General features: G+C 44.6%; 59 protein-coding genes, 1 pseudogene and 1 other annotated feature. Of the genes and pseudogenes, 19 read left to right on the forward strand and 41 right to left on the reverse strand.

The genetic code is table 11. The features are described 5' to 3' along the window. Positions 1 to 241: 241 nt before the first annotated feature. Together ACQCVE_RS11175 and ACQCVE_RS11180 are read left to right on the forward strand one after the other, a co-directional pair. A pseudogene (locus ACQCVE_RS11175) lies at positions 242 to 613 on the forward strand (hypothetical protein); the annotation flags it as partial. Between the two features lie 221 nt (positions 614 to 834). After that, complete coding sequence (locus ACQCVE_RS11180; protein WP_426862972.1) at positions 835 to 1,575, forward strand: class I SAM-dependent methyltransferase; 741 nt, start codon at positions 835 to 837, stop codon at positions 1,573 to 1,575. 59 nt (positions 1,576 to 1,634) lie between these two features. Here the strand turns inward: ACQCVE_RS11180 and ACQCVE_RS11185 are convergent, their stop codons facing one another. The 4 genes from ACQCVE_RS11185 to ACQCVE_RS11200 are packed head-to-tail and all read right to left on the reverse strand — an operon-like array spanning position 1,635 to position 4,418. Then, positions 1,635 to 2,492 carry an RluA family pseudouridine synthase gene (locus tag ACQCVE_RS11185; protein ID WP_426862973.1) on the reverse strand — a complete coding sequence of 286 codons (858 nt, stop codon included), beginning with the start codon at positions 2,490 to 2,492 and terminating at the stop codon, positions 1,635 to 1,637. Positions 2,493 to 2,535: 43 nt separating this feature from the next. Further along, complete coding sequence (locus tag ACQCVE_RS11190) at positions 2,536 to 3,330, reverse strand: NAD kinase (RefSeq protein WP_426845314.1); 795 nt, start codon at positions 3,328 to 3,330, stop codon at positions 2,536 to 2,538. A gap of 36 nt (positions 3,331 to 3,366) precedes the next feature. After that, on the reverse strand, positions 3,367 to 4,005 hold the full coding sequence (locus ACQCVE_RS11195) for a GTP pyrophosphokinase (protein WP_426845312.1): 639 nt from the start codon (positions 4,003 to 4,005) through the stop codon (positions 3,367 to 3,369). Between the two features lie 32 nt (positions 4,006 to 4,037). Beyond that, the gene (locus ACQCVE_RS11200) at positions 4,038 to 4,418 is read right to left on the reverse strand and encodes a hypothetical protein (protein ID WP_426845310.1); all 381 of its coding nucleotides are present in this window, start codon (positions 4,416 to 4,418) and stop codon (positions 4,038 to 4,040) included. 168 nt (positions 4,419 to 4,586) lie between these two features. On the opposite strand from ACQCVE_RS11200, the gene ACQCVE_RS11205 reads away from it, so the two are divergent. The 4 genes from ACQCVE_RS11205 (at position 4,587) to ACQCVE_RS11220 (ending at position 7,392) form a co-directional block, all read left to right on the forward strand. Then, entirely contained in the window at positions 4,587 to 5,165 is a 579-nt protein-coding gene (locus ACQCVE_RS11205) for a CYTH domain-containing protein (RefSeq protein ID WP_426845308.1), read from the forward strand. Between the two features lie 78 nt (positions 5,166 to 5,243). Further along, entirely contained in the window at positions 5,244 to 5,888 is a 645-nt protein-coding gene (locus tag ACQCVE_RS11210; protein ID WP_426845306.1) for a lytic transglycosylase domain-containing protein, read from the forward strand. 218 nt (positions 5,889 to 6,106) lie between these two features. After that, positions 6,107 to 6,517 carry a thiol management oxidoreductase gene (locus tag ACQCVE_RS11215; protein ID WP_426845304.1) on the forward strand — a complete coding sequence of 137 codons (411 nt, stop codon included), beginning with the start codon at positions 6,107 to 6,109 and terminating at the stop codon, positions 6,515 to 6,517. Continuing rightward, positions 6,517 to 7,392: a ClpXP adapter SpxH family protein gene (locus tag ACQCVE_RS11220; RefSeq protein ID WP_426845302.1), complete on the forward strand. Its 876-nt coding sequence runs from the start codon at positions 6,517 to 6,519 to the stop codon at positions 7,390 to 7,392. The genes ACQCVE_RS11215 and ACQCVE_RS11220 overlap by 1 nt, the downstream gene beginning before the upstream one ends. Positions 7,393 to 7,442: 50 nt before the next feature. Here the strand turns inward: ACQCVE_RS11220 and ACQCVE_RS11225 are convergent, their stop codons facing one another. Continuing rightward, positions 7,443 to 7,820, reverse strand: coding sequence for an HIT family protein (locus ACQCVE_RS11225; protein ID WP_426845300.1), 378 nt, complete (start codon positions 7,818 to 7,820; stop codon positions 7,443 to 7,445). Between the two features lie 342 nt (positions 7,821 to 8,162). Here ACQCVE_RS11225 and ACQCVE_RS11230 point away from each other — a divergent pair, with 342 nt between their 5' ends. Next, positions 8,163 to 8,336: a hypothetical protein gene (locus ACQCVE_RS11230; protein ID WP_426845298.1), complete on the forward strand. Its 174-nt coding sequence runs from the start codon at positions 8,163 to 8,165 to the stop codon at positions 8,334 to 8,336. Between the two features lie 243 nt (positions 8,337 to 8,579). Here the strand turns inward: ACQCVE_RS11230 and pepF are convergent, their stop codons facing one another. From pepF to mecA, 4 genes are all read right to left on the reverse strand, one after another. Further along, on the reverse strand, positions 8,580 to 10,397 hold the full coding sequence (pepF, locus tag ACQCVE_RS11235; RefSeq protein WP_426862855.1) for an oligoendopeptidase F: 1,818 nt from the start codon (positions 10,395 to 10,397) through the stop codon (positions 8,580 to 8,582). Between the two features lie 91 nt (positions 10,398 to 10,488). After that, positions 10,489 to 11,661: a competence protein CoiA gene (locus ACQCVE_RS11240; protein WP_426862857.1), complete on the reverse strand. Its 1,173-nt coding sequence runs from the start codon at positions 11,659 to 11,661 to the stop codon at positions 10,489 to 10,491. A 350-nt stretch (positions 11,662 to 12,011) separates the two neighbouring features. Then, on the reverse strand, positions 12,012 to 13,526 hold the full coding sequence (gene cls, locus ACQCVE_RS11245; protein WP_426845292.1) for a cardiolipin synthase: 1,515 nt from the start codon (positions 13,524 to 13,526) through the stop codon (positions 12,012 to 12,014). Between the two features lie 153 nt (positions 13,527 to 13,679). Further along, entirely contained in the window at positions 13,680 to 14,336 is a 657-nt protein-coding gene (gene mecA / locus ACQCVE_RS11250) for an adaptor protein MecA (RefSeq protein WP_426845290.1), read from the reverse strand. A gap of 309 nt (positions 14,337 to 14,645) precedes the next feature. Here mecA and ACQCVE_RS11255 point away from each other — a divergent pair, with 309 nt between their 5' ends. After that, a complete protein-coding gene (locus ACQCVE_RS11255; RefSeq protein ID WP_426862858.1) occupies positions 14,646 to 15,308 on the forward strand; it encodes a TerC family protein in 663 nt (220 codons plus the stop codon). 29 nt (positions 15,309 to 15,337) lie between these two features. On the opposite strand, the gene spxA is transcribed toward ACQCVE_RS11255, so the two are convergent. Both spxA and ACQCVE_RS11265 read right to left on the reverse strand, forming a co-directional pair. After that, positions 15,338 to 15,736, reverse strand: coding sequence for a transcriptional regulator SpxA (gene spxA / locus ACQCVE_RS11260; protein WP_426845286.1), 399 nt, complete (start codon positions 15,734 to 15,736; stop codon positions 15,338 to 15,340). A 248-nt stretch (positions 15,737 to 15,984) separates the two neighbouring features. Then, positions 15,985 to 16,563 carry a GNAT family N-acetyltransferase gene (locus ACQCVE_RS11265; protein WP_426862860.1) on the reverse strand — a complete coding sequence of 193 codons (579 nt, stop codon included), beginning with the start codon at positions 16,561 to 16,563 and terminating at the stop codon, positions 15,985 to 15,987. A gap of 136 nt (positions 16,564 to 16,699) precedes the next feature. Here ACQCVE_RS11265 and ACQCVE_RS11270 point away from each other — a divergent pair, with 136 nt between their 5' ends. Next, on the forward strand, positions 16,700 to 16,879 hold the full coding sequence (locus tag ACQCVE_RS11270; protein WP_426862862.1) for a hypothetical protein: 180 nt from the start codon (positions 16,700 to 16,702) through the stop codon (positions 16,877 to 16,879). Between the two features lie 36 nt (positions 16,880 to 16,915). Here the strand turns inward: ACQCVE_RS11270 and ACQCVE_RS11275 are convergent, their stop codons facing one another. From ACQCVE_RS11275 to ACQCVE_RS11300, 6 genes are all read right to left on the reverse strand, one after another. Continuing rightward, complete coding sequence (locus ACQCVE_RS11275; protein WP_426845328.1) at positions 16,916 to 18,103, reverse strand: putative glycoside hydrolase; 1,188 nt, start codon at positions 18,101 to 18,103, stop codon at positions 16,916 to 16,918. Positions 18,104 to 18,322: 219 nt separating this feature from the next. Further along, on the reverse strand, positions 18,323 to 19,264 hold the full coding sequence (locus tag ACQCVE_RS11280; RefSeq protein WP_426845280.1) for an ABC transporter ATP-binding protein: 942 nt from the start codon (positions 19,262 to 19,264) through the stop codon (positions 18,323 to 18,325). After that, positions 19,265 to 20,308 (reverse strand): ABC transporter ATP-binding protein, encoded by a 1,044-nt coding sequence (locus ACQCVE_RS11285; protein ID WP_426845278.1) that lies wholly within the window; start codon positions 20,306 to 20,308, stop codon positions 19,265 to 19,267. An 18-nt stretch (positions 20,309 to 20,326) separates the two neighbouring features. Continuing rightward, positions 20,327 to 21,355 (reverse strand): oligopeptide ABC transporter permease, encoded by a 1,029-nt coding sequence (gene opp3C, locus ACQCVE_RS11290; RefSeq protein WP_426845276.1) that lies wholly within the window; start codon positions 21,353 to 21,355, stop codon positions 20,327 to 20,329. Then, positions 21,355 to 22,284 (reverse strand): oligopeptide ABC transporter permease, encoded by a 930-nt coding sequence (gene opp3b / locus ACQCVE_RS11295; protein ID WP_426862863.1) that lies wholly within the window; start codon positions 22,282 to 22,284, stop codon positions 21,355 to 21,357. The genes opp3C and opp3b overlap by 1 nt, the downstream gene beginning before the upstream one ends. A gap of 135 nt (positions 22,285 to 22,419) precedes the next feature. Continuing rightward, positions 22,420 to 24,114, reverse strand: a complete 1,695-nt coding sequence (locus ACQCVE_RS11300; RefSeq protein ID WP_426845272.1) for a peptide ABC transporter substrate-binding protein — start codon at positions 24,112 to 24,114, stop codon at positions 22,420 to 22,422. A gap of 380 nt (positions 24,115 to 24,494) precedes the next feature. Between ACQCVE_RS11300 and ACQCVE_RS11305 the strand changes: the two genes are divergently transcribed. Further along, on the forward strand, positions 24,495 to 24,848 hold the full coding sequence (locus tag ACQCVE_RS11305) for a DUF3899 domain-containing protein (protein ID WP_426845270.1): 354 nt from the start codon (positions 24,495 to 24,497) through the stop codon (positions 24,846 to 24,848). Positions 24,849 to 24,893: 45 nt separating this feature from the next. Then, positions 24,894 to 25,108 (forward strand) — a binding site (T-box leader). 50 nt (positions 25,109 to 25,158) lie between these two features. Continuing rightward, positions 25,159 to 26,148: a tryptophan--tRNA ligase gene (trpS, locus tag ACQCVE_RS11310; RefSeq protein WP_426845268.1), complete on the forward strand. Its 990-nt coding sequence runs from the start codon at positions 25,159 to 25,161 to the stop codon at positions 26,146 to 26,148. Positions 26,149 to 26,530: 382 nt separating this feature from the next. Here the strand turns inward: trpS and ACQCVE_RS11315 are convergent, their stop codons facing one another. The 5 genes from ACQCVE_RS11315 to ACQCVE_RS11335 all read right to left on the reverse strand — a co-directional run bounded on the left by ACQCVE_RS11315 (position 26,531) and on the right by ACQCVE_RS11335 (position 32,315). Further along, on the reverse strand, positions 26,531 to 27,847 hold the full coding sequence (locus tag ACQCVE_RS11315; RefSeq protein ID WP_426845266.1) for an MFS transporter: 1,317 nt from the start codon (positions 27,845 to 27,847) through the stop codon (positions 26,531 to 26,533). A 162-nt stretch (positions 27,848 to 28,009) separates the two neighbouring features. Then, positions 28,010 to 28,762, reverse strand: a complete 753-nt coding sequence (locus ACQCVE_RS11320) for a YjbA family protein (protein WP_426862865.1) — start codon at positions 28,760 to 28,762, stop codon at positions 28,010 to 28,012. Positions 28,763 to 28,855: 93 nt separating this feature from the next. Then, on the reverse strand, positions 28,856 to 29,638 hold the full coding sequence (locus ACQCVE_RS11325) for a DUF2268 domain-containing protein (protein ID WP_426845262.1): 783 nt from the start codon (positions 29,636 to 29,638) through the stop codon (positions 28,856 to 28,858). A 462-nt stretch (positions 29,639 to 30,100) separates the two neighbouring features. Next, entirely contained in the window at positions 30,101 to 31,339 is a 1,239-nt protein-coding gene (gene fabF, locus ACQCVE_RS11330; protein WP_426845260.1) for a beta-ketoacyl-ACP synthase II, read from the reverse strand. A gap of 43 nt (positions 31,340 to 31,382) precedes the next feature. Continuing rightward, entirely contained in the window at positions 31,383 to 32,315 is a 933-nt protein-coding gene (locus ACQCVE_RS11335; RefSeq protein WP_426845258.1) for a beta-ketoacyl-ACP synthase III, read from the reverse strand. A 258-nt stretch (positions 32,316 to 32,573) separates the two neighbouring features. Between ACQCVE_RS11335 and ACQCVE_RS11340 the strand changes: the two genes are divergently transcribed. Further along, positions 32,574 to 32,825 (forward strand): hypothetical protein, encoded by a 252-nt coding sequence (locus ACQCVE_RS11340; protein ID WP_426845256.1) that lies wholly within the window; start codon positions 32,574 to 32,576, stop codon positions 32,823 to 32,825. Between the two features lie 92 nt (positions 32,826 to 32,917). On the opposite strand, the gene ACQCVE_RS11345 is transcribed toward ACQCVE_RS11340, so the two are convergent. From ACQCVE_RS11345 to ACQCVE_RS11355, 3 genes are all read right to left on the reverse strand, one after another. Further along, the gene (locus tag ACQCVE_RS11345; RefSeq protein WP_426845255.1) at positions 32,918 to 33,103 is read right to left on the reverse strand and encodes a ComZ family protein; all 186 of its coding nucleotides are present in this window, start codon (positions 33,101 to 33,103) and stop codon (positions 32,918 to 32,920) included. A gap of 88 nt (positions 33,104 to 33,191) precedes the next feature. Beyond that, positions 33,192 to 33,815 (reverse strand): hypothetical protein, encoded by a 624-nt coding sequence (locus tag ACQCVE_RS11350; RefSeq protein ID WP_426862867.1) that lies wholly within the window; start codon positions 33,813 to 33,815, stop codon positions 33,192 to 33,194. Between the two features lie 55 nt (positions 33,816 to 33,870). After that, a complete protein-coding gene (locus ACQCVE_RS11355) occupies positions 33,871 to 34,605 on the reverse strand; it encodes a hypothetical protein (RefSeq protein WP_426862868.1) in 735 nt (244 codons plus the stop codon). A 212-nt stretch (positions 34,606 to 34,817) separates the two neighbouring features. Between ACQCVE_RS11355 and ACQCVE_RS11360 the strand changes: the two genes are divergently transcribed. Further along, positions 34,818 to 35,003, forward strand: coding sequence for a YjzD family protein (locus ACQCVE_RS11360; protein WP_426862870.1), 186 nt, complete (start codon positions 34,818 to 34,820; stop codon positions 35,001 to 35,003). Between the two features lie 132 nt (positions 35,004 to 35,135). On the opposite strand, the gene ACQCVE_RS11365 is transcribed toward ACQCVE_RS11360, so the two are convergent. From ACQCVE_RS11365 to ACQCVE_RS11410, 10 genes are all read right to left on the reverse strand, one after another. Next, a complete protein-coding gene (locus ACQCVE_RS11365; RefSeq protein ID WP_426845247.1) occupies positions 35,136 to 35,315 on the reverse strand; it encodes a YjzC family protein in 180 nt (59 codons plus the stop codon). A gap of 149 nt (positions 35,316 to 35,464) precedes the next feature. Continuing rightward, on the reverse strand, positions 35,465 to 36,409 hold the full coding sequence (gene argF / locus ACQCVE_RS11370; RefSeq protein WP_426862872.1) for an ornithine carbamoyltransferase: 945 nt from the start codon (positions 36,407 to 36,409) through the stop codon (positions 35,465 to 35,467). Continuing rightward, entirely contained in the window at positions 36,397 to 39,399 is a 3,003-nt protein-coding gene (locus tag ACQCVE_RS11375; protein WP_426862873.1) for a carbamoyl phosphate synthase large subunit, read from the reverse strand. The genes argF and ACQCVE_RS11375 overlap by 13 nt, the downstream gene beginning before the upstream one ends. Next, entirely contained in the window at positions 39,392 to 40,444 is a 1,053-nt protein-coding gene (locus ACQCVE_RS11380) for a carbamoyl phosphate synthase small subunit (RefSeq protein WP_426862875.1), read from the reverse strand. The genes ACQCVE_RS11375 and ACQCVE_RS11380 overlap by 8 nt, the downstream gene beginning before the upstream one ends. Before the next feature lie 68 nt (positions 40,445 to 40,512). Beyond that, positions 40,513 to 41,667 carry an acetylornithine transaminase gene (locus ACQCVE_RS11385; protein WP_426862877.1) on the reverse strand — a complete coding sequence of 385 codons (1,155 nt, stop codon included), beginning with the start codon at positions 41,665 to 41,667 and terminating at the stop codon, positions 40,513 to 40,515. Next, the gene (gene argB, locus ACQCVE_RS11390; RefSeq protein WP_426862878.1) at positions 41,664 to 42,443 is read right to left on the reverse strand and encodes an acetylglutamate kinase; all 780 of its coding nucleotides are present in this window, start codon (positions 42,441 to 42,443) and stop codon (positions 41,664 to 41,666) included. The genes ACQCVE_RS11385 and argB overlap by 4 nt, the downstream gene beginning before the upstream one ends. 13 nt (positions 42,444 to 42,456) lie before the next feature. Next, complete coding sequence (gene argJ / locus ACQCVE_RS11395) at positions 42,457 to 43,674, reverse strand: bifunctional ornithine acetyltransferase/N-acetylglutamate synthase (RefSeq protein ID WP_426862974.1); 1,218 nt, start codon at positions 43,672 to 43,674, stop codon at positions 42,457 to 42,459. Between the two features lie 34 nt (positions 43,675 to 43,708). Further along, entirely contained in the window at positions 43,709 to 44,737 is a 1,029-nt protein-coding gene (gene argC / locus ACQCVE_RS11400) for an N-acetyl-gamma-glutamyl-phosphate reductase (RefSeq protein WP_426862879.1), read from the reverse strand. A gap of 783 nt (positions 44,738 to 45,520) precedes the next feature. Continuing rightward, positions 45,521 to 45,829, reverse strand: a complete 309-nt coding sequence (locus ACQCVE_RS11405) for a metal-sulfur cluster assembly factor (protein ID WP_426845233.1) — start codon at positions 45,827 to 45,829, stop codon at positions 45,521 to 45,523. A 57-nt stretch (positions 45,830 to 45,886) separates the two neighbouring features. Then, positions 45,887 to 46,672, reverse strand: coding sequence for a prolyl oligopeptidase family serine peptidase (locus ACQCVE_RS11410; RefSeq protein ID WP_426862881.1), 786 nt, complete (start codon positions 46,670 to 46,672; stop codon positions 45,887 to 45,889). 170 nt (positions 46,673 to 46,842) lie between these two features. Between ACQCVE_RS11410 and ACQCVE_RS11415 the strand changes: the two genes are divergently transcribed. The 3 genes from ACQCVE_RS11415 to ACQCVE_RS11425 all read left to right on the forward strand — a co-directional run bounded on the left by ACQCVE_RS11415 (position 46,843) and on the right by ACQCVE_RS11425 (position 48,090). Continuing rightward, positions 46,843 to 47,655, forward strand: a complete 813-nt coding sequence (locus ACQCVE_RS11415; protein WP_426845324.1) for a Cof-type HAD-IIB family hydrolase — start codon at positions 46,843 to 46,845, stop codon at positions 47,653 to 47,655. 104 nt (positions 47,656 to 47,759) lie between these two features. Continuing rightward, positions 47,760 to 47,918, forward strand: a complete 159-nt coding sequence (locus ACQCVE_RS11420; protein ID WP_426862978.1) for a hypothetical protein — start codon at positions 47,760 to 47,762, stop codon at positions 47,916 to 47,918. Position 47,919: 1 nt separating this feature from the next. Then, the gene (locus ACQCVE_RS11425) at positions 47,920 to 48,090 is read left to right on the forward strand and encodes a DUF3813 domain-containing protein (RefSeq protein WP_426845227.1); all 171 of its coding nucleotides are present in this window, start codon (positions 47,920 to 47,922) and stop codon (positions 48,088 to 48,090) included. A gap of 34 nt (positions 48,091 to 48,124) precedes the next feature. Here the strand turns inward: ACQCVE_RS11425 and ACQCVE_RS11430 are convergent, their stop codons facing one another. Together ACQCVE_RS11430 and ACQCVE_RS11435 are read right to left on the reverse strand one after the other, a co-directional pair. Further along, positions 48,125 to 48,490 (reverse strand): BsuPI-related putative proteinase inhibitor, encoded by a 366-nt coding sequence (locus tag ACQCVE_RS11430; RefSeq protein WP_426862883.1) that lies wholly within the window; start codon positions 48,488 to 48,490, stop codon positions 48,125 to 48,127. A 19-nt stretch (positions 48,491 to 48,509) separates the two neighbouring features. Then, positions 48,510 to 49,334 (reverse strand): YitT family protein, encoded by an 825-nt coding sequence (locus ACQCVE_RS11435; RefSeq protein ID WP_426845322.1) that lies wholly within the window; start codon positions 49,332 to 49,334, stop codon positions 48,510 to 48,512. A 279-nt stretch (positions 49,335 to 49,613) separates the two neighbouring features. On the opposite strand from ACQCVE_RS11435, the gene ACQCVE_RS11440 reads away from it, so the two are divergent. Together ACQCVE_RS11440 and ACQCVE_RS11445 are read left to right on the forward strand one after the other, a co-directional pair. Then, on the forward strand, positions 49,614 to 50,471 hold the full coding sequence (locus ACQCVE_RS11440; protein WP_426845223.1) for a DegV family protein: 858 nt from the start codon (positions 49,614 to 49,616) through the stop codon (positions 50,469 to 50,471). 62 nt (positions 50,472 to 50,533) lie between these two features. Continuing rightward, positions 50,534 to 50,665 carry a DUF3941 domain-containing protein gene (locus tag ACQCVE_RS11445; protein WP_426845221.1) on the forward strand — a complete coding sequence of 44 codons (132 nt, stop codon included), beginning with the start codon at positions 50,534 to 50,536 and terminating at the stop codon, positions 50,663 to 50,665. Between the two features lie 35 nt (positions 50,666 to 50,700). Here the strand turns inward: ACQCVE_RS11445 and ACQCVE_RS11450 are convergent, their stop codons facing one another. From ACQCVE_RS11450 to ACQCVE_RS11465, 4 genes are all read right to left on the reverse strand, one after another. Continuing rightward, on the reverse strand, positions 50,701 to 51,714 hold the full coding sequence (locus ACQCVE_RS11450) for a hypothetical protein (RefSeq protein WP_426845219.1): 1,014 nt from the start codon (positions 51,712 to 51,714) through the stop codon (positions 50,701 to 50,703). A gap of 122 nt (positions 51,715 to 51,836) precedes the next feature. Beyond that, positions 51,837 to 53,489 (reverse strand): methyl-accepting chemotaxis protein, encoded by a 1,653-nt coding sequence (locus tag ACQCVE_RS11455; RefSeq protein WP_426862885.1) that lies wholly within the window; start codon positions 53,487 to 53,489, stop codon positions 51,837 to 51,839. Further along, entirely contained in the window at positions 53,486 to 54,454 is a 969-nt protein-coding gene (locus tag ACQCVE_RS11460) for a BMP family lipoprotein (protein WP_426845215.1), read from the reverse strand. Before ACQCVE_RS11460 ends, ACQCVE_RS11455 begins: the two co-directional genes overlap by 4 nt. A gap of 175 nt (positions 54,455 to 54,629) precedes the next feature. Beyond that, a complete protein-coding gene (locus ACQCVE_RS11465; RefSeq protein ID WP_426845213.1) occupies positions 54,630 to 55,484 on the reverse strand; it encodes a CvfB family protein in 855 nt (284 codons plus the stop codon). A 297-nt stretch (positions 55,485 to 55,781) separates the two neighbouring features. Here ACQCVE_RS11465 and ACQCVE_RS11470 point away from each other — a divergent pair, with 297 nt between their 5' ends. Beyond that, positions 55,782 to 56,273 (forward strand): YajQ family cyclic di-GMP-binding protein, encoded by a 492-nt coding sequence (locus ACQCVE_RS11470; RefSeq protein WP_426862887.1) that lies wholly within the window; start codon positions 55,782 to 55,784, stop codon positions 56,271 to 56,273. Positions 56,274 to 56,516 lie beyond the last annotated feature (243 nt).

A 56,516-nucleotide genomic window follows, 5' to 3' on the forward strand; every position in this document is an offset into this window, starting at 1 on the left:
GCGGATTCGAAAAACATAGAGATGTAGTCGGTGCAATGAATATTCGCTATGCACCTGTGGTTGGCGGTCATAGTCAACCAGCCTAAGATGCTATATGCACTGTCTTAGGAGGGGCAATGAGATGCCCTTGTCTTGAAGGCTGTTCAAAACAGAAATGGACTGCGAACGTTTAGTCATTCAAGAATCCCACCCGTCACACCGTAAGGTGTAGGGCTTGCGGCTTTAGCCGTGGGAGTCTCAAGAGGAAGCACCTATTTATCAGGTGCATGACGGAGGCAAACTAGTCGTTGCCCACGCAGGAATTAAGGAAAAAGACATCGGACGCTATACAAAGCGGATTAAAGAATTTGTTCTGTACGGGGATGTGACCGGAAGAATCCTGGAAAACGGCCTCTCAGAACGGGGAGACTGGGCCCTCAATTATATTGGAGACCCTTGGATTGTTTATGGGCATACACCAGTCAGACAGCCGAGAGTGCTGAATAGGACGATCAATATTGATACCGGTGCAGTCTTTGGGGGAAGCTTAACCGCTATCCGCTATCCGGAAATGGATACGATCTCTGTATCATCCTCCCTCCCCTTTGACGAATCACGGTTTCGGGGGGACTGATAAGTACTGGGGCGGATCCGTTTAGCTTGTTTTTGAACCGGTAATGGGAGAAGTGGTGTGCTTTCCAACTGAACTGGACCGCTTTCCGGGGGAATGAGGCTCTTTCTCGTCCGAACAAAATTAGTCACCTCTTGGTTTAGCTGCAATACTATCAATTCCCCTTGTAAATAAAGAGGGGTTGAAGTAGACTTTTCTAGATGCATCCAGTATAAGGAAGGGGAATTGCAATGACAGAGAAATTTGGTTCGCAGGCTTATGACGAAGAAATGTTTTTCAGCCAGTTCATGAGAAGAAGATACCGAACAGATAGTCCGAATATAAGCATTGAAACCCCCGCTATACTGGATTTAATTGGAAGACCCACAGGAAAATCGGTGCTTGATATTGGCTGCGGTGATGCGTCAATTGGCATTCACCTGCTCGGTCAAGGATGCCTTTCCTATCTTGGAATTGAGGGTTCACAAAATATGTTTGATGAAGCCATCCGCGTATTAGAAGGCAGCAAGGGGAAAATAGAGCTTTGCTCTATGGAAGAGTACGCGTATCCTCCAGAAGCGTTTGATCTGGTGATCTCTCAGCTTGTGGTTCATTATTCAAGTGACGTTGATGCATTATTCTCTTCGATTTTTAAGACATTAAAACCAGAAGGCAGGTTCGTGTTCAGCCTTCAGCATCCACTGCTTACTTCATCATTTAAAAGCACTTTAGAAGGTAAAAAGCGGAATGACTGGATTGTAGATGATTATTTTCATAGCGGCAGACGGGTTGAAAATTGGATGGGGCAGAAGGTTGTCAAGTATCACCGGACGACCGGGGAATATTTTGCCGCTCTTTCTAATGCCGGGTTTAAGATTAATCACCTGATGGAACCTGAACCCGACCCTGCTTATTTTTCCAATCAGGAGGAATATCTGCGCAGAATGAGAATCCCGCTCTTTTTGGCTTTTTCCTGTACTAAATAGCTTTTTACGAATCCTGCTAAAACTCCCGCAAAAAGCCCCGTCACCATGTGCCGGGGCTTCTATTCTAAAGAATCCGTTTCTTCCCAAAACTTCCTCATGTCTTCGGGGAGGGCCGTTTCAAATTTCATTTTCTGTTTGGAAAAAGGATGAAGGAAGGTGAGAACTGAGCTATTCAATGCCTGTCTTCCCATAAGGGCTCCACTTCCTCCATACAGTGTATCCCCTGCCAGCGGGTGGCCGATGCTGCTCATGTGTATGCGGATCTGATGGGTTCTGCCTGTCTCGAGCTTTAATTCCACCAGACTGTACTCTTTTTTGCCTTCCAAAACTTTGTAATGGGTGACCGCACGCTGTCCGTCTTCCCTGACTTCCCTTTCAATGATGCTATCCCGCTTTCTGCCGATGGGTACGTCGATCATTCCTGCTTCCTGCTTTAATGTTCCGTGAACGATTGCTGTATAAGTCCGCTGAATGCCCGCCTGCTTTTGCAAAACAGAAAAAAGAGAATGACTGAACCGGTGCTTAGCGGCGAGCATCAGGCCTGACGTATCCTTATCCAGCCGGTTTACGATGTGAATGGTGGAAGACAGCCCCTGTTTTTGAAGGTGATGAAGCAGCCCATTCGCAAGCGTTCCATCCGGATATAAACGGGACGGAATCGTGGCCATGCCGGCAGGTTTAGCTAGTACGATGCAATGCTCGTCCTCGTGCACAATGTCCAGCGGAATCTTCTGAGGCACTAATCCTTCACTCGGCTTTTCTTCCGGAAAAAGGACCGATACCCGGTCACCATCTGAAAGCTTCCGTCTGACCGTTTCCTTTTCCCCATTCACAAGCAGGTTTCCGCCGCTGAATTTAATATCGGTGATCGCCCTTTTTGTAAGCTGCTTCGTTTTCAAAAATTCTCTTAGAATCATTCCGCTGTCTTCTTTTGAAACCTTCCATTCAAGCTGAAACTGTTTACTGCCCAATAAAAGAATCCTTTACGCGCTTCCAGAAAGGAAAAGGACGGAAGCGGGCAAACCTGACATTCTCTTTAGCTACACGGCATTGAATGGACTTCACATCTTTATGAAGCAGCGTAAGGTGATCAATTGTAATTTGAAAATCCACATCATTAACGGGCTTCAGCATACACGTATGATGATCCGGAAGAATGAGCGGGGAGCCGACCGTACGGAAAACGCGGTTATTGATTGAGGCCATTTCGGCAATCTGAATGGCCCGGATGGATGGATGCAGGATGGCTCCCCCCAACGCCTTATTGTAGGCTGTGCTGCCGGAAGGAGTGGAAATGCAAAGGCCGTCTCCCCTGAACGTTTCAAACTTTTGTCCTTTTATCTCGACATCCATCACCAGGGAATTTTCAATCGCTTTTACTGTACATTCGTTTAAAGCCAGATAGCGCGCTTCCTTTCCACCATCATTGTGGCGGATGATCACTTCAAGTATCGGGTATTCTACAATCTGATGAGGGGTTTTTGCAATCGCAATGACGAGCTTTTCAATTTCATCCGGCACCCAGTCTGCATAGAAGCCAAGGTGGCCGGTATGTACTCCTATGAAGGCGGTTTTATCAAGACGGCTCCGATATCGGTGGAACGCATAAAGAAGGGTGCCGTCGCCGCCGACGGAAATGACAATATCAGGGCGGTCTTCATCGTATTCAAGATCAAAATCGCTCAAGTAAGTCCTCATTTTCTGCATCAGCGTGTTGGATTTGTTATCGCCTTTGGACGTAATCGCAAATCTCATGTTCCAGGCCCCTTTTCTTTTCATATCGTATGGCTTCTACTCGGTATCTCTCGCTTCCGTTTTTCTTAAAAATACTGCATGGGCCTCCTGGATTTCTCCCTTAATAAGAGACATTTCTTCATCAAGCCGGTATGCCGCCTCAGCAGCTCGCTGAAGGCGGGTTTGAATGGCCTCCGGAAAATTCCCTTTATACTTATAGTTAAGTGAATGCTCGACCGTTGCCCAAAAATTCATAGCGAGCGTCCGAATCTGAATTTCCACGAGGATGACCTTTTCTCCGTATATTGTCTGAACAGGATACCGGGCTACAACATGATAGGAACGGTATCCGCTTTCCTTCTTGTGTGAAATGTAGTCTCTTTCTTCTACTATCTCGATATCCTTACGTTTTCTGAGCATATCCACTACAACCCGGATATCATCGGTAAACTGGCACATCATTCTTAAACCGGCTATATCCTGCATATCACTATGCAGCTTATTCACTGCAATATTTTTACGTTTCGCTTTATCCAGGATGCTTGCAATCGGCTTTACTCTTCCGGTTACAAACTCAATCGGCGAGTGTGAGCTTTCAAGCTCATACTCGGATCTTGATCCCTTCAGCTTAATCTTTAATTCATCCACTGCCTGCTGATACGGAGCTAAAAAAAGCTCCCATTCTCTCTCTTCCATCTCCATCGCCCCCAGAATGAAATGTATGGACCTTACGCTAATGAAGCGAACACTTCAGAAACTTTCCCTTCCATTTCATCCCCATAGTTGGCATTTCCTGCTATATTCTGAACAAGCTCACGAAGTTCATTAAAGAATTCCTCAAGTTCGAGCTCATGCTGATTAATGCTTGCCCAAACAGATAAATCACCGGCTCTCGCTTTTTCAATCTCTGCCCAGCAGCCGGCCGGAATGCTGAAGTATGTAAACTGTTCAGCGTCTTCCAATATGTATATAAAAGCGAGATGGTCAGAATCCGCCAGAATTTGTCCTTTTGCTTTAAGTGCTGAAGCATCTCCATCATAAGAGCTTCCTTTAAGGACTAATTTACCGCTTTCAAATCCAGATTCGATCACTTCAATTCGTTTGTTCATTTCCTAAACTCCTTCCAATGCAAACCTGCACATCCATTTTACCATACTGTCCCCTTTCTAATAAAATGGAAGGTCCTTTTCATATCTCTCAATTATTCTTTTTCTCCGTTGCTCTCATGAAAAGAAAGAGAGATAATAGAACCATCAACCTTTTATGGAGGATTCACCATGTCACAGCATATTGAAATCGAGTTTAAGAACATGTTAACAGAAGAAGAATTCGCACGGCTCATTCAGGCATTTGAATTTGACGAGGCTGATTTTAAAGAACAAACCAACCATTATTTTGATACGGAGAACTTCCAGATAAAAGAAAGGCAAGCGGCCTTAAGAACCCGTTTTAAAGCTGGACAGTGGGTGTTTACACTTAAAGAGCCGGCTGAAACAGGTCTTCTTGAAACCGAGCAGGTTTTAACAGAAGAAGAAGCGGAACGATTGATGGAAGAGCACCAAATTCCAGACGGGCCTGTTAAAGAACAGCTTGCACTATTGGAAATTGAAGAAAAGTCGATCCGTTATTTCGGTTCTTTGACAACGTGGCGGGCTGAAAAAAAAGAAAAGGAAGGCTTAATTGTTCTTGATCAGAGCCGATACTTATCAATAGAAGACTTTGAGCTGGAATTTGAAGCAGAGGAAGCGACAGCAGGAGAACTATATTTTAGCCGGCTTCTTGAAATGTATCAAATCCCTGTCCGGGAAACGAAAAACAAAGTCCGCCGTTTCTATGAGCGGAAGTATTCCGTTTAAAAACTGGCGTTCAACAGGATCACAGCACTGCTGACCAGCTTCCCATATAAAGCTCAAAAATAAAGGAGACCATAGCATATGGATATAAGACAGTTTCAGAACATGATGGAACTACAAAACCTCCGCGCCCCGGGATACCAGCCTGGAATAAGAGAACAAAGCCAATCTGCCAGCACGATGTTCAGCAGTCTGATGGATACGATGCTCCGTTATTATACAGGGGGACCCGAAGAACCCTCTGTATCCATCAGAGAGCAGCAGGCAAGTCTTTACCAGCCGGCAAGCGTGGTGCATCCGATTTCTTTGAATGAAGTAAAAGCATCCTCCATAAAGCAGCCTGCTGGTCCTGCTTCAATTGAAGCCATTATAGCCAATGCTGCGGAAACGTATGGAGTAGATCCTAAACTGATCCGCTCGGTCATTCAGCAGGAATCCAACTTTAATCCTCAGGCCAGAAGCGGGGCCGGCGCCATGGGTCTGATGCAGCTGATGCCGGCAACAGCGAGAGGGCTTGGCGTAGAAAATGCTTTTGATCCCAGAGAAAATATCATGGGCGGTACAAAGTATTTAAAACAAATGCTGAACAAATACAGCGGTGATGTGAAATTGGCTCTAGCAGCCTATAATGCAGGGCCGGGAAACGTTGATAAATATGGAGGAATTCCTCCTTTTTCAGAAACGCGAAATTATGTAGCAAAAATTTCAGCTTCCTATTTTGCATAAGCCAATCAGTCCTTTACGGGCTGATTTTTTTGTGCAAAAAAGAACTTTCAGTTAACCCTCAATGCGATTTGTTTGAGATATGCCGTCCTCATTGTTAAAATAAGCTTATTACATTAGCCAAATGGTTCTAAAAAGCATTGGTGTATAGCCATTTAAGGCTATTAGCACATACTAATCTTACTCAATATAAGAGAATTTAACATAAAGGAGTTATCAACATGGCAGATTCTTTTGCAACTCCGTATGAAGCGATTGGAAAAGAGCTTCTTTCTCAGCTTGTTGATGCTTTTTATTCCAATGTAGAAAAACATCCCTTGCTGTCTCCAATTTTCCCTGATGAATTAACCGAGACAGCGAGAAAGCAAAAGCAGTTTATGACCCAGTATCTGGGCGGGCCGCCCCTCTATACAGAGGAGCATGGCCACCCGATGCTGAGGGCCCGTCACCTTCCTTTCCCTATTACGGAAGACCGGGCAGAAGCCTGGCTCGAATGCATGGACAAAGCAATGGATGAAGTTGGTTTAGATGGAGACATACGCACTTTCTTTTTCGAGCGGCTTACATTAACTGCACATCATATGGTAAATACTTCTGGTAGTGCTCTTGATAAGAAAGGAGAATGGGATTAATGCCTTCTGGCGAAAAAAGAAATATCGGGCATTTTTTCTCTCATTGCCACGGCAATGCAAAAAAACCGCTTGAAATTTATTTGTTCGTAGACCCTCTTTGCCCCGAATGCTGGGCCCTTGAGCCTGTTATAAAAAAACTGCTAATGAGATACGGACGCTTTTTCACACTAAAGCATATCATCAGTGGAAACCTTGCAGCACTTCATGCAATGAAGAAAAAAAAGCCCGAGAACATGGCCGCTTCATGGGAAAAAACCGCGTCCAGAACCGGAATGTCCTGTGATGGATCGATCTGGTTTGAAAACCCGATTTCCTCCCCTTATGCACCGTCTGTAGCTATTAAAGCAGCCGAACTTCAGGGAAGGAAATCAGGGATCCGTTTCCTGCGTAAGCTTCAGGAAGTGCTGTTTACAGAGAAGCAGGATGTATCAGATGAAAAAGTGCTAATTGACATTGCCGGCATTACAGGATTGGATCAAGATGAATTTATTAAAGACCTTCATTCAGAAAGTGCTGTAAAAGCACTTCAGTGCGATATGAAAATTACAGCGGAGATGGAAGTCATTGAAATGCCGACGATTGCGTTCTTTAATGAACGGGTTGAAGATGAAGGCTTAAAAATCGCCGGGTATTACCCGTACGAAATGTACGAAGAGGTTCTTTTCGAGATGCTCGGCGAAGCGCCGCCACCATCTGAACCGCCGCCGCTGCCCGTTTTCTTGTCATATTTCCGTTTTGTCGCTTCAAAAGAAATTGCTCTTGCATATAATATGAGCATCGAGGAAACCGAGCGCGAAATGAAAAAATACCAGCTCGCTCAAAAAGTAGAGCGTGTGCCTGTAAAGCACGGAACCTTTTGGAGAGCATTAGACTAAGAAACCGCCACCCCATATTAAGGGCTGGCGGCTTTTTAGCTTGTTAAAAGCTATCTAGTAGGCTCACCTTTTAAGAAGGCCCTTTTATTTTGCCCGCTCTTTAACCAGTGCCTGATTCCCTTCCCTGCATATGGCTCATCTTTGTACCGGGGGATAACATGCATATGTGCATGCATAATATGCTGACCGGCCTCTGCTCCGCTGTTCCAGCCTACATTGTACCCATCAGGATGGTATTTTTCATCCAGCACTGCCTTAGCTTCCTTCAAAAGAGAAAATGCTGCTTCCCATTCTTCTGCTGTAAGATCAAACACTGTAGGCCGGTGACGGACAGGGACAATGACGCCTGAGCCGATTAATACATCCTGAGGAACTTGCAGGAACAGACACAATTCATTGCTTATTAGGACCTGCTGTTCTTGTGACAACCGGCAAAATGGACATTCGGATATACTGCCCGCCTCCTTAGTTAAGGATTTTTTATTTAGTGTACCACAACATTGTAACCGCTTTCTTTATTAATTAAATTAAAAAAGACCATGCCGGGATAAGCATGGTCTCTTTCTGTATGTCTTAACGACAACAAAGGGGATGGGAGAAATTTTTCACGGTCAAACAAAGGGGTAAATGTTTGTTATGTGATCAATTTCACACCCTGAGTATATCAGAATATGTCGAGTTTTGACAAGTGCTTAGTTCCAAATTCACAATTTTGTCACAAACATATTTCCCAGCACCCTTACATATAAAAAAGGACGGGGGTGATTTTAGTGAATCCTATCATGCTTTCAGGGCTGCTGCTTTTATTCGGAGGGGCATTCTTTCTTCACCTGCTCGGATTAATGAACCTTATTCCTGTGCTGGTCTCCTCCCTCATATTGTTTGGCAGCATAGCTGCCGGAATTTATGTTCTTACCCGAAAAAAAACATTCAAAGGATATTAGCTTTAGAAAAATAAAGCGGGCAGCCTCCATTTTCAAGCTGCCTTATCCAATTGCTGTCTTATCTGGATAAGAGCCCTGTTGAAGGTTCTGTTGATTTGGAGCGGAAGGCATGGGACTCTGAGCTAAGAGCAGCGGGAAAAGTATGACCTCGCAGGCGCAAAGCAGCGGGGATGCAATCAACAGCCCAATGCAGCAGGGCCTAAAAAAGATGAGACTGGCACCTGATGGGCCAGTCTCTTTTAATTATTCGTTCATCAGTTTTTCCAGTTCATTCAGTTTCTCTTCAAATACTTTGCATGCTTCTTCTACAGGCCGGGAGGATGTCATATCGACTCCTGCTTTTTTCAGTACTTCAATCGGATAATCCGAGCTGCCGGCACTTAAAAATTCAATATAGCGTTTAACAGCAGGCTCCCCTTCCTCAAGGATCTGCCTGCTGAGAGCAGCTGCTGCACTGAAGCCGGTCGCATACTGATAAACATAGTAATTGTAATAGAAATGGGGAATGCGTGCCCACTCAAGTCCGATTTCTTCATCGACATGAATGTTTTCTCCAAAATACTTTTTATTTAATTCGTAATACATTTTCGTCAGCAGTTCAGGAGTTAAAGGCTCCCCTTCCTGAGAGCGTTTGTGAATGCTGTGCTCAAACTCTGCAAACATCGTTTGTCTGAAAACGGTGCCCCGGAAGCCTTCAAGGTAATTATTCAAAAGATACATCCGCTTTTTCTTATCGTCAATGGTGTTCAGCAAATAATCATTCAAAAGCGCTTCATTCGTTGTCGATGCTACTTCAGCTACAAAGATTGAATAGTCACCATACTGATAAGGCTGATTTTTCCTCGTATAATAGCTGTGGACAGAGTGGCCGAATTCATGAGCCAGCGTGAACAGATTGTTCACATTATCCTGCCAGTTCATCAATATATAAGGGTTGGTTCCATACGTGCCTGAGGAATAGGCTCCGCTTCGCTTTCCTTTATTTTCGTGTACATCCACCCATCGGTTTTCAAAGCCTTCTTTTAAAACGCTGAGATAGTCCTCTCCAAGAGGCGCCAGACCTTTAAGGATGTAGTCCTTTGCTTCACTGTAGGAAACGTCCATTTTTGTGTTTTGAACAAGCGGAGTGTAAAGGTCATACATGTGTACCTCATCAAGGTTTAAAGCCTTTTTGCGGAGTTCTGCGTAACGCTGCAGCAAATGGAGGTTCTTTTCAACGGTAGACACGAGATTATCGTACACTTCCTCCGGGATGTTGTTCCCGCTTAATGCTGCCTGCCTTGCGGATTCATATTTTCTTGCCGACGCGTAAAAGTTATCTTTTTTAATAGCTCCGGAAAGCGTACTCGCAAGCGTATTTTTAAATTTACCGTACGTGTCGTAAACCGCTTTGAAGGCATCATGGCGCACTCTTCGGTCTTCACTTTCCATAAAAGTGATAAAGCGGCCGTGTGTCACTTCGACCTCTTCTCCATTCTCATTTTTAATGGACGGGAACTCCATATCAGCATTGTTCAGCTTTCCAAAGATATCACTGGACGCACGCAGCGCTTCAGAAGCCTGGGCAAGGAGTGCCTCTTGCTCCGCAGAAAGGACATGCGGACGTTCACGGTTGATTTCCTCGAGTGCATGCTTATAAAGCTTTAATTCATCGTTTTCATCAACATATTTTTTTAATGTTTCCTCATCCATTGCAAGAATTTCAGGCCCCATGTAAGAAGAAATACTGCCAGCCTCCGTATACAGGGTTGCTGCACGGTCATTAAGGGCCTGATAATGGGAATTTCCCGTGTCCTGGTCATATCTCATATGTGCGTATGTATATAGCCTGCCAAGACGCTCTGTTACAGAATCCTGAAAGGAAAGGCCTTCGAATAAAGATTGTGCGGAATCTCCAAGCTTTCCTTTATAATCTTCCATTTTAGGGATCAATTTCTTTAATTCCGCAAACTCTTTTTCCCATTCTTCATCTGCTGCAAAGATATCTTCCAGTCTCCACGTATCCTCAGCCGCAATCTCACTTCTAAGAGGCAGTTTTTTAACTGTTTGCTGTTCGGACATGTTTTATCCCCCTTTTTAATAAGGCTTTGAGAGCCTTTCATTCATCTTGTCTAAATTCTCATATGAAGTCAATTAATATGCCGCCGCTTGTCTATAGGTTATGCCGGCAGCCAGAAATTAGCCTGAAAAACTCAGTATCAGAATCCAAAATCCTTTCAATCCGGTCAGTCCATATGACGGGTGCTATCCGATACCTCTTTTCATTCTCCATAAACACTAAAAATCCTGCTTTAAGCAGCCGGGATCCAAGGTCTTCCACCACATCCTGATTTGAAGGGTTTGCAAACGAAAGCTGCCGCCTGACAGCAATTCCATCCCTCTCTAACTGGAACAGGTATTCCGCTGCATCCTGTACGGTAAATGAAATGCATTCTTCTGCCCATAATAAAAGGCTTGTTTTCCATAGATAGGGCTCTGTTTCAAAGCAATAATCAAAACAAGATGGAATAAAAACAATCGAAGGGAGAAGTGCGAGGGGGACCCGTTTTTTTACATAAAGCATTTGTTGGAAGGCTGTCATTTCCTTTGGGGGCAAACGTTTTCTGAAGCGGTTCAATCTGCTCTTAAGCCAACGGTCTGGCAGAATTTCATCAGGAGGATTTTGAAGAATGTGCTTTAGAGAATCACCCTGTCTAAAGGACACAGCATGAGCAAAGAAAATCTGTCCTGAAAATGGATACAGGTGATTTAGGCGTAGAAGCTGTTTATTTTCCGGGCAATAATACAGGAGGTAAGGGGTGAAAGAACGTGGAAAATGTCTGGCGAAGAGCCAGGAGAATGAGGGGATCCGGTATTCTGAAGGGCCAAGCCGCTTAAGCTGATTGGAGCCAAGGATCCAGATGGACTGTATGTTCAGCTTTTCATACCCGCGGATTCTGCTCGCCACATGCTCTCGCGGAATCACAGAACATTGATATTCAATGGCATATCTTTTGCCGTTCATGGTGAAGAGCAAATCCGGCCTTTGGCGGATTTCTGGAAGAAACGGCTCCAGCTGAACCTCCCCTTCTTTTTCCAGCCATTGATATAAATCCTCTTTTCCAGCCAAATGCCTTTCGGTTTCCGGCTCTGAATAACTCTCACATGCTGTCTTTTTCCGGTGGGCAAAATGGTACCTTTTAATTTTTCCAAGCTTAAGCTCCATCTGCTGTTTGCATGCCGGACAGTAAAAAGAATGGGTCGACCGCAGCCGATCCAGTTCTTCAAACGTGTAGGTCTTTCTGATTAATGAAAAAATCTTCGTATTCATTAAAGCGGTCAGCAATATAATTCCTCCTCGCAATCGTTCAGCCCCTACTCATTCTTCAGAGAAGGGCCCGATTCCTTTCCAAATTGCAAGTTTGTGTTTTGCTGTCCAAAAAGTGAATTTTTCAGCTGGAGACTGGCGTTTCCTGTGTTCCTCTGATGATCAGTAATTTCGTTTTAAAGGGTTCTCCATATAGATTGGGGTTGCCTACGCTGATTGAACGGATCAACAAAGAAAACCCCCTAGTTTTGCCGGGGGTTTTTCCATTTTTATAAACTCTCAGCAGGACTTTTTATACAGCCGCTTTGATCCTGTTATTAAAGGTCTTAAGAGGAGTTTATTCAAAGACAAAAGGGCTTGACTCTAATTCAGAGCATCGGTGAAAGCAGCCTGGCAAACGATTCAAAAACTCTCTGGAAAAAACTGCGCTTTATAAAATCTTCCATTTCAAGTCTTTTGGATTCTTTTAAATCCTTTTCGTATTCTTCCACGAGGGTGACTGTGCTGTCCGTTCTGTACAGGAATGCATTGACCTCGAAATTCAGATGAAAGCTCCGCATATCCATATTCGCTGTTCCAATGGATGCAAGCTCATAGTCCACAATTACGATTTTGCTGTGCATAAAGCCTTTTTCGTATTCGTAAATTTCCGCTCCTGCTTCCATCAGTTCAGCAAAATAGGATCTTGAAGCGTAAAACACAAGTTTTTTATCCGGCCTTTTTGGTACGAGCAGTTTTACGTCTACTCCGCTTAGAGCAGCGACCTTCAGCGCGGACAATATGTCTTCATCGGGAATAAAATACGGGGATGCAATCCATATGGAATCCTTAGCGGATACAAGCATCGAAAAAAACAGGCTTTTAATGTTTTCCCACTTATTATCAGGGCCCCCGGCAATCATCTGCACACCGCCGTTGCCCAGAGGATACTCGTCTGGATCGGCCTGAAGATACGTTTCTGTATCCAGTTCTTTACCCGTCATGTAATACCAATCCTGCAGGAAGATCATATGGAGTGTCCGTACTTCTTCCCCTATAACCATAAGATGGGTATCCCGCCAAAAACCATAAAAATCCACTTTTCCTAAATATTCATCTCCAACGTTAAGTCCGCCCATAAATCCAATTTTTCCATCAATAATCACAATTTTCCGGTGATTTCGGAAATTGATTTTGTTGCTTAGGAATGGAAGACGGACTGGAAGAAAAGGCACCATTTCAATGCCGGCTCTGTGCATTTTGCTTATGTAGGCCTTCGAAAGCTTCCAGCTCCCAACTGCATCGTAAAGGAATCGGACCTCAACGCCCTCTTTGGCTTTTTCTATAAGCGCTTCCTGCAGCTGGATTCCAATTTCATCATGGCGGACGATATAATACTCCAAATGGATGTAGGTTTCCGCTTTTTTGATTTCCTCCAGTACGGCTGGAAACTTCTGATCTCCATTCGTTAAGATTTTAGTCTGAGAGGCAAAGGAAACAGGGCTGTGGCTAAGGTTATGCGCAAGCTTAAACATAAGCTTCTGGTGGTCGCCCATTTGTTCTGCTTTCTCATGATAATTTTGATGTTCTCCTTCAATTTGCAGATAAACCTGCTGGTCAATTAACCCTTTCTTCTCAAAAAGCCTTCTTTTTCTCACATTCCGTCCGAAAAGCATATAAAATAAGAACCCGACAATCGGAAATGCGCCGAGAACAATGAGCCATGTTAATGTCTGATTCGGCTTCCTGTTTTCCATAAAGATAACGAATCCGATGAAGACAATGGACAGGGTAAAAATAATGCTCAATGAACCCAGAATCCAGTCGCCCCAATAGTTTTTTGTTAATAAAATAACTCCGGTAATAAATACAGCAAAGATAATGACCTGTATAAAATTTTTCATCTTTTCACCTGACTTTTCTGCAGCATATACTATAGTACGAATTACATTCCCCAAAAGATTCAATGATAACCAAAGAGAAGGGCGATTGATTTTTTCAGAGCCCTTATACGTGCAAAAAAAAGAACCGATTCCTTATGAAATCGGCTCAGGAAATTAAGCGAAATGTTTGCGGAGGGTATGAAGGGCATGCTCTCCCATAACTTTCTTTCCATATTCCTCAAGTCTGTGCACCGTGACTTTGGATTGGCTGCCATATTCTGCAATAATGCTCAGGAGATTATCCATTTCTTCTTCAGCCTGCTCATCTGTAAACTCTGTATACAAGAAGTAGTGTGAATTCAATGCATAAAGACTGTTTGTAAACCCTGAAAGGCCCGTTTTCGCTAAAGAAATCAAGTCTTCAAAATCATTAAAATGAATCACATATTCAAGCTGCGGCGGCTGATCTTCCTGTTCCGCAGTGGATTTGGAGAAATGATCATCCATTAAACTGTCGATGTTCTCATCAACAGGGATCTCATGATATTTATCATCGCTTATCGGCAGTTCGAGCTTCTGTCCATCTTTCGACATCTGTGCTCTCGTAACTACAACTTCCAGACCTTTGTCCATTGCCTGAACCTGAATCCACAGCGGCCCTTCCATCATAAAGTCTTCCTCTTCATGTACTTCGTCCATCATTTCCCAGAACAATTCTTCGCTGCGTTCACGGTTGTACCAGATTTCATCCCGGTCAAAACCGCGTTCTTCTATATCGCCATAGGAAATGTAAAATTTCACAGTGTGCTCATTAATGCGTTCAATTTCCATGGATTACACTTCCCTTCTATTTTTGATGTTGAAGGGACAACTAAACCCCCGATAGTTGCACTTTCCTACACTTTACCCCAAAGCTGTATTATTTAACCGCCTTAATGCTTACCACAATCTTCTCATGCCAGTCAACCCGCCATGAGAATCTTGTACTCCTATTTTATGATAAATCGGCTGTAAATGAAATAAAAAAACACTGAAATGGATGAAAACAGTTATTAACCCACGAGAAGGCATAAAGCGGAGGGGAATTCATATATTTGGTACAAGCACAAGCCTATTTAGTGAAGCAAACGGGGGTATTGGATGGAGCAGGAGTTTCTCATATCGTTATTCATGATTATTGGCATTGATCTGATTCTAGGCGGGGATAATGCCATCGTAATAGCCATGGCAAGCAGAAATTTACCCGAGAAACAAAGACAAAAAGCCATTATTATCGGAACCTTCTTAGCCATAGCCCTGCGCACCGCACTAACGACTGTCGCAGTTTACCTGCTTACCATTCCTTACCTTCAGCTGGCGGGGGGAATTTTTCTGCTGTATATATCATTCGGGTTAATGTGCGGCGGAGATGAAGATGAGGAACATGTAAAAAGCCATGGAAGCCTCTGGAAAGCGGTACGGACGATTGTAGCTGCTGATGTGCTGATGGGGCTCGATAACGTGATTGCCGTCGCCGGTGCCGCCAACGGACATACGATGCTTGTCGTAACAGGACTTTTCATATCCATTCCGGTTATTATATGGGGAAGCAAATTTGTCTTAAAGCTTATTGATCGGTTTCCTTATTTACTCTATGTTGGCGGCGGGATGCTTGCTTATACGGCCGGCAAAATGATTTCTCATGAAGACCAGCTTCAGTTCCTCGCAGACCGGCCGATGTTTCTTGAAGCGATTCCGTATTTTACGGTTCTCATCTTTGTTATAAGCGGTATTATAACGAAAAAGAAGAATTTAAACACTTAAAAAGCCTTCCGGTCCGGAAGGCTTCTGGTTTATTCATTTACTAAGCGCTGTGCTTCACGCAGCTGGTACGTACGGACTTTTCTAGGCAAAAAGCGGCGGATTTCATCTTCATTGTATCCCACCTGAAGACGTTTTTCATCAATCATGATCGGCCTTCTCAGAAGACCCGGATAATCCTGGATAAGCTGATATAGATCCTGCAGAGGCATGCTCTCAAGGTTTACGTTTAATTTTTGGAATATTTTAGACCTGGTGGAAATAATCTCATCCGTTCCGTCCTCTGTCATCCTCAAAATTTCTTTAATTTCATTGATGGACATGGTGTCGGATAAAATATTTCTTTCAGTATAAGGAATTTCATGTTCTTCGAGCCACGCCTTTGCTTTTCTACATGAAGTACAGCTTGGTGATGTATACAATGTTACCATTTAATTTCACTCCTCTGTACATAGTTTAAAATAAAATTACTTTAAACAAGTAATATCTATTGCTCATTATACTATAAAAAAGTAAGTTAGTGAATATCTTTTCAGCAAAACTTTGACAACTTCGTTACAATTCCTACTCAATCAACTTATCCATTGTTAAAAATGAAAATGGAAATATTCAAACAGGATATCTGAAAGAAATTTCAAAGAAGCACTGCCCAGCGTGTCATTTAAACACACATTCTCATTTAGCTCTCTTCATCGAAAATATCATTGAGCTCGTCATCGCTTCTGATTTTGAGCACATCTGATACATCTTCATAAGAACGGCCGTACCATTCCTTATCCTTATACGTATGAATCTGTTTGTAGGTTTCCTTCATTGCGGAAAAAATTTCTGATTCAGGCCTGTCGTTAGGAGACCAGTATAGGATCTCCATGTGGTTCACTTCATTAGTGGCAAGAGACTTTCTTGCATATCCGATAGAGCTTGCGTGATGAAACCCTTCCCTTTGATAAAACTTCAGCCGCTTTGCCGTATCAAGATCTGTTTCATCAACAGGCTCAACCTCCAAGATGATTGGCTTGTTCTTTTCTTTCATTCTGGAAATCAGTTTGTGGCCCAAACCTTCTCCACGGGCGTCCTTGGAGACATATATGTAATCGATAAACAGGAAATCCTCCAGCTCTGCGAACATCAAAACATGCTTTGGACCTTCATCCTTATAGTAAATATCTCCCTTTTCTTTCAAAAGGGCCTCTATATGCTCACGTGACTTCATCTCTTCAATTGGAAAGTACTGACTCAGTTTCTCATACCAATTCATTCATTCTCTCCTAATTTGTAGTTGTATAGATAATTTACCCATTTGCCTCATGCATAAACATAAAAATGTACACTTCACATAATTAACTGAAAATTCCATTATAATAACGTATAATGATTTTAAGGAGCTGACGAATATGCTTGCCTACTTTACTGACTTTGCTTTGTTCTCATTATTTGTTATTGGATTAACGGCAACGATGGGAGTTATCGCCAACGGGATTGGATCAGGGTTATTTGGCGGGAAAGAGAGAGCCAAGTATTATCAGCAATCAGTGAATACACAAAAAGGATGGAATCGGGTAAAGAGGAAATAACCGCAGGCTGAGCGTGCAGCCTGCGGTCTTTTTCTTTTATTTTTCCAGGGGAGTGTAATCCACCCCTTTAGTATAGCGGCTGCCGGCATTCCATAACAGAAACTCATTAATTCCTTCTTCATTCAGCGCTTTGATCTGCGCCTCCACTTCCGATTTTCCATATTTAATATAATTTCCCGATCCTAGATAGGATGCAGTGAAATCCTGGAGCCATGGCCGCGAAATTGGAGGAGTTTTTAATTCAGCCAATTTTTTGTTTTCCACCTTTGTATATTCTTTAACAAGCTTGTAGGGCTCTGTATCGGGCTTTTCAATCCCAAAGTAAGGTCCCCAGTGGCTCGGGTAGATCATGGAAGAGATCACGTCCACATTTTCTGATATTTTGCTGAAATTCTGGCCGATTCCGGGAGCTTCAGGAATGGTAGCAGAATAGCCGAATATATCCACTGATACTTTCACGCCATATGGCTTTAATTCCTTGCGGGCATATTCTACAAAGTCCGTCACAGCCTGAACCCGTTTTTGAGTATTATCACGGCTGTCTTTCTGATAATCTCCTTCGCTGTAAGTCAGCCTTTTATCTTTCGTTTCAAACCCCTCAGGAAAACGGACATAATCAAACTGGATTTCTTTAAAACCCATTTTAGCAGCTTCCTTTGCCGCCTCTACGTTGTATTCCCACACCTCTTTGACAAACGGATTGACGAATTTGTCACCGCCGCCGTTTTCCCAAACTTCTCCGTTCTCCTTGTAGGACCATTCCGGTTTTTGTTCTGCCAGAACCGAATCTTTGAAAACCACGACCCGGGCGATGGGATAAATCTTATGTTCCTCAAGCTTTTTCATCATTTCTTTTGGTTCTTTTATGTAGGACTGGCTGACGTCATAAAATGAAGATTCTTTATCAGGCTTAAAGGTCAAATTGCCATGATCATCTTTTACATCAATCACCATACTGTTTAATTCTGTATCGTCCATCATTTTCAGCAGAGAATCCATCTTTTCTCCTCCGGCAGAGGATCCGGTCACATAGATTCCTCTAACGGCATCAGGGTATTCGAAGCTGTACCCTGAGTCATACTCGAACCTGGGCATATGCTGAGGGAGTTTTTTTTCAGGGATTGCGATTTCACTCATGGCCAGCGGCTTGCTTTCCGCTGCTGCAGCAGATAAGGCAGGTCCTGCAATGGCCACCGCACATCCCGCTGCGGCAACTTTTAACATTACTTTTTTAATCAATCCGGTTCCTCCTTTTTTTTATCTCTTTCTTTAAGTATAGGGAAGTTCTTGATAGGTTGATAGTGGATACCCTGTTTATAATGACAAAATGAGACATTTGACGCAGTCCTCAGGTAATCCATTGCCCACTTTATTCCACAATGCTTCATCTGGTACATAAACCAAAAAACGCGCCAGGCTGTACCGGCGCATTTTCTAATTCTATTATACTGTAGCAGAATACTGTTTTTGGTATTGATCGAATTCTTCTTTGGAACACATAACAAAATGTCCAGGTGTCACTTCTCGGAATTCCATCTCTTCGCCAGGCTGGCTCTTATGCTTAGAAGGATCATATGTCTTTCTGACGCGGGTGCGCTCATAATCCGGATCCGGCAGCGGGATGGCGGAAAGCAATGATTTCGTGTACGGATGAATAGGATTTCTGTACAGCTCCTCAGCCGTAGCCAGCTCAACCAGTTTTCCGAAGTACATTACCCCAATTCGGTCGCTGATGTATTTAACCATGGATAAATCATGCGCGATGAATAAATACGTCAGCCCCTTATCCTTTTGGAGCTGCTTCATTAAATTCACAACCTGGGCCTGAATGGAAACATCCAAAGCAGAAATCGGCTCATCAGCGATGATAAAGTCAGGCTCTACAGCCAAAGCACGTGCAATTCCGATACGCTGGCGCTGACCTCCGCTGAATTCATGAGGATAGCGGTTGGCGTGCTCACGGTTCAATCCGACTGTTTCCAGCAGCTCATAAACGCGCTCCAGCCTCTCCTTCTTCGTTTTCGCCAACCCATGAATATCAATTCCTTCGGCAATAACGTCTACTACTTTCATTTTGCCATTAAGGGAAGCGGAAGGATCCTGAAAAATCATTTGCATTTTACGGTTAAGCTGCTTTAGTTCTTTTTTGGATTTTTTCCCGTGAACGTTCTCGCCATTGAAAATAACGTCGCCGTCTGTCGCATCATAAAGCCGGATAATCGTTCTGCCCGTCGTAGACTTTCCGCAGCCGGATTCACCAACAAGTCCAAGCGTTTCCCCTTTAAATATCTCAAAGGATAAGTCATCTACAGCCTTTACCATGTTCGGCTTCCCTATGTTAAAGTACTGCTTCAGGTTTTTTACTTCAAGTAATTTTTCAGCCACTTATTTCCCCTCCTTCGCTGCAGGGAACATTTTCATCCGTTTGCGGACAGCTTCAGGCGGCTCCACAGCTGGAGCGTCCGGGTGCAGAAGCCATGTTGCTGCATAATGAGTGTTGGACACTTTAAAAAACGGAGGCTCCTTCTCCATATCAATCTGCATCGCATATTCGCTCCGCAATGCAAAGGCATCTCCCGCAGGAGGATTGAGCAGATTTGGAGGAGTTCCCGGTATTGAATAAAGTTCTTCTTCTGTTGCGTCAAGACTTGGCATAGAGCTCAAAAGGCCCCACGTGTACGGATGCTTCGGATTGTAAAAGATCTCGTCTACCGTTCCGATTTCCACTATTTTTCCGCCGTACATAACCGCTACACGATCAGCTACGTTTGCAACGACTCCCAAATCATGGGTTATAAAAATGATCGATGTGTCAATTTTTTTCTGTAAATCCTTCATCAATTCAAGAATTTGCGCCTGAATGGTTACATCAAGAGCTGTTGTCGGTTCATCCGCAATCAACACCTTCGGATTGCAGGCAAGCGAAATAGCAATCACGACACGCTGCCTCATCCCGCCGGAAAATTGATGAGGGTATTGCTCAAAACGGGCTTCCGCATTCGGAATCCCAACAAGGCGCAGTAAATCAATCGCTTGTTTCTTCGCTGTTGCTTTGCTGGCTTTTTGATGTTTAATAATCGGTTCCATTATCTGACGTCCGATTTTCATTGTCGGATTCAGGGAAGTCATCGGATCCTGGAAAATCATTGAAATGTCTTTACCGCGAATCTTCTGCATTTCTTTCTCGCTGACTTTAGTCAAATCCTTGCCATTAAATAAAATTTGACCTTCTTTGTATTCAGAGTTGCTTTCCGGCAGAAGCCTCATGATACTTTTTGTTGTAACGGATTTTCCAGAGCCCGATTCACCAACAATCGCAAGCGTCTCTCCTTTAAACAAGTCAAAGGATACACCGCGGATCGCTTTTACTTCTCCTCCAAATGTATGAAAAGATATATTTAAATCCTTAACTTCCAACATTTTTTCCATGTTTTCCACCTGCCTCTACTAATCGCGCATTTTCGGATCCAGCGCATCGCGCAGACCGTCTGCCAGCATATTAAAGCTAACCATAATAATACTCATAATGACTGCAGGGTATATCAACAGATGCGGGTGCAGCCTCATCGTTCTATATCCATCATCAATCAAGGTTCCAAGAGATGCCAGTGGATCCTTCAGCCCGAGCCCGATGAAGCTTAAGAAAGCCTCGAAGAAGATGGCACTTGGTATAGTAAACATTGTGTTAATGATAATTACTCCTACAAGATTTGGCAACAAATGTTTAATCATAATCCGGAGGTTTGAAGAACCGAGAGTCCTGGATGCAAGCACAAATTCCTGGTTCTTGTATTTAATGACTTGAGCACGCACGACCCTTGCCATAGTCGTCCATCCTGTAATCGTTAACGCGATTGTAATGGATAAGATACCTGGTTTTAAAACAATGATCATTAAGATTACGATAACCAGGTTTGGTATACCTACAAGAATTTCAATAATCCGTTGCATGAAGGAATCTAGACGTCCTCCGAAGTACCCGGAGATTACACCATATGCAACACCAATTACCATATCAATGGCTGCTGCTAAGAAAGCGATATAAAGCGAAACCTGAGTCCCTTTCCAAATACGGGTGAATTGATCCCGTCCGAGAGCGTCTGTTCCAAACCAGTAATATTCATCTACTTTCTTCAGTTCATATGCGTTGTATTCTGTACCATTTTTTCTTTCTGCCATACCGTCAAAAGGGAGCCAGCCAATATTTTCCAAACCCTGAATCCGTGGCGGTAAATTGTTATGTGAGACCGTTTGCGTATCGAAATCCTTCCCGCTGACGAAAGGTCCTAAAAATGCCATCATGATAAGCAATGCCAGAGCGATCAAACTTAAAATAGCTGCTTTGTTTTTCCGAACCCTCAGCCAGGAATCCTGCCAAAAGCTCAGACTTGGTTTATTAATGACCTCTGCTTCACGAGAATCAACCTGTACTGGCTGAAACGATTTCTGATCAAACTCTTCTTTAGGCTGTGCCATTATTTCTTCCCTCCTGCTACCCTGATCCGTGGATCAATGACTCCATATAAAATATCCACAACAAGTATGATGAGGATAAACAGAGCTGCAAACAAAATAGTCGTCCCCATGATAACCGGATAGTCATTAACATTAATCGATGTAACGAACTGTTCACCAATTCCTGGCACAGCAAAAATTTTCTCTACTACTAGAGATCCGGTCATCAAACTGATTGCCAATGGCCCAAGCACAGTTACAACCGGGATGAGGGCATTTCTCATTGCATGTTTAAACGCAACCTCCCAGTAGTTAGACCCCTTTGCTTTTGCCAACGTTATATAATCCGAGTTTAATACATCAATCATTTCTGTTCTCATAAATCTGGCTGCAATGGATAGCGGAAAAATGGATAGGGCAATTGTCGGCAAAATACTGTACTCCGGTCCATTCCAGAAAGCAACTGGAAGCCAACCTAATTTTACGACGATAAAATATTGGAGCAGTGCCGCAAATACGAAGGATGGTACAGATTTACCCAGGACAGCAATCAGAGTAGAGCCGTAGTCCATCCAAGTATTTTGTCTCAGTGCGGAAATTATCCCAAGAAATATCCCAAGGAAACCGCCTAACAGCATTGCCTGAAACCCAATTGTTGCAGATGGTCCTATCCGATCGGAGATTAATGCAGTTACTGGAGTATTATCAAAAGTGAAGGAAGTACCAAGGTCTCCTTTTGCAACACTCACCATATATTTTGTGTACTGAACAGGCAGAGGTTCATTTAACCCATACTGCTCCTTTAACATCTCGAGCTGATCAGGTGACAGTTTGTTCGCATTTGTAAACGGAGTACCCGGTATAATTTTCATGAGGAAAAACGTAACCGAAGTAATAATAAACAGTGTAATCAGCATAAATAAAATACGCTGTGCAATATATTTAACCATGCTCGCACCTCCTGGAAACACTAAGATACCGCCGAATTATTCATTATTCGACAAAATAAATGGAGAGAAAAGGGAGTATAGGATTTAGCGTATACTCCCTTTTCTCTTTTTTTCTTTTAACCTGTCAAACTTCTATTATTCTGTAACTTTAATCCACTTGTAAGAATATTCTGGTCCATTTAAGTGATAGACAAAGCCATCAACTTTAGGAGCAACCAGTACGTTAGCTGCACGCTGGTAAACCGGGGCAAGACCAGCATCGTCCATCAGGACTTTTTCAGCTGCTTGAAGAGCTTCAAAACGCTTGCCTGGCTCTGCAGCCAGTTCGCCTGTTGCTTGTTTCAGAAGTTTATCATACTCAGGGTTAGAGTATGCCATTCTGTTGGATCCGCCGTCTGTGATCCATAGGTCAGAGAACGAAATCGCATCTGCGTAATCAGGACCCCATCCAGCAAATTGAATGTCATATTCCATTTTCGTATCAAGATCAAGACGTACGGAGAATGGAACACTCTTAAGGTTGATTTTCAAACCTGGAAGGTTTTTCTCAAGCTGATTTTTCATATAAGCATCTGTTTTCTTAGCAGAGTCTGTGTCTCCGCCGATATAATCAAGTGTAACTTCTTTTTTGCCGATTTCTTTCAAGCCTTGTTCCCAAGCCTTTTGAGCTTCTTCAAGGTTGTATGTCAGCATGTCTCCATTTGCCTCACGGAAATCCTCACCCGTATCAGGATGTTTAACAAATTCTTTTGGTACAGCATAATTTGCCGGTACAGATCCGTTGTTCAGGATGCTTGCAGCGAGGTCTTCTTTGTTGAAGCCTTGTGCAATTGCTTTTCGGATGTTCACGTTTGCCAAAGCTTCGTCTTTTTGGTTCAGCTTCAACCAGAAAATTGTCGGCTCAAGCCATTTAACCAGGTTTTCGTCGCCTTCATATTGAGGTACAACGTCAGAAGACAGCTTTCCAGTGACATCTGCTTCACCGCTGTCGAAAAGATTTGCTGCTGTGGCGGAATCCTTAACAACGTTGAAGTTGATCTTTGTCAATGTTACGTTATCTTTATCCCAATAGTTGTCATTCTTTTCCATAGTCCATTTTTCTTTCGTATTACCGCCCCAGTCAGACATTACGAAAGGTCCGTTAAATACGAGGTTATCAGCATTCATACCGTACTCTTTCCCTTTTTCAGTAACAAATTTCTCGTTTTGAGGGTAGAACGTAGCAAATGCCATTAGGGATTTGAAGAATGCGATTGGTTTAACAAGTGTGATTTCAAGAGTGGTATCATCAATAGCTTTAATTCCAAGTTCTTCCGGCTTCATTTCGCCTGCTGCGATTTCAGCGGCATTTTTAATTTTTCCAGACATCATATAAGGACCGTAAGGAGATTTTGTTTCAGGGTTAATAGCACGCTGCCAAGCGAATACAAAGTCGCTTGCTTTAATCTGATCACCGTTCGACCATTTAGCATTTTCATTCAGCTTAACCGTAGCGACTGTATCGTCCTCGTTCCATTCAGGATCGCCTTTTGCCACTCCGTCAACAGTCTGCTGATCTTTATCCGTGCGGTAAAGACCTTCGCCTACGTTGTTAAGCATAGACAAGCTGATTGTATCCTCTGCAAGTGCACTGTCTAATGAAGGAATAGCAGAAGTCTCAAGAACTGTGATTTCCTGTGGTACGTCAGCTGCGGGTTTTTCTGTATTTTCCCCTTCGCTGCCGCCGCCTGAAGGTTTAGCTGAGTTTCCTCCTCCGCCATAGCATGCAGATAAGAATAGGCTTAGTACCAGAGTAAGTACTAAAAGTAGTGAAAATTTAGTCTTTTTCACAAAGTTGACCTCCCTTTTATTTTCTGAGAATTCTTACAAGGACTATTATACAAGTTTTTGAATATTTGTACATGTGTTTTTTTTAAAAAGTTTACAATATTGAAATAAAATTAAGAATTCCAGCCTAGTTTAGTAGTTAGTAAGCCCTAAAAACCCTTTATTTATATTGGCTTTTTACACAATCCCTGCCTACTCGCTGCTGCTTTAAAGTAAAGTTGTAAAATTACCGTAAACTTCTGTATTATGTTGTAATGTATAATAGAAATTGGGTATAATTGTAGGAATATATTCCTTGATGCTATTTTTGTTCAATAATGATTTTAGATAAAAATATTATGGCGATACTAGTATTATGAATAGTGCAAAGAGAGGGATTGCAAATGAAAATCGGTTTTATTTTATTTGTTGGCGGCCTTGCTGCCTCATTGATCATCTCCATCTTACTGTATGGCTCTGTGACACTGCTCTCCCTGATTAATCTTTTGTTCCTCATTGGCGGAGCATTCTTATTCACCGCATTGTTTATCATGGTGGCCCAGGGCGGATTTTTTGATGGAATTACCTACAGCTTCAGAAGAACATTTCAATCCGGAGGCAGAGATTTAAGCAGAGAAGAAGCAGATGAAATGAGGCCGTTCTCTGAGCTGCTCTCCTTGCCTTTTATTCCGATTATGCTGGCAGGCGCTTCTTTAACAGGTGTTATGCTCGTTTGTCTGGGGTTTTTTTACGCTTAGCTTGCACGAAAAGCAATTCTTTTTTATAATATGAAACAGTTAAATGCATCGGCTGAGAGAGAGAGAAGTAGGCGAATCCTTCATTTTCAGAGAGTCTGTGGTTGCTGGAAACAGACAATGAACTTCGCTGAATGGACTTTTGAGCCGCATTCCGAACAGCAATCAGTAGGCAATGCCGTATTCCTGCGTTAAAGGATGCTAAGAGGCTTTTCTAATTTGGAGAGCAATCAGGGTGGTACCACGGTCTATTCGTCCCTTTTCAGGGATGAATGGGCCTTTTTTTATTACGTATTAAGAGGAGTGGTTTCTATTGAAAACAATTTTTTCCGGAATTCAGCCGAGCGGAGCTGTCACAATCGGCAACTACATTGGCGCCATGAAGCAGTTTATCGAGCTTCAAAATGATTACAACAGCTATTTCTGCATCGTCGATCAGCATGCTATAACCGTGCATCAGGATAAAGCCAAGCTTCGGGAGAGCACTCGCAGTCTCGCTGCTTTGTATGTCGCCATAGGGCTTGACCCTGAAAAAGCTACTCTGTTTATTCAGTCAGAAGTACCTGCACACGCTCAGGCGGGATGGATGCTTCAATGCGTCGCGTACATCGGCGAGCTCGAGCGCATGACGCAATTTAAAGATAAATCGTCAGGCAAGGAAGCCGTTGCTGCCGGTTTATTAACCTATCCGCCTCTTATGGCAGCGGACATTCTCCTTTATGGAACAGATCTTGTTCCTGTTGGCGAAGATCAAAAGCAGCACATTGAATTGACCCGGGATTTAGCAGAGCGCTTTAACCGCAAGTACAACGACATTTTCACTATTCCAGAAGTGCGCATACCAAAAGTCGGAGCCCGCATCATGTCCCTGGCTGAACCAGCCAGAAAAATGAGCAAGTCCGATCCGAACACTAAATCCTTTATTACTCTGCTCGATGAGCCGAAGCAAATTGAGAAAAAAATCAAAAGCGCAGTCACCGATTCTGAAGGGATTGTGAAATATGATAAAGAAAATAAACCGGGTGTTTCCAATCTCCTTTCCATTTATTCCATCTTTACAGGAATGAGTACAGAAGAACTTGAAGCAAAATATGAAGGCAAAGGATACGGAGATTTCAAGGGAGACCTTGCCCAAGTCGTCGTCAATGAAATCGTTCCAATTCAAAAGCGGTATTATGAATTAATGGAAACGGACGAATTGGACCGGATTCTCGATGATGGAGCAGAACGCGCAAACCGTGCAGCAAATAAAATGCTGAAAAAAATGGAAAATGCGATGGGATTAGGAAGGAAACGAAAATAACCCTCCCTTTCTCTCAGAAAAAAGAGGCTGAGACAAAAGGTTCCCGGTTAATCAAAAAAACCGAACTATTATTTGAAACTCTGATATAGAGCTTCGTAATCGTTCGGTTTTATTCGTTTTCATGTTTTTTTCAAAGGCTTTGTTCATGTATGATGTTGATTTATTACCACCTGATGTTTGGAGTGGAAGGCATGAGACTCCTGCGGGAACAGCGGGAAAGGTGAGACCCCGCAGGCGCAAAGCGGCGAGGAGGCTCACCGCCCGCCCATGGATAAGCGAATGCCTGCTAACTGCAATCAACAGCCGAGTTTAACAGAGCTTTTTCAAAAGAAAAATTCGGCTTTAATGACTATATTTTTAGATATGTCCCAGCCTCTTTTCTTTATTTACTATTTTCAGCTTTCCATTCTGACTCTAGATGAGAATCTTTTGATGACTCGCTCATTCTCCAATACGTAATGAAGCTGACCGCAATACAAGCAGCTACATATACGTAGAAAAGCCACTCCACTCCCATACTTTTCATCCATAGGGCTATAAATTCAGCTGTCCCCCCAAAGACTGCTACTGTAACAGCATATGGAAACCCTACGCCGAGAGCCCTGATTTGGGTCGGGAAAAGCTCTGCTTTCACAATGGCATTTATAGAAGTATACCCCGTTACAATAATCAGTCCTGCCATCATAAGCAAAAACGCACCGACTGGACTGGATGTCTGCTCAAGAAGCAGGAACAGCGGAACGGTAAGCAATGTTCCAAGAATTCCAAAGCCCATCAGTAAAGGTCTTCTGCCAATTCGGTCTGAAAGTCCCCCGGCAAGCGGCTGAAGGACAATAAAGATCAATAACGCCAAGAAGTTAATCCAGCTGACCGTCTCTTTAGGAATTCCTGACGTGTTGATCATAAACTTTTGCAGGTAAGTGGTATATGTATAAAACGCGACTGTTCCCCCAAGGGTTAATCCCACAACCGTAAGAACTGCCCTTGGATGCTTTAAGAGAGCTTTCAGTGTACCGGCATTCGACTTTTTTTTCTTTCCCATCTTTTCAAATTGCTCCGACTCATCCATGGTCCGCCGCAGCCACAAAACTGCCAGTGCCCCCATTGCCCCAATGACAAACGGAATTCTCCACCCCCAGGAGCTCATATCTGCTTCACTGAGCAATTGCTGAAGAATAATCTGAACTCCAAGAGCTGTAAGCTGGCCGGCAACAAGTGTAACATACTGAAAACTCGAGTAAAATCCGCGTCGGCCCGTGCTTGCCATTTCTGATAAGTAAGTTGCGGATGTCCCATACTCTCCACCCAGCGAAAGGCCTTGAAGGAGTCTGGCCAGCACAAGAATAATCGGAGCCATAACACCGATTGAACTGTAGCCCGGCGTACATGCGATAATGAGAGAGCCTGCAGCCATAACCGTAATGGACAAAGTTAAGGCTGCTCTCCTGCCATGCCTGTCCGCATACCTCCCCAATAATAAACTTCCGATCGGTCTCATCAAAAATCCAACAGCAAATATGGCAGCCGTGTTGAGCAGCTGGCTGGTCGGATCACCCTGCGGGAAAAATTCAGCCGAAAAATAAACGGCGAAGGCTGAATAGACGTACCAGTCGTACCACTCAATCAGATTCCCTACTGATCCTTTAAAAATATTCCCCGTGATGCGCTTTGTACTGGCATGATTACCTGAAACAGACATAATGAAGAATCCCCCTTGCTGCGTTAACGATTTAAAGGATGTTAGCGCTTCACCTGGTAGTATAACGCACTTTTTCCATGATTTGTATAGGGATATTGGGATAGAAAAACCCCTCATTCTACTCCTGCTAAAGGAGTAAGATAAAGGGCTTGTCCGCTTTCTTTAGTTTACTTTTGATTCGTGCTCCGTTTCCCATAGCTTCTCAAAAAAAGGCTGTCCTTTAACAAGGTTCTCACAAAGAGCTTTATGTCTGGCCGACCAGCCGTTCATGGTTTCTGAACAGAGCTTTTCAAAGACATCATGGAAGGCAAGGTGTTTGATTTGCTCGTACTCGCGGGGATTCCATTCAGTATACCAATATTTTATTTCAGCTGTGTTCTGAGTAGTTTGCAGCTGATCCAGCGCCATAAAAAGCAGCTGCTTCAGCTGGCGTTCTTTTCTTGTCAGTCCTCTCATGTGATCAGGCCCCAGCGATAGAATGTGAAACTCTTTTTCCTCCCCATGCAGCGGACCGTGGAAAGGATAATCACCCGGTTCCACATCCTTCACCATTTCATAAACCAACTGTTCCTGGCGGGGGATTAATCGGCTTTTTCGGACAGGGATGCTGTAGCCGATCGTATCCACAGCAATGATCCCCTGTCCATCCGTTACGACGAAGCAGTAATCCAGTTGAATTCGTTCATGATTTTTCCGGATGTAGGCTTTTTGATGAATGTCTTTCAGGAGGCTTTGCGGAATTTCGGAAAGATCATTTTCTATATAGCGGAACAGCAGCTGATTCACCTTTATTAGAGGCACCTGATCGAGCAGTTCAACGCTATCATCCTTTCGCCATTCGTGAAAATGGCACACGTTATATCCATTTTCTTCTCCCTCAAACCAATTGACCCAAACATCATGAAGAAACAACATGTTTTACCCCTCACCTTCAAATTCTGTTTGTCAATCAGTATAGGCAGGACAACCTGAAAATATTCCAATATCTTCAGATTATGGACGCATTTTCTATTCTATTTTCAAGTCTTGGATGATCCTTTCGGCAGGCACTGTAAAAAGGGCATGTGTATCAGTTCCATTTTTATCCATATATTTCTTTACTGCAAAATAGCCTGCAGTGTACCCTAGCATTTTAGGATACATTCCTAATCCATACATCAGTTTATCGAACTGCCGGTCCTCCTGTTTTACTTTCTTGTTCGGCAGAATATGCTTCTTCCAAAACTGTTTTAGCTGCGTCTCCGCATACAGCCTGGTCCATCCTGCCGCTTGATCCTCTCCCAGGATTTCACGCACCGCATTCTCTGCCAACCCTTCCATAATCACAACATCTGTCAGCGTATAATCCTTTTCTCTTTTTGGATTTTTTTCAAGCCGGCAAATATGATGATACTCATGGATCAGTAATGCCTTTATCGCCGTTTTCGGAACGTCCGGGGAAAGAAAAAGAAAAAGCTTATCAAAAAATGCGAGACCTGATTTTCCTCCATATTCACGCTGAATCTTGGCATTTGATAAATCTCCCGGGAGCAGGAATACTGGCACATTAGGTCCCTCCCATTTTTTGCGCAAGTCTTCCACCTCTCTTTTCACATACGCCCACATTTTTTCTTCTTTTAATGCCTGAACGGTTTTTTTTGCAGATTCCGGATTTTTGTATAGCCCAAAAGTAAGCAAATATTGAATAAGCGTCTTTTCACTTCGGTCAGGAAAGTAGGGTTTTAGCTTTTTCCCCAGTTCATTCAAAGGAACCGCTTCCTCAAACCATTGATCTGTCCGGATCACACCCATTGCCATCACCTCTTAGTTAAGGTATGTATGAACAGATGAAAACGGGAGGCATCACAGGAGAATTTTAATGGGGTGGAAAGGCTATAGTAATCTTGCGGCTGGAATCGCTGCATGAATCGGGTGTTCTGTCTGCGGCGGAGAAAGGTGGGCGGCAGGCTGCGCTAGCGCTTTAGTGCTGGAAAGGGGTGAGGGTCAGAGACATGACTCCTTCAGCCCTTAAGCAACATGGAATGGCGGAAAAGGTGCCGGAGCTTTAGTGCGGCAGCGAAAGCGGGGCCAGGCACGGGGCCAGTCCCCACTTGCTTCACCGCAGGCGGGGTCAGAGACCTATGTTCCTGAAGCCTTGAACAGCAAGGAATTGGAGAGATCGTGCCAGAGCTTTATCGCTTTACCAGAGTGAGGGTCAGGCACCTCCCAGCCCACTAAATAAAACCGCCGATTCAAAAGAATCGGCGGTTATGGTTATTGATATTTCTTAAACAGCAGGGTCGCGTTATGTCCTCCGAAGCCCAGTGAGTTGCTTAAAACAACGTTGACTTCTTTCTTGCGCGCTTCGTTCGGAACATAGTCCAAATCACATTCCGGGTCCGGATTGTCCAGATTAATGGTAGGAGGAATGATTCCTTCCTTAATCGCAAGCACGGAGAATATGGCTTCGATTCCGCCAGCAGCTCCGAGCAAGTGTCCCGTCATGGACTTTGTTGAACTGATGGCCAGTTTTTGCGCATGATCGCCGAAAACTTCCTTAATGGCGAGCGTTTCGAATTTATCGTTGTATTGTGTGCTTGTGCCATGCGCATTGATATAGTCGACATCTTCCGGCTTGAGGCTTGCGGTTTCAATCGCCTGTTTCATCGCTCGTACGCCGCCTTCCCCGCCTGGAGCAGGTGCTGTAATATGGTAGGCATCGCCTGTTGCCCCATAGCCTACGACTTCCGCGTATATATTTGCTCCTCGGGCCAGAGCGTGTTCAAGCTCTTCCAGAACAAGAATACCAGCACCTTCACCCATTACGAATCCATCACGGTCCGCATCAAATGGACGGCTTGCTTTGGCTGGATCGGGATTGGTTGACAGAGCTTTACTTGAGCTGAATCCTGCAAAAGCCATCTGGGAAAGCGGGGCTTCTGCTCCTCCTGAAATCATAACATCCGCATCACCGCGTTCAATGACCCGGTAGGCGTCCCCAATGGAGTTTGTTCCTGTAGCACATGCTGTAACCGTACAGGCATTAAATCCTTTTGCTCCAAGTGCAATGGAAACCTGTCCAGCTGCCATATCTGGAATCATCATCGGAACAAAAAACGGGCTTACGCGCTTTGGCCCTTTTTCCATAAGGATCCGATGCTGCGTTTCGAATGTTTCCATGCCCCCGATTCCGGAGCCAACCCATACCCCGACACGCGGTGCGTTCTCGTCTGTAATTTCAAGCTTTGCATCTTCAACTGCCATAAAGGAAGCCGCTACTGCATATTGAGTAAACCTGTCCATTTTCCGCGCTTCTTTTTTATCCATATACTGCTCAGGATCAAAATCCGTAATTTCCCCGGCAACTTTTGCAGGATAGTCATCCGGATTAACCCGGGTGAGCGGCTTAATTCCTGATATTCCTTTTATTGCATTGGCCCAGGAAGTTTCTGCATCCAAACCTAAAGGACTGACAGCTCCCAGTCCTGTAACCACGACTCTTTTCTTTTCCATCTCCAAGACACCTCATCTTTTTTGATTAGAATAGATTAACGAACTACCGTCCCCATCTCATGGCAATGGCGCCCCATGTCAGGCCTCCGCCAAATCCTACCATAACAAGCAGATCTCCGTCTTTTATTTTACCAGCTTCCAGCTCTTCTACAATGCTTAATGGAATAGAAGCCGCTGATGTATTTCCAAACTTGTTGACCGTTTTAGACATTTTTTCAGGAGGCAGATCCAGCCGCTCCCTCGCCGCCTCCATAATGCGGATGTTCGCCTGGTGCGGGACAAGAAAATCCACATCATCCTTGCCTAACCCTGCTTTTTCCAATACTTTCACGCTGGATTCACCCATTTGTCTGACCGCAAATTTAAATACTTCCCGTCCGTTCATGATGATAAATTCATCCTGATACAAATGCTTGGCACCGCTTCCGTCTGCACCAAGATCAAAGGAGAGAATTCCTTTTCCTTCTGATACAGGCCCTAAAACGGCAGCACCGGCGGCATCTCCAAAGAGGACGGCCGTGTTCCGGTCTTCCCAATCGGTAATTTTAGATAACTTTTCAACACCTACAACAAGTATATTTTTATAAACTCCGGTTTCAACAAACTGCTTACCTGTTACAAGGCCATACATGAATCCTGCACAGGCAGCACTGATATCCATCGCAGGAATTTGTCTTGCGCCGAGCCTCTCCTGAATGCGGCAGGCTACGGAAGGGAAAGGCCGGTCCGGAGTAACCGTAGCGACAAGAATCATATCCAGTTCCTGTGCTGAAATCCCTGCGTGCTCCAATGCTTTTTCTGCGGCCATAAACGCCATGTCAGATGTATCAATGTCATCGCTTGCTATGCGTCTTTCTTCAATTCCAGTACGGGTACGGATCCATTCGTCTGACGTATCCATCCGTTTCTCAAGATCATGATTAGTAATCACATTTTCAGGGATATACCGGCCAATTCCGATAATTCCAGCATTCATATGTGCAGCCCCTTTATTATTAGTTTTTTGCCTAACTGGACTCTTGTCCGCCGATTTGCGTTTTTTATGCAGGATCAGCATCTGCTCTGTGAGCTCAATCGGCCAATCTAATTTTTAACATCAAATATTATGACTTGGTCCTAATTTTAGCGTATCTTTCTTTTTTTTTCAATCATTCTGTTGCAATCGTCCATTCACATTTACCTTGTTTACATAGACTGGTATCATCAGAACCGGAAGTTCAGGCAGGTGAAAAAAATGGCTAATCCTCAAAAAAACAGGTTTGATCAGCTCATGTTCGGCGGCCGTCAGGACCAGGCAAAGCAAAAAGAAGATTCTCCGGAACAAATGACAGAAGCCAAGACGGAAGAAACGGACGCCGGCGATGCCGATTATATGACCATCATGATGCAGGTAAGTGATATTATGGGTTCACTAAAAGATATGAAGCCCATGCTTAAAAACCTTAGTCCGATGCTCGACTTAATCAAAAAGAAACTGAACGATTAATGCCCCTTGGCTAAGCGGATGGCGGAAGGCTGCATGAAAGGCGTTTGCAGCGCGGAAAAAGGCTTGATCCACTATTGAATCAAGCCTTTCCTTTATTCTGCTGAATCCTTCTTGCCCATTTCATAGGCTTCGGCCATTACTTTATTGAAAAGCCCAAGCAACGGCTGAACATGTTCCATTGACAGCTCAAGTCCAAGCCCATCCAGCTGCTGTTTAGCCTCTGGAAAATACTTCATTGCAATCTGCATGAATTCCATTTGTTTTGGGTGCTGTTCCATTGATCTGTCTCCTTCGGCTATAAAGATTCCCGCTTGTCCAGCGGATGCCCTATTACTATATGATGAAATCCTGAATCAGACAAGCGCTTTAGGAGCCGTACAAAAATGGGTAAAGCTCCATATGCGTTTGCAGCTGTTCAAGTCCTTTTTCGAGAGAAGTCTTCTGTGTGAGCGGGTACTGGTTATCTGCCCTTACTCCATTTCCCGGGAGATAATAGGATTGTCCCTTGGTCCCTTCCCCGAACGCTATATCGATAACCGCTGCTGCTGCATCCTCTATAAATAAACCCGGGTCATCGTTAAAAGGAGGAAACGTAAAATCAGATGCTGCCCAGCGATTCAGTTCTTCAGTGGCAGGCTGCCAAGGGCCGTAAAGCGAGCCAAGGTAGATCAGGGTTTCGTTTTCTCCAGCCGCTCTTTCCCCATTAGTTAAAATCATGCTGATTACATGCAAGGCTTCAACCTCAATAACGTTTTCCGGATGATTAAAGACAACCCCGCATTCCTTTAAATTGGGGTGGTCCTCCCTGCAAACCGGTGTAAAGAGAGCATTCCTTCCGATGGTAAGCCACTTTTCCTCCATCGTCCGTTTTTCATGCTTATTCCCTGGCTGATCAAAAACAGCTTTTACCGGGACCCCTCTTTCCACCAGCTCTCCGCATAATGCAAATCCAAGAAACGTCTGCGCTCCTAAAACAGCTGCCTGCTTCATGGTATTCCTCCTTGAGAAGTCATTATCTTACCTTATGCCTCAAGTGCCGGTTCGGTTAAAGGTTTTTTTGGTGCAAAGTAAAAAATTTGATGACAGATTGATGAATCCGGTACGGCTGTTCCCCAAGGTGCAGGATCAATTCAATCGGAGAGCCCTGCTGTTTGCGCAACTCTTCAAAAACCTTGCTATGCTTTTGATATGGAAATGGCGTACCGCTCATCCTGTCCCATATTTTCACAGGCACTCTGGATTCTGATGGATGCAAACTTCTTAAAGGAATCGATTCTAATTCTTTTTCTTCCACCTCATAGGCTGCTGCAATCTCCCTTGTAAGGCGTTTATAGAAAAGCTTATTGTTTTTTTCATCCCGGTAATAGCCTTGCAGGTCCAGGCAAGGATTGAAAAGACCGATGGACCGGATCCGTTCGGGACATCTTTGCATCAGATCCATTGCTGCCAGAGCCCCGGTCCCCTCTGCCAGAATATGAACTTTATCATTTAAAATTTCTTTTTTCGGCAGCAGATGCAGCAATTTCTCTGCCAGGTTTCCCGCTTTAGGTGATCCCCAATGGCTGCCATGCAGATTAGATTGAATAATGGTAAAGCCGGCTTTTCTTAATGCGGCGAGCAGCTGTTTACGCCCAAGATGCTGCATCCAAAAGCTGGAATCGCTATCCACAAAATGATTTTTATCACCCAACAGGAAGACGCCAAAACCATTAGGCTGGTATGGAGTATGAATGACTGTCCATTCGGATTCAAATTTAAAAAAGCGATCATAGATTTCCATGCTGCTCACCGCCTATCTGTTTTAGAATTGTGTCCGCAATATCTTATGAAATAAACAAACAATTAGTATGGGAAGGAGCCTATTCTCTATTAAGGAAATTCGATGGGAAATCGACAAATCCTTGTCACAAATGTTTTCATCCGGTATCTTTATTGTATAAAATATGTGTGGTATGATAATTTGAGAATTGTGTGCAAATGGAGGGGAAAAATTTGCGTTATTTTTGGACGTTTTTCTGGTCGTTCTTGCTCGTACATATGCTTACTTATGTAACGTCTTCCATGGTAGGAAGCGCTTACGACTTTATGACAGCTACCATTCTGTCTATAGGAGCAGCTATCTTGATTAACGCCATTGCCGCTTTTATTCCAGATGAGCCTGTCAGCAGCCATCATTAATGTAAAGAAAAGCGCATTTCATCATTGAAGGAAGAGCTGCAGCATTTCAACACAAAAAAGACCTTCCTGCTGAAGGTCTTTTTTTGCTGAAGTTAAGCTTTCAATCTAAGCGGCAGCCTTCACCTGAGAAGTTCACGGCTTCCTTTTATACGTCCATTGGCGGTTATGGTTCGAAGTTTCAGGAAAGTGGCCGCCAGCCTTAAGCTTAATTTGCTTCGGATTCATAACATTATCTCCTGTTTCTCCAACCTCTACATAAACACCATTATTCGGCGCTTTCTGCCCTTCGCGAAATCGGTGCTGCTGACCCATGGAAAAACCCTCCTCGAAATGAAACATCCATCAGACAGGTACTTCCCTCTGATGTCTGGTTGCTTAGTGAACAATTGGACTTCATCCCGGCTGATTTTCTGCGGCTTGCTTTTAAAGCGGGATAAAGGTTCATGTTTAGTATATCCGGTTTAGGCGAGAATCATTTTTAAAAGCGCTTTTTGGACATGCAGACGGTTTTCCGCCTGCTGAAAAACAGCCGAATTCGGTCCATCGATGACTGCAGCAGTCACCTCTTCCCCCCGGTGTGCGGGCAAGCAATGAAGGAAATGGGCATCCGGCTTGGCGTTCTTCATCAAAGCTTCATTCACCTGGAAACCTTCGAAGGCTTTCAGACGGTTCAACACTTCTTCCTCCTGCCCCATACTCGTCCAGACATCTGAATAAATGATATCTGCCTCGGCAGCAGCCTCCTCCGGAGAGTTTGTAAAAACAAGCTTGGCTCCAGAATGACAGGCTGTTTTCTGTGCATTTTTTATAATGGCCTCATCTGCACCATACCCCTCAGGTGAGGCCAGAGCAAAGTCCATTCCCATTTTGGCGCAGGCTATCATGAGGGAGTGTGCTACGTTGTTGCCATCTCCCATATATGCGGCTTTTTTTCCTTTAAATGTCCCTTTCAGCTCTTTAATTGTTAATAGATCCGCGAGCGCCTGGCACGGATGAAATTGGTCCGTTAAGCCGTTAATAACGGGTACGTTAGAATGGAAGGCCAGCTCTTCGGCTTTTTTATGTTCAAATGTGCGAATCAAGATGGCATCTGCATAGGCGGATAATACCTTTGCTGTATCCTCGATCGATTCCCCTCTCCCAAGCTGCAGATCGCGGCTGCTTAAAAATAAGGCGTGCCCCCCGAGCTGCAGCATACCCGCCTCAAAGGACACCCGGGTTCTTGTAGAGGATTTTTCAAAAATCATGGCAAGCGTCTTTCCCGAAAGAGAGGTTTCAACCGGTGCTTTTTTCAAAGCTTCTGCTTCCTGAAGAAGATCGTGAATGACATCTCCATCCAGCTCCAGGAGTGACAGTAAACTGAGCCCTTTTATTGTGCGGCTGTTATTGGCTGTTACAGTGTGCATGTGCCCACGTCCTTTCCGCTAATAATGGGAACCGGCTCAGATGAAGCCGCCGATTGTCCTGTTAAAAAGGCCTTATACGTATCCTCATCCGTAATAACCTGCTGTCCATAGGCAATAGCTGTTTTTCGGATATGTTCCATTTTTGCGGGGCTGTATAAGATACAGGATGACAGCTGCCGGTCTTCAGGATTTTCAAAATCCACGAGAAGCGGTTTGTCTTTTCCATCATCAAACACCTTTTTCAAAGCTTCCTCCAGATTTCCTCCTATACACATCCCTTCCCCAGTGGATTTCATTTCAGGTCCAAGATCAAGGCTTTGATCATGCAGAGCATGAGCTGAAAAAACCGGGAACTTCACAGCAGTGAAAGGGACAGTGCAATTTTGTTCTGCTATCGTTTCTCCAAGCAGCGCCTTCGTTGCCTCTTCAATAAGCGATGCTTGAACGACTTTGCTGACTGCAGGTACTGTCCTGCTTGCTCTGGGGTTTACTTCCAGGACGTAAATCCTGTTTTCTTCAATAATAAATTGAATGTTCATGATTCCTTTATAGGAAAGTTGCCGTGCGATCGCCGTTCCATAGTCACGTAATGCTGAAAGCTGAGTATTTGAAAAAGACTGCGCCGGGAGAATAGCCATACTGTCTCCTGAATGAACACCCGCCCGTTCAATATGTTCGATTATAAGCGGGATCCAAACGTTTTCTCCATCAGAAACGAGATCAAGCTCCGCTTCTTTTCCTTGTACAAATTGATCAATAAGGATGGGGAAGGCTGCCTCGTCTGCCTTCTTAAGCAGCGCAGCCAGCTCCTTTTCATTTTCTGCCGCCGCCATCCCCTTGCCTCCAATTACATAGGAAGGCCTCAACAGCACAGGAAAGCCGATCGTCCCTGCTGCTGCTATCGCTTCTTCTGCCGTTTGCGCAGCCATCCCTTTTACCCTCGGAATGCCGCAGGAATCCAGCAGCCGATAAAATGCCTCGCGATCCTCAAGCGTAAATAGCGTTTGGTGATCCGTGCCAAGCAGAGTTACCCCGGCTTCTTCCAGCTTTTGTGCAAGATTAATGGCCGTTTGCCCGCCAAATTGAACGATGACCGCATCTGCCTTCTCATGCTCTACGACATTCATCACATACTCAAAGGTTAAGGGTTCGAAGTATAGACGGTCCGCGAGCTCATAGTCTGTACTGACCGTCTCAGGATTGCTGTTTATCATAATGGCTTCACACCCCGAGTTTTTCAAAGCTTTTATTCCATGTACAGCGCTGTAATCAAATTCGATGCCCTGGCCGATTCTGTTCGGACCAGAACCAATAATGACGATCCGTTTTTTCCCATTCTTCACAGGAACGTAATCCTGTTCTCCAAAATACACAGAATAAAAATAGTTCGTTCTCGCTTCAAATTCAGCTGCGCAAGTATCAACGATTTTGTATACCGCATGTATTCCCCATTGCTTTCGCAGCTCTTTTATTTCGGTTTCATGCCGTCCTGATAAAAAGGCAATTGCGACATCAGAGAAGCCTTTTTCCTTCCAGGATGAAAGCTGTTTTTGATCCATATCAGGCGATAGCTTTATCTCCTGTTCAATCTTTAAGACCGACTGGATGACACCGAGAAAATAACGGTCAATTTTCGTTAGCTGATGAATAAATTCAATGCCCGCTCCTCTTCTCATTCTCTCCGCTGCTGCAAAGAAACGCCTGTCGTCTGCCTTGGCCATCAGGCTATCAAGTTCCTTATCCTCCAGCTTCATGATTTCAGGCATAAAAGCGCCCACCGTATCGAGTTCAAGAGAATCAAGTGCCTTTAAAAAACCTGCTTCCATATTCCTTGAAAGAGCCATCACTTCACCTGTCGCTTTCATTTTCGTTCCAAGCCTGCGGTCCAGATCTTTGAACTTATCAAAAGGCCATCTCGGGAACTTTACGGCGACATAATCAAGTGCCGGTTCGAAGCTGGCATAGGTTGTTTCAGTAAGCGGATTTTTTAATTCATCCAGCGTATAGCCGAGTGCGAGCTTTGCCGCGATCCTCGCGATGGGGTACCCGGTCGCTTTTGAGGCAAGGGCAGAGGATCGGCTGACACGCGGATTCACCTCAATGACAAAGTATTGCCTGCTGTTTGGATCCAGGGCAAATTGAATATTGCAGCCTCCAATGATTCCAAGTTCACCAATGATGCGCAGAGCTGAGGTCCGAAGCATTTGATGCTCCTTGTCGGTCAAAGTCTGGGATGGCGCGGCGACAATCGAGTCGCCCGTGTGAATGCCAACCGGATCGAAGTTTTCCATGCTGCAAATTGCAACCGACGTTCCGGCTGCATCACGCATCACCTCATATTCCACTTCCTTAAAGCCCGCGATACTTTTTTCAACTAAGCACTGCCGGATGGGGCTTGCTTCCAGGCCGTGACGAAGCATCTCCTTCAGCTCTTTTTCAGCAGAGGCAATGCCTCCCCCTTTTCCGCCGAGCGTATACGCAGGCCGTATAATAATCGGATAACCGATCTCATCAGCAAAATCAAGGGCTTCCTCCGCATTATGGACAATCAGGCTTTCCGGAATTGGCTCCTTCATATCATGCATAAGTTTTCTGAAAAGGTCCCGGTCCTCTCCCTGTTTAATTGAAGCTGCAGGAGATCCGAGCAATTTAACACAGTGTGCTTCAAGGATTCCTTTTTCATCAAGCTCAAGAGCTAAATTCAGTCCTGTCTGTCCCCCAACCGAAGCAATCAGACCATCAGGCTTTTCTGTTTTAATGATTTTTTCAATTGAAGCAGCTGTCATAGGTTCAAAATAAACCGTATCTGCTACATCGGGGTCTGTCATAATCGTAGCGGGGTTATTATTAAGTAAAATGACTTCGCAGCCTTCTTCCTTTAATGCAAGGCATGCCTGGGTCCCAGAGTAATCAAATTCAGCGGCCTGGCCGATGATAATCGGTCCCGAACCGATTACCAGCACTTTTTTAATCTCAATATTCTTAGGCATAAATTGCAACGCTCCCCGTTTGGCTGATCATTGATGTGTATTCGTCAAATATCCATTCGCTCTCCTTTGGACCAGGATTGGCCTCAGGATGAAATTGGACAGTTAAAAGCTTATTATCCGGATGGAACAGCCCCTCAATACTCCCGTCATTAATATTTTCAAAACGGACAGACAGCTCTTCACTGCCCGCTTTTCTTTTGACGACAAAACTGTGGTTCTGCGAGGTCATAAACACCTTTCCCTTCAGCCTGTCGACCACCGGATGATTAGCCCCCCTGTGCCCAAAGTCAAGCTTTTCGGTATCAAAACCATAGGCTAACGCAAGCAGCTGATGGCCAAGACATATGCCCATCACCGGAAATTCATCAGCGAGCTGTTTAATGAGCGGCAAATACCCAGCAAGCTGCTTCGGATCTCCGGGGCCATTTGAAAATACGATTCCACCTGGTTTGAGTTCACGAACCTTATCCAGCTTATGATAGGGTAAAATGGTAACCTGATGACCACGGTTAAGCAGAGCTGTTAAAATGGATTTTTTCAGTCCAAAATCAACTAAAACGGTGTGAAGCTTTCCTTCTCCGTGGGTAACAGCTTCTCCCCCGTCATGGTCCGGCAGTTTTATAGGCGGAACGTTATCCACTGGATGGGCCGTAATTTTGGCGTTCATCGTACCTGAAGAACGGATCTCTTTTACAAGAAAACGGGTGTCCACATGATGGATAAAGGGGATGCCCCACTTTTTCAAATAAGCTTTAACACTGGATACCGCCTCATAATGGGAAAAATCCTCAGTGCACTCATAAAATACAGCCCCACTAATTTGAGGCTTTTTGCTCTCAAAGTCCTGCAGGTTGATTCCACAGTTCCCTATTAGGGGGTAAGTAAATATGAGGATTTGATTCTGGTAGGAAGGATCGCTCAACACTTCCTGATAGCCCGTCATCCCTGTATAAAAAACAGCTTCTCCCTCTGCATCCAAATGCGTTCCGTCTTCAAGTTCCCCTTCCAGCTGCAGACCGTTTTCAAGCTTGATATATCCCTTCATACGAATCACCTCCGCTTTGTATATAAATTCCTTATAATGTATTTTTATTCACAACTAGGTAAAAAAAATTAAACCATGGTTTTAGAGTGAGTTCCCAGTACTTTTTTTATAATAGATGCAGCCTTCCTGCATTCTTCCTCCGTACAGTTGATTGGGGGAAGCAGCCGGATCACATGTTCACCTGCCGGCAGGACCAGCAAGCCATTGTCCCTCATTTCTTTAATCCGCTCGCCTGCCGGCTCTTTCCATACAATTCCAATCATCATTCCCCTTCCCCTGATCTCCTCAAGCATTGGCTGCCCATCCAGCTCTTTTTCCAGAACACGTCTAAGGTATTCCCCCATATGGCGGACTTTTTCCAGAAAGCCACCACCTAATACCGTTTCCAGCACAGCTTTTACTGCGGCCATAGCAAGGTAATTCCCGCCGAATGTTGACCCGTGTGAGCCGGCCTGAAAACTGCTGATCAATTCTTTTGTACCTAGCATAGCCCCTACTGGAAAGCCGTTTCCAAGACCTTTCGCTGACGTGGCAATATCCGGTGATAACAGACCCTCATGAGCAAAAAGGGTACCGGTCCGGCCAATTCCAGTCTGAACTTCATCCACGATCAATAAGCAGCCCAACCTTTTACACGCTTCCCCGACTCTTTTTAAAAAAGCAGCCGTCCCCGGAACAACTCCGCCTTCCCCTTGAACGACTTCCAGCATAATTGCTGCATAATGATCTCCCTGTAATTCCATTAGAGCTTCTTCATCGTTATAAGGCAAATATTCAAAAGAAGGAAGCATCTCCCCAAAACCACTCCTTACTTTCTCCTGCCCGGTCGCACCCATCGCTGCAAATGTGCGGCCATGAAAGGACTGCTTAAATGTAACGACCGTCCCTTTTCCCGTATGCTTTTTAGCAAGCTTGATCGCAGCTTCATTTGCTTCCGCGCCACTGTTGCAAAAAAAGACGGCATCCGCAAAGGAATTCTTCGTCAGCAGACTTGCAGCCTCTTCCTGGAGCTGGTTTCCGAAGAGATTCGATACATGCCAGACTTTTTCGAGCTGTTCAGATAAGGCTTTTTGAACAGGTCCAAATCGATGACCCAGGCTGCACACGGCAATCCCTGAAACAAAATCAAGGTACTCCTTGCCATTAGCATCTTTAACCCAGGCGCCTTCAGCTTCTTCTATCGTGAGATCCCACCTTGCATATGTAGGGAATAAAGAGCTCATCCAGCAGCCGCCTCCTTTTTGTACTCTATTTTCGTTCCCTTGAATTGATTGTCCTCCAGAAATGCTTTCTTGCCGTTCACTATCATAACTTCTGTCAAATTTTCCGAAAGAGAACGGAGGCAGGCTTCCGCTTTAGGAATCATGCCGCCTGAAATAACCCCGTTATCAATTAAGGTATGGACCTGCTCAGCATCCATTTCCCTGATCAGCTTTCCCTCACGGAGAATGCCGTCCACATCCGTAACAAACATCAATTTTTCCGCATTTAGCTGACGGGCTATGGACGCGGCGGCCGCATCAGCATTCACATTCAGCGGCTCAAAATCATCTGTGAAACCGAGGGGGGCAACAACTGGAAGGTAATCATTCTTAAGAAGCAGTTCAACGAATTCTGTCTTCACCGCCGTGACTGTGCCCACCAGCCCCAGCTTTTCCTCATCCAGCAGCTCGGCGCAAAGAATTCCTGCATCCTGTCCCGAAAGACCAACCGCATTCAACCCCCTTTTTAAAAACTCTCCTGCCAGCTGCTTATTTAATTTCCCGGCAAGAATCATCTGAACAACGTCCATCACTTCCTTCGTGGTTTTTCGCTGGCCGTCAGTAAATTCCGTTTTTATATGCATCTGTTTCAATGCATTTGTAATATCAGGACCACCCCCATGAACAAGGACAACATTCCATCCGGCAGTTTTTAAATTCCGGATGGAGGAAAAAAAAGATTCAGACAGCTCGGAAATAATGCTTCCCCCGCATTTGATTACGATGGTTTGCTTCAACTCTATCCCTCCTTTACGTTCTGTAGCTCGCATTAATTTTGACGTAATCATACGTCAAATCGCAGCCCCAGGCGGTCGCTTCAGCATCGCCGGCAGCCAGGTTCACACGGATGACGATCGTTTGATTCTTCAAATAGCCAGCCGCCTCTTCTTCCTTGTAATGCTGGGGCTCTCCCTCACGGAAAAGACAATGCTCTCCCAGCCATACCTCCGTTTGCCCGGGATTCATTGCGGATCGGCTGTGTCCAAGTGCCCCAATAATGCGTCCCCAATTTGCATCCTCTCCGAAAACCGCTGTCTTCACAAGACTTGAACCAACGACTTTTTTAGCTGCCTCCCTTGCTTCCTGAACAGAAGCTCCTCCAGTGACTTGAACCTCAATCAGCTTCGTTGCGCCTTCCCCGTCCTTCGCAATTTGTTTAGCCAGCTCTTTGCAAACTTCCTTGAGCCCATCTTTAAAATGGTTCCACTCCTTGTGTTCCGGGGTAAGCGGAGCATTTCCTGCCAAACCATTTGCGAGAACCATGACCATATCATTGGTTGAGGTTTCCCCATCAACGGTAATCTGATTAAATGTAACATCCGTAACTTCACTCAAAGCCTCCTGAAGATGTTCCGCTTCAATAGCCGCATCCGTTGTGATAAACCCAAGCATTGTAGCCATATTTGGATGGATCATGCCGGACCCTTTAGCTGCCCCGCCGATCCAGACCTCTTTTCCATCAATGGAAAGCCTTGCCCCTGCATGCTTTACTCCCGTATCTGTCGTCAAAATAGAGCGTTCAAATGACTCACTGCCGTCCTCACAGCTGGAGGGATGCAGGAGAGTCATTCCACGAAGAACCTTCTCAATAGCCAAACGCTCTCCAATAACCCCAGTTGAAGCAACAGCAGTCAGCTCCTCACGAATGCCGAATTGCTCAGCGCAGGCCCTCCGCATTTTATATGCATGCTCTATACCCTGATCCCCGGTACAGGCATTTGCATTCCCGCTATTCACAGCGATGGCCTGAATCTTCCGTCCTGCAGCCATGCTTTCCTGCGTAACCTTGAGGGGGGCTGCCTGAAAATGACTCTGCGTATAAACAGCCGCAGCACTTGCCGGGACCTCGCTCAAAATCACTCCCAAATCTTTTTTAGAGTACCTGAGGCCGCAGTGGACCCCATCGGCTTTAAACCCCTTAGGCGAAACGACTGTCCCATGTTTTTCGATTAGAACGGCCGCCTCCATTACATCTTCCACACTCAACACTCCCGCTGAATTTTTATGGATACATGGGCAAAAGCTTTAAACCGGTCTGCTCATCCCAGCCATTCATTATATTGAAATTTTGCACAGCCTGCCCCGCTGCACCCTTCATCAAATTATCGATAACAGATATAATGACCGCCCGCCCTGTCCGTTCATCAACTTTTACTCCTATGTCGCAAAAATTGGACCCAGCCACTTCCTTCGTCTGCGGATAGGTCCCCGGCCTCCGCACTCGAACAAAAGGAGCACCCTTATAGAAAGAATCATAGCTTTCGTACAATTCATCGGTCGTTATGGACTCTGCCATTTTTATATACATCGTTGCCATAATCCCTCTCGTCATCGGCACAAGATGCGGCGAAAAGCTGATAAGTGCCGGCTCATTCATCCACAGCCCAAGCTGCTGCTCAATCTCAGGGATGTGCTGATGCTCACCCGGCTTGTAAACTTTAAAATTCTCATTCAGCTCAGAATAATGCGTTCCAAGCCCCGCCTTTCTGCCGGCTCCCGAGACACCTGATTTAGCATCAATCACAATTGAACAAGGGTCAACTGCATGCTGCAGCACAAGCGGAGCCAAACCAAGAAGAGAGGCCGTCGGATAGCAGCCTGGATTAGAAAGAATCCTGCACGAAGAGATGCTCACCTTATTCAACTCGGATAAACCATACACAGCATCTTTTAGAAGGTCATCCGCTGCCGGTGGACGATGATACCACTCCTCATACTGTCTAGGATCCTTAAGCCTGAAATCCCCCGACAAATCCACAACCTTCATGCCTTTTTTCACAAGCTTCGGAGTTAATTCCGACGAAACACCAGGAGGCGCCGCTACAAACATGACATCGATTCCTTCCGCCTCCTCAACGTTAATCAAAGAGTCCTCCTGAATCCCGCTCAAATGAGGATAAACATCCGAATAAAGCTTCCCGCCTTGAGTCGATGTATATAGTATACATTTTTCTGTATAAGGATGATTCGCTAGCAATCTATAAAGCTCAACCCCCCCATAGCCAGTAGATCCTGTAATTCCTATATTCAAACTACCACCACCCTTATCCAAAATTAATTAGTTCCAATTATAAATACGCATATAAATAAAATCAACTGTATATTTATTATTTTTTTCGCGCTTTTTGGCAGATTAGCTGCTAAACTCCTTTACAGCAGGGATGAGGCACTTTTTATTAAGTTGAGACAATTAGGATTTGGAGGGTGGGGTTATGGAGCGTTGTCTGACATTGGCGGGGAGAATGCGCGTTGTCTGACATTCTTGTCTGACATTGGACGGGGAGAATGCGCGTTGTCTGACATTCTTGTCTGACATTGGCAGCTTGGGGAGCGTTGTCTGACATTCTTGTCTGACATTGGCAGTTTGGGGTGCGTTGTCTGACATTCTTGTCTGACATTGGCAGGATGAAGCGCGTTGTCTGACATTCTTGTCTGACATTGGGAGGGATGGAGTGCGTTGTCTGACATTCTTGTCTGACATTGGGCGGGATGGAGCGCGTTGTCTGACATTCTTGTCTGACATTGGCAGTTTGGGGTGCGTTGTCTGACATTCTTGTCTGACACTGGCCGGGGTTAAGCGTGATGTCTGACATTCTTGTCTGACATCTACGGGATAAAGCACGTTGTCTGACATTCTTGTCTGACAAACTGCACGGTAAGGCGCATTATCTGCCATCAACAACCCGCCTTAAAGACCTCCACTCTTCTCGTAAGGCATTCACGGTTTCCCTGACATCCTCCTTCTCCCACATACATTTCTTCTCCTGTGAATCAAAAAAACCACCCCCTGCCCGCAGGCAAGAGGTGGTAGGTATCAGGTAATTCCAAGTGCGATTTTTGCGTAACGGGACATGCGGTCTTTGGACCATGGCGGATTCCATACGATGTTGACTTCCGTATCTTTTACCTCCGGAATGTCAGCCAATGCAATTTTCACCTGATCGACGATTGTTCCGGCGAGGGGGCATCCCATAGAGGTGAGGGTCATTGTAACCTCTGTATTGCCTTCTTCATCCATATCCACGTCATAAACGAGGCCCAGGTTAACGATGTCGACGCCAAGTTCAGGATCGACAACTTGCTCGAGTGCGCCCATTAGATTTTCTTTTAGTGCTTCTTCCATTTTGCTTCACTCCTTCAAAGTGCTTATTTATGAATTATAACGGACTTTAAGCTGTTTTTAAACTTGACTGCTCAAATCCAGGTGCTGATTAAACCAATTTACGAGACCGAGGAGGCCTTCTCTGGATACTTTATGGTCGGCATTTGGGTCCCGGATAAATTTAATTTTTTCGGGTTCAGCTTCGTATGCAGTTTTCAGTTCTTCGTAGAATGCCCAGGTCGGTTTAAAAGGAACGACTTGATCTTTTTCTCCGTGCCAGAAGAGAAGGGGACGGCCATGAAGGGCTTCTTTATGTAAACTCAAATCATATTGTTCAAGCGATTGCATTTTCGTTTCAAGGTCTTCATCAGAGATGGGGAGGACTTTGCCCGCTTCCCGCAAGTATTCCACTTGCTTTCTCAGAAAATGAACGTAATAAGGGCTTCCCATCAGACTGACGCCGGCAGAGATCCAGTCGTATTGAGTGAGTGCGCCTAGGGTTACAATCCCGCCCATGGATGTGCCTGCAAGTCCAATCCGGTTTTCGTCGACCAAGCCCTGCTGGACAAAATCTTCTTTTATGGGCTTCAGTTCGTGAATGGTATTCATTACGATGTCCCAAAAACGAACGTTCAATTCCATCGGTTCAAGGGGCTCTGCCCGCTCCCCGTGGTAGAGTGCTTCAGGCAGAACAACTCTTGCTCCCTGCTCTGCAAGAAGGTAGGCGTAATGCAAATTGTGTTCTTTCGCACTTGTGAATCCATGTACGAAAATAACGAATGGGGTTGGTTCATGCTTTAATTCATCTTTTACTACGTGCAGGACGGGTATTCCTCCTGCGGTCGTTTTCTCTACTAAGATCACGCAGCTTCCTCCTTGTTATGCAAACACTTTATCCAGCTATAGTGTACCATGCTTTTAAATGGTTTGAAAAAATGGGGCAGCTAAATCGATTGGCTGCTGATTCGTTACAATCGACATATTTTTGATATAATAAATATAGGATTGAGAAAATGATGACTAAGGGAGACTTTATGGAAAATAAACCTTATTTGATTGCATTGGACTTAGATGGAACCTTGCTGAGAGATGATAAGACCATTTCCGGCTACTCGAAGGAAATCATTGGAAAAGCGAGAGCGGCTGGACATATTGTTTGCATTGCGACCGGCCGACCATACCGGTCCAGCTCACTGTATTACAGGGAACTCGGACTGGATACGCCGATTGTGAATTTTAACGGTGCGTTTGTCCATCACCCGAAGGATGATGGATGGGGAATGTTCCACACTACGCTTGAACTGGATGTCGTGCAGGAGATCATTCAGACGGCCGACCAACATGGTGTACATAATATGCTGGCAGAAGTGAAGGACCGCGTGTATTTTCATAAGCATGATGAGCGTCTGCTGGACGTATTCAGCATGGGTGATCCGGAGATGACGATTGGCGATTTGAATGAAACATTGGGAGAGGACGTCACAAGCATTTTGATCCATGCTGAGGAAGGCAATGTTGATCGAATCCGTTCGTACCTGTCCGATGTGCATGCTGAAGTCGTTGAGCACCGCAGATGGGCTGCTCCGTGGCATGTTATTGAGATTATCAAGGCAGGGATTAATAAAGCTGTCGGGTTAAAAAAATTAACGGATTATTACGGAATACCCGCTGAGCGCGTCATTGCGTTCGGGGATGAGGATAATGATCTGGAAATGCTTGAATTTGCCGGACATGGAGTTGCCATGGGAAATGCGATTGATGCCCTTAAAGAAACGGCTAATAAAGAAACGGTCTCGAATATGGAAGATGGAATTGCCGTTTACCTAAAAAAAGAATTGGATTTATAAGTGCATTTTCCCATCTATAAAAAATGCGCCGCAGGCCATTATAAAGGGGATTCCCTTCTTTTTAGGGAGTCCCTTTTTCACTCTAACTTGAGGAGCTGGTAATGATGGGCAGCGGAAAATCAAAGCGTTTTATTCATCAGGGAAAAAATGCGGTTGCTCAGCATGACGAACGCATTCCTTATCATTTAACGATGGCCGAGGCCGAGGAACAAGTTTCGCGCAAGCAGGAAAAAGCGGACGGCGCCTCACTCGGAGGATTTTAAGATGGGGAATAAACTTTTTCAAAAAGCGCGTGAGAACGTATCTGAAGCTTCTCCTCACGATCAGGACTCGATGGAGCGGGCAAAAAACGCTTTGTCCTCCGCTTACGCAAATTCGACGGATGCTGAGAAACAGCAGCTTCGTGATCTTCAGCAGAAGCTTGATAGCCGTTAAAAAAAGAAACCGCCTGAAATATGGCGGTTCCTTTTTACAAATGGATGGCGGCTTCTCTATTCCCATGGATTTTCTCTTCATCCATACTCTGCCCAAGAAATACTGTTTTGACTGTAAATGTTCCGCGAAAAGCGTCGCTATATTCCCATGTCTCCTGATATTCTTTTGCTTGTCCGGGTTCAATTGTAAGCTCTTGGATCACTTGGGTGAACATTTTCCCTTTAGAGGAGCTGTATACGGTTTTCCCTTCGCTGTCTGAAACAGTAAAATCATATTTCCTGCCTGTGAAAAAAGTGAACGTTTTGCTTTGATCCGATTGATTCTCAAGGATTAGTTTAAGGATGGCATGATCCGTCTTGCACTCAGCTTTTGTATGCAGAACAATTTGACCTTTTCTCATCTGCCCTCTCTCCTCCTGTTCAATCTTTCCTAAACGATCCTACGATGCCGCTGGTTTCCACAATGTTTGTAAAGGCGGTTGGATCTACTTCCTGAATCGTTTTCTCCAGGTCATAAAGCTCATAGCGGGTAATGACCATCATGAGCATTTCTTTTGATTCATTGGTAAAACCGCCCTTTGCCGGGACGGCTGTAATTCCCCGCACAAGCTTCCCGTGAATGGCTTTTTTCAATTCTTCAGCTCTTTTCGTTACAATCATAGCCGTCAGCTTTTCATACCTCGTATGAATGGCGTCAATGACACGGGTGGATGCATAAAGCGCCACCAGCGTATAGAGCGCTTTCTCCCAGCCAAAAAGAATGCCTGCTGAAAAAATGATGACAGCGTTGAGCATAAAAAAGTATGTTCCGACCGGTTTGTCTTTTTTTCTGGAAAGGATCATCGCTACAATATCAAGTCCTCCGGTAGAGGCACCGTACTTCAGCGTCAAACCTACCCCGACCGCGGCAATAACTCCTCCAAATACAGCGTTAAGCAGGATATCTCCAGAAATCTGCACCAACGGGATAAATCCCAGAAATACAGTAGTTGCTGCAACACTGATGATGCTGTAAATGGTAAAAGACCTTCCAACCTGCCTCCATCCCATAACAAAAACAGGTATGTTCAGCAAAAGCAGCAGGACACCCGTTGAGATGCTAAACGGAGTGTAGCGGGTCAAGACATTGGAAATCAGCTGCGCGACCCCTGTAAATCCGCTTGCATATACTTTTGCGGGTATCAAAAAAAGGTTTAGCGCGATGGCATTAAGGAGTGCCCCGAAAACGACGACGATGATTTTCATAGATTCTTCTCTAACCAATATTGGATCCCTCCCGAGACGTTGTTCATAGTGATGGTTTACCCCAAATCACTGCATTCAAATACAATGTTTGTTATTGTTTCCCCTTTCGGATAAAATGTGATATGAATTCATTCTGTTTATCGTTTCTTTTTGACCCTTTAGCGGCAGACCTTCGTATATGGAAGATCCCCCAATTTCATGATCCTGCTAAAAAAGCTTTAATACGGGATAAAAGTGAAGTAAAATAGTAAATAATTGAAAAAAACCGAGGTGTACATAATGAATGTTCAAATAATAGCGGACAGCGCAAGCGATCTGCCATTGGACTTTTTCGAAGATAAAAGCGTCGTTTTGCTTCCGCTGGGAGTACACTTGGACGGCGAAGATTATGAGGATTTGCTGACCATTCGTTCCAAAGACGTATTCGATGCAATGAAAGACGGCAAAATGGCGAAGACCTCTCAATGCAACCCGTTAACCATTAAAGAGGTTTTCACCGGTCTGGCCCAAAAAGGCGAAACCGCTTTTTATCCTGCTTTTTCGTCCGAGCTTTCCGGGACCTACCAGACAGCTGTTATGGTGGCCAATGAAGTGAAGGAAGAGTATCCGGATTTTACTCTCTCGATCCTTGATACAAAGTGCGCTTCACTTGGATACGGGCTTGCGGTCAGACGCGCTGTCGAGCTTTCTGAAAAAGGATTAGGGCTGGAAGAAATCGAATCCTCCATCACAGACTTCGCTTCGCATATCGAGCATCTATTCACAGTCGACAACCTTGAATACCTTGCAAGAGGGGGACGGGTCAGTAAAGCGTCAGCCTTTGTCGGGGGCCTTTTGAACATTAAACCCCTTCTGCATGTTGAGGGTGGAAAATTGATTCCTCTGGAAAAGATCAGAGGCAGAAAGAAGGTTTTCCGCCGCATGATCGAACTGATGAAAGAACGCGGACAGGGACTGGAGAATCAGGTGATGGCCATCAGTCATGGAGATGACCTCGAAACCGCTCAGGAACTGAAAGACATGATCATGGAGGAATTTTCTCCAAAAGAAGTGATGATCAGTATGATTGGTTCTGCCGTTGGTTCACATTCAGGTCCCGGAACCATTGCTCTGTTTTTCCTGAATAAAGACTTGTGACATATTCTTAATGCACGGCGGTTATCCTAACATCATCTCCACCTGAAAGGAGCGGAAAAAGGGTGCCGCATACAAGCGATAACGACAAGAAAGCTAAAGATAACAATGCCCGCCATCATGAGAAAAATATGATGGCCGATAAAAACCGCAAGGCCGGAAAAAAACAATTCTCGAAAAAAACAGATCACCTGTAAAAAGACAGCGGACGACAATCCGCTGTCTTTTTGCATTATTCTCTGGAAGCCATTAAATAATCAGGAGGAACAGATTGATTTCCATTACTTGTCTGACGGTCATAATAAACCATTTGCAGCTTGTATATTTGTCTTCGTATAGAGTTCCACTCTTCCTGCGAAAGCCCGGTTTCCTTGATTTTTTCGGCTAAGCTTTCAATTTCATCTTTGCTGACCCTTTGATTGGTTAACAAATCATTTTTGTATTCAAGAATTTGATCCTCCACTTCATGGGAAGGGTCATCCCACGAAAAATACAAGTACTCCTCGTTTAATTCTTCAGCAAGGATGGACCGGATTTTTGCGGCTGTTTTTCTTTTTGAAGTAATGGCGATATCCGTTGCGTGAAGGATAATTTGAAAAGAGTCTCCCTCATTCTCGCCTTTCAGCACTCTCATATCCTTCGACATATGCACGTGAAATATTTTACTCTGAACCCATGTGAGGAAGTTAAACTGATATTGCATGATTTTCGGCGGATCCTCCTCCCGCAGCGAGCATTCAGGCAAAATGTCTTTTATTTGCTCATACACATGGTCAAACTGTCCCTTTTTTATCATGATTTTGATTGTATCAAGGTGATATAAATAGAAAAAATAAGGAGCTTTTACAATCGGAATGGTGATGACGAGAGAAACAACGAGCATTCCCATCATTCCTGTAATCGGATATCCCATAATAATTTGTTTCGCAAACGGACGTTTTTCCGGAGAGTAGTTTTCCACCCTGGTAGTCATCCATCCGTTAATTAAAGGAATAGCAATTAATAAGATGACAGCCAGCAGCCGGACGATATTCTCGTCATCCGGAGCAAAGGGAATGAGGCTATGGGCTGCTTTTGGAAAAATAAACGTAATTAAAACGAGCAGCCAATAAAAGGATAATACTCCAATCAGGCTGATTTTTGAATCATCTTTTGACGGAACCCGTCCCAGAAAGGAAGCAGTAGCAAAGCTGAATAGCTTGCTCAATAGTTTTGATGATGCCCCCAGGATAAACTGAATCAGCATGGACAAGTCCACTCCTAACATGTTATATACGAATACCTATTCCCTAACTGTATGAAGCATAAGCTGGAAAATAGTTCAAAATGCAAATAACCCGGGACGGTCAACCGTCCCGGGGAAATAGACTATTTAATCTTGAATTGGGCAAGAGTTAGATTTAAATCATCTGTGAGGACCCTTAGTTCTGTTACCTTCGCCGTCATTTTCTCAAAGGCTGTGAGCTGTTCTGTAGTGGAAGCAGATATTTCCTCACTGCCTGCGGCCGTTTGTTCAACCACAGCGCTGATGCTCTCTACATTATGAAGGACTTTGCCCCCGAGATCTTTAGAGTGGTTCAGTCCAGAGCTTAGCGAATCCAGTTCATCAGCAATTTTAGCCATTGCTTTTTCAATATCCATAAAGGTCTGGCTCGTTTCTCCCATCGATTTCTCCTGCCGGAAGGCAAGGTTCATCCCATTGTCCACCGCTTCTGAAACCTCACCAATTCCTTTTTTAATCATTTTGGCCATATCAAAAATGTGATGGGTTGAGGCCGCCGATTGCTCAGCAAGCTTTCTCACTTCCTCTGCTACGACCGCAAAGCCCTTCCCGGCTTCACCTGCCCGGGCCGCTTCAATTGCTGCGTTTAGTGCGAGAAGGTTTGTCTGGTCAGCTATTCCAGAAACAACTTTTGCCATGTCTTCAATTTTAGCCGTATACCCGGCAAAATCCTTTGTGGCCTGCTGGATCTTGCTGCTTGCATCAAGATTGCTTTTGATTAACAATCTCTGACTCTGGATGGCCTCTTTTCCGCCATGAACCGCTTCCTGAGCAAGCTCCCCATGGACAAGCACCTGTTTGCTTCTTTCCACATTTTTCTGGAAGCTTCGATCCATATCGTCAATTAAGTTGACTGCATCCTGCAAATCCCCTGAAATCGATTGGGAGCCGGCGGAAAGTTCATCCGTGGAAACGGCTACCTGGTTGCTGATTTCGGTTAAGGAGCGGGTTTCCGATTCCAGCTGCCTCGCAAATCCCTCCACATCTTTGCTTACACTGTCGATTGAAAACAAGAGCGCTTTTAACTGGTTGGTCATTTGGCCGAACGCCTCGTTGAGCACCCCGATCTCATCTTTGCCTTTATAAGAAACGGCTTCTACCAAGAGATTTCCTTCAGTGATTTGCTTTGCATTCTCAGAAAGCTTTTTCAGCGGCTTGGTGATGCGGGATGTTATCCGTATTGCCATAACGGCTGAGACAGCTAACAGCAGAATGCTCCCCACTGCAGCCGACAGGATTACGAACGCAATCTGGCTTTTCAATTCTTCCTGGAGCCGGTCATAATATGCCATGGATTCTTCATTCAGCATGTATACGTCGTTTTGAATTCCTTCTATACGGATGGATTGCCGCTTTGCCTCTGCCGGGTTTCTTGATTCCAGGGCGGCTGCAGCTTCCGGCTTCCAAATCTCATATTTCTGTTTTACTTTCAAAAATAGAGGAGCTTCCCGAACCTCGCCCATCCTTTTTTCGATGCTTGCTATGCGTTCTTCTGCATTTTTCATTCCCTGCAGCGATTCGTCCCGCTGCGCATCTGTTAAAGAAAATGAGAAGTTGCTGATGCTTTGCTTCAACGTGTTCATGTCTGCATCAAGCTGCTGGACGTCCATCATAATCGGCACATAGTCCTGATTGGAGGACTGGATGGACAGCATGCTGACAATGATAAAGAGGATCAGGGCAGCGGCTAATGCCATCATCCCGAGTATATTGATGAGGAGGCGCTTTCTGATCGTCATTTTGCCGCACCTCCAAATTCTGCCTTCATGCTATCAAGCTTGCTCCGTTCCTCTTCTGACAGCTCTAAAATCCTCACCGGAGAAAGATCAACACCCTTTTCTGCGATTCCAAATTCGATATGCCCCTCCGGGAGCTTGCCTGACTTTTTGTAATCCTTCACCATTTCATATATGGCTACATCTATATTTTTCATCATGGAAGTAATGACCGCTTTTTCAGCATAGAAATATTGATCGCTATCGACCCCGATGCCGTAAACTCCCTGCTTTTGAGCTTCCTTCAGGACACCTACTCCCGTAAAACCTGCTGCTGCGTATAAGATATCAGCATCCTCTTCTATTAAATCAGAGGCCAGCTCCCCGCCGAGCTTGTCGTCACCAAAGTTCTCTGCAAAAACGGATTTAAGCTGGACGTCAGGGTTAACCGCTAATGCTCCCTTTTGGAAGCCATCCAAAAATTTGCGGATCAGCGGAACATCCGCTCCGCCAATAAATCCAAGCACCTCTGTTTCGGTTTTCATCGCTGCCAGTGCTCCCGCCAGATAACTGCCCTCCTCTTCTTTAAACGTAAGAGAAGTAATGTTCTTCAGTTCTGATACAGCATCAATCAAAATAAATCGCTGCTCAGGATATTTTTTGGCCGTTTTTTCAAGATCCTCCTGAATCATAAATCCAAGTCCAACGACTACATCATTTCCAGACTTCACTAAATCTTCCAAGCCCTTTTCATAGGTCTTAGAGTCTTTTAGCTCCCTGTAATCAAACTGGATGCCTAGTTCATCCCTTGATTTTTGAAGTCCTCTGAATGCTGAATCACTGAAAGATTGATCCCCAAGACCGACATCTGAGAGCATAATCCCTATCTTTATCTTTTTCTCGGCCTTGCTCTGAACAGTTTGCTGCATGCACCCGGCTAAAAGCATGAGGCATAAGCCCGCTGCAGCAGCAGCTATGTATTTTCTCAAAGTTGTTACTCCCCTTTTATCTATTTATGATTACACTTTTCTATCGTCATTTTTACGGGGAAATAAAGCGGACATAGTTTAAAATCACAAAAAAATCTTTCAGCCGGCAGCCGCTCGCTTCTTCAGTTGCGGGCAATGAGAACCACCCATAAAAAAAAGCAAAAGCCATATTGGCTTATTGCTCTTTTACAAAGTACGTCCAGCCATTCTCCTGGTAGACTCTATTTTCTCTCATTAAATGTCCGATGGCTCTTTTAAAGGCGGCTTTGCTCATTCCAAACCGTTCTTTTATGTCTTCCGGGTCAGACTTATCCCAATATGGCATAGCACCATTTCTCAATCCCATGTAGTCCAGGATCTTCTCTGCATCAGGACTGATCGCTTCCTGTTTTCTGGGCAAAAGGGATACGTTGACAGAGCCATCTTCTTTAACGTCGATTACTCTTCCCTCTATCAGCTCACCAAGTCGCGGTTCTCTCGTCATTTGGCTGGAGTGAATAAATCCTTTGTACCCCTCAACAGAAATAAAGAAGCACCCGGCAGCAATATGCCTGTAAACGTGACCGGAAATGCTCTTATTAAATGCTTCACGGCTTGCTGTCACGAACTTTTCAGCAAAAATCTCCTCCGTCGCATATTTAGCGAAAAACCGCCCATTCTCTGTCACTCTCATCGTACAGTATAATTTGTCTCCCTTTTCAGGCCAAATGGGTCTGAATTCAGGCAGAATATCATTTGCTATGAGCGCATCTTTTGATAAGCCGATATTGACGAATACCCCCATATGATCCACCGCGTCTACCGCTTCCACCCAGTCGTATTCGCCTTCCTTAAGAATAGGCTTTTTCATCGTTGCAGCAAGCCGGTCTTCAAAATCCAGGAAAAGAAACACATCTATGTACTCTTTATCTTCAATTGGCTCCGTAATCTCGCTGTCGTGCAGGAGAACCCTCGTTTCTCCATCTGTCAGGAAATAGCCAAAATCCAGACGTTCGTCAATCTCTAAACGTTCATATGTGCCTGCTCTCACAAGTCACCTGTCCTTTCCGTACCTTGTACATGTTGTATGGCATGTCTAATTCTACTATAATCAATTCATAAAGTGAAACTTCCATCAGCGGAGATTTTCTCCCCGAATGGGAAACGCTCCCCCTCTTCCAAGTTTTTGGCCGGGTTCATCTTTCTTGCCTGAATCAGCAGGCTGGCGCAGGACAGGTTCTACCCTCCCAAAAAAGATTCATGCTGAAGAGGGATTCAGCTTGACAGAGCCTGTTATAAAGGCAGATGGCCTTTTAGATGGGATTAAGAAAACATGGGAGGAATCGGCATGTCAAAGGAAAATTCATTCGATATTGTATCCAAAGTCGAAATGCCTGAGGTTCAAAATGCTATAGCGGTTGCACTTAAAGAAATTCAAAACCGCTACGATTTTAAAGGAAGCAAAAGTGACATCAAGCTTGAAAAAGAAGAACTTGTCCTGATTTCAGATGATGACTACAAACTGGAACAGCTTAAGGACGTCCTCATCAGCAAACTAATCCGCCGTGAGGTTCCTGTAAAAAATATTCAGTACGGCAAAGTCGAGGGAGCATCCGGGGGTACTGTGCGCCAGCGCGGCAAGCTGGTTCAGGGAATCGATAAAGAAAACGCTAAACGCATCAATAACATCATCAAAAATTCCGGATTAAAAGTAAAATCCCAGGTGCAGGATGACCAGGTCCGTGTCACAGGAAAGAACCGCGATGACCTCCAGCAAGTGATTGCTGCCATCCGGCAAGCGGAGCTCCCAATTGATGTACAGTTTATTAATTACAGATAATCAAAGGACGGGACCGCTGTAAACGCGGTCTTTTTGTTATCCAAATGCAGCACAGATTAGAAGAAGCAGACAAAACATCCCCCGCAATGAACCATTCTTTTATTTTTCGAGTGCCTAAAGGGGCTGACGGAGTCTGTCTCATCCGTTTTCTCCTTTCACTTCTTTTTGCAGGAAAAATGTTAGGCTAACCCCTTGAATATTTTCGAAAAATTAGGTAAATTGGGAGTAATCGATTTTTAAATG

It is taken from the genome of Metabacillus sp. 113a, assembly GCF_050107635.1.
GTDB lineage: Bacteria > Bacillota > Bacilli > Bacillales > Bacillaceae > Metabacillus_B.

Bases quoted from the DNA above. Each gene is read 5' to 3' on its own strand.
- ACQCVE_RS11185 (WP_426862973.1), bottom strand. From the start codon at position 2,492: ATGATTCTAAGAGAATTTTTGAAAACGAAGCAGCTTACAAAAAGGGCG.
- ACQCVE_RS11190 (WP_426845314.1), bottom strand. From the start codon at position 3,330: ATGAGATTTGCGATTACGTCCAAAGGCGATAACAAATCCAACACGCTG.
- ACQCVE_RS11195 (WP_426845312.1), bottom strand. From the start codon at position 4,005: ATGGAAGAGAGAGAATGGGAGCTTTTTTTAGCTCCGTATCAGCAGGCA.
- ACQCVE_RS11200 (WP_426845310.1), bottom strand. From the start codon at position 4,418: ATGAACAAACGAATTGAAGTGATCGAATCTGGATTTGAAAGCGGTAAA.
- ACQCVE_RS11205 (WP_426845308.1), top strand. From the start codon at position 4,587: ATGTCACAGCATATTGAAATCGAGTTTAAGAACATGTTAACAGAAGAA.
- ACQCVE_RS11210 (WP_426845306.1), top strand. From the start codon at position 5,244: ATGGATATAAGACAGTTTCAGAACATGATGGAACTACAAAACCTCCGC.
- ACQCVE_RS11215 (WP_426845304.1), top strand. From the start codon at position 6,107: ATGGCAGATTCTTTTGCAACTCCGTATGAAGCGATTGGAAAAGAGCTT.
- ACQCVE_RS11220 (WP_426845302.1), top strand. From the start codon at position 6,517: ATGCCTTCTGGCGAAAAAAGAAATATCGGGCATTTTTTCTCTCATTGC.
- pepF (WP_426862855.1), bottom strand. From the start codon at position 10,397: ATGTCCGAACAGCAAACAGTTAAAAAACTGCCTCTTAGAAGTGAGATT.
- cls (WP_426845292.1), bottom strand. From the start codon at position 13,526: ATGAAAAATTTTATACAGGTCATTATCTTTGCTGTATTTATTACCGGA.
- mecA (WP_426845290.1), bottom strand. From the start codon at position 14,336: ATGGAAATTGAACGCATTAATGAGCACACTGTGAAATTTTACATTTCC.
- ACQCVE_RS11255 (WP_426862858.1), top strand. From the start codon at position 14,646: ATGGAGCAGGAGTTTCTCATATCGTTATTCATGATTATTGGCATTGAT.
- spxA (WP_426845286.1), bottom strand. From the start codon at position 15,736: ATGGTAACATTGTATACATCACCAAGCTGTACTTCATGTAGAAAAGCA.
- ACQCVE_RS11265 (WP_426862860.1), bottom strand. From the start codon at position 16,563: ATGAATTGGTATGAGAAACTGAGTCAGTACTTTCCAATTGAAGAGATG.
- ACQCVE_RS11270 (WP_426862862.1), top strand. From the start codon at position 16,700: ATGCTTGCCTACTTTACTGACTTTGCTTTGTTCTCATTATTTGTTATT.
- ACQCVE_RS11275 (WP_426845328.1), bottom strand. From the start codon at position 18,103: ATGTTAAAAGTTGCCGCAGCGGGATGTGCGGTGGCCATTGCAGGACCT.
- ACQCVE_RS11285 (WP_426845278.1), bottom strand. From the start codon at position 20,308: ATGGAAAAAATGTTGGAAGTTAAGGATTTAAATATATCTTTTCATACA.
- opp3C (WP_426845276.1), bottom strand. From the start codon at position 21,355: ATGGCACAGCCTAAAGAAGAGTTTGATCAGAAATCGTTTCAGCCAGTA.
- opp3b (WP_426862863.1), bottom strand. From the start codon at position 22,284: ATGGTTAAATATATTGCACAGCGTATTTTATTTATGCTGATTACACTG.
- ACQCVE_RS11305 (WP_426845270.1), top strand. From the start codon at position 24,495: ATGAAAATCGGTTTTATTTTATTTGTTGGCGGCCTTGCTGCCTCATTG.
- ACQCVE_RS11315 (WP_426845266.1), bottom strand. From the start codon at position 27,847: ATGTCTGTTTCAGGTAATCATGCCAGTACAAAGCGCATCACGGGGAAT.
- ACQCVE_RS11320 (WP_426862865.1), bottom strand. From the start codon at position 28,762: ATGTTGTTTCTTCATGATGTTTGGGTCAATTGGTTTGAGGGAGAAGAA.
- ACQCVE_RS11325 (WP_426845262.1), bottom strand. From the start codon at position 29,638: ATGGGTGTGATCCGGACAGATCAATGGTTTGAGGAAGCGGTTCCTTTG.
- fabF (WP_426845260.1), bottom strand. From the start codon at position 31,339: ATGGAAAAGAAAAGAGTCGTGGTTACAGGACTGGGAGCTGTCAGTCCT.
- ACQCVE_RS11335 (WP_426845258.1), bottom strand. From the start codon at position 32,315: ATGAATGCTGGAATTATCGGAATTGGCCGGTATATCCCTGAAAATGTG.
- ACQCVE_RS11340 (WP_426845256.1), top strand. From the start codon at position 32,574: ATGGCTAATCCTCAAAAAAACAGGTTTGATCAGCTCATGTTCGGCGGC.
- ACQCVE_RS11345 (WP_426845255.1), bottom strand. From the start codon at position 33,103: ATGGAACAGCACCCAAAACAAATGGAATTCATGCAGATTGCAATGAAG.
- ACQCVE_RS11350 (WP_426862867.1), bottom strand. From the start codon at position 33,815: ATGAAGCAGGCAGCTGTTTTAGGAGCGCAGACGTTTCTTGGATTTGCA.
- ACQCVE_RS11355 (WP_426862868.1), bottom strand. From the start codon at position 34,605: ATGGAAATCTATGATCGCTTTTTTAAATTTGAATCCGAATGGACAGTC.
- ACQCVE_RS11365 (WP_426845247.1), bottom strand. From the start codon at position 35,315: ATGGGTCAGCAGCACCGATTTCGCGAAGGGCAGAAAGCGCCGAATAAT.
- argF (WP_426862872.1), bottom strand. From the start codon at position 36,409: ATGCACACTGTAACAGCCAATAACAGCCGCACAATAAAAGGGCTCAGT.
- ACQCVE_RS11375 (WP_426862873.1), bottom strand. From the start codon at position 39,399: ATGCCTAAGAATATTGAGATTAAAAAAGTGCTGGTAATCGGTTCGGGA.
- ACQCVE_RS11380 (WP_426862875.1), bottom strand. From the start codon at position 40,444: ATGAAGGGATATATCAAGCTTGAAAACGGTCTGCAGCTGGAAGGGGAA.
- ACQCVE_RS11385 (WP_426862877.1), bottom strand. From the start codon at position 41,667: ATGAGCTCTTTATTCCCTACATATGCAAGGTGGGATCTCACGATAGAA.
- argJ (WP_426862974.1), bottom strand. From the start codon at position 43,674: ATGGAGGCGGCCGTTCTAATCGAAAAACATGGGACAGTCGTTTCGCCT.
- ACQCVE_RS11405 (WP_426845233.1), bottom strand. From the start codon at position 45,829: ATGGAAGAAGCACTAAAAGAAAATCTAATGGGCGCACTCGAGCAAGTT.
- ACQCVE_RS11415 (WP_426845324.1), top strand. From the start codon at position 46,843: ATGGAAAATAAACCTTATTTGATTGCATTGGACTTAGATGGAACCTTG.
- ACQCVE_RS11420 (WP_426862978.1), top strand. From the start codon at position 47,760: ATGGGCAGCGGAAAATCAAAGCGTTTTATTCATCAGGGAAAAAATGCG.
- ACQCVE_RS11425 (WP_426845227.1), top strand. From the start codon at position 47,920: ATGGGGAATAAACTTTTTCAAAAAGCGCGTGAGAACGTATCTGAAGCT.
- ACQCVE_RS11430 (WP_426862883.1), bottom strand. From the start codon at position 48,490: ATGAGAAAAGGTCAAATTGTTCTGCATACAAAAGCTGAGTGCAAGACG.
- ACQCVE_RS11435 (WP_426845322.1), bottom strand. From the start codon at position 49,334: ATGAAAATCATCGTCGTCGTTTTCGGGGCACTCCTTAATGCCATCGCG.
- ACQCVE_RS11440 (WP_426845223.1), top strand. From the start codon at position 49,614: ATGAATGTTCAAATAATAGCGGACAGCGCAAGCGATCTGCCATTGGAC.
- ACQCVE_RS11450 (WP_426845219.1), bottom strand. From the start codon at position 51,714: ATGCTGATTCAGTTTATCCTGGGGGCATCATCAAAACTATTGAGCAAG.
- ACQCVE_RS11455 (WP_426862885.1), bottom strand. From the start codon at position 53,489: ATGACGATCAGAAAGCGCCTCCTCATCAATATACTCGGGATGATGGCA.
- ACQCVE_RS11470 (WP_426862887.1), top strand. From the start codon at position 55,782: ATGTCAAAGGAAAATTCATTCGATATTGTATCCAAAGTCGAAATGCCT.